Below are 57,671 nucleotides of genomic sequence, written 5' to 3'. Positions count from 1 at the left end.
ACCAGGTGGCGGCTCATCGAGGGCACCGGCATGCCGAGCCGGCGGCGGCGTTCCGCGAGCTGGTTGAGGTTGACCAGGGTGCTCACCTGGTGCTTGACGTTGTCCAGGCCGATGAGTGCCTGCAACTGGGCCAGCGGGCTGACGGGTTCGGTGTCGCGCACCGGCCGGCCGGGGGCCCCGTTCTCGTCCGACGCCTCGGCGTTCTCCCCCCAGGAGTCGGCGGCGCCGTTGTCCGCGCTGGTCAGCAGGTCGACCGCGAGCCGGTCGCCGGCGCGGCTGTGCCGCAGCCCCGCGCCCTGGTTGTCGCGCACCACGCACCGGGTGACGGTGACCGGTTCGGCGCTGTCGACCCGGATGCCGTCGCCGGTGCTGCCGGTGACCTCGCAGGCGGTGAGCGAGGCCCGGCCGCCGCGCGACATCAGGATCCCGTGGGCCTTCGAGTCGTTGACCCGCACCCGGTCCAGCGTGACCTCGCCGCCGTCCCGCACATGGACACCGGCGTCGGCGCTGTCGCTGACCTCGCAGTCCCGCAGGGTGCCGCGCCCGCGCTCGCCGATGACGACGCCCGCGCGGGCGGAGGAGCGCAGGACACTGTCGCTGACCTCGGGGTCGGCGTCGTCGTCGATGCTCAGCGCGCTGCCGCCCGCGGACTCGATCGCGCAGTGCTCCAGGCGGCCGCGGCCGTCGTCGGTGACCTCGATGCCGTGGCCGCCGGCCGCGGTGACCGTGACCCGGCGCAGCAGCGGGTTGGCGGCGGAGCGTACGGAAATGCCGACGCCTGCCGCGTCCAGTACGTCCAGGCGGTCGAACTCGGCGGTGGAGTCGTTCGCCAGCAGTACCGCCCCGGAGGGGTCGGCGCACTCGCTCACCATCGTGTCGCGGAGCATCGGGGAGCTGCCCTCGACGATCCGGATGGCGGACTGCGTCGAGGTGTGGAACGCGCACCCCTCCAGGATGCCGCGCGAGCGGTCGAGGACGAGCAGCCCGCTGTTCTTGGTGCGCCGGGTCACGCAGTGCCGCAGCAGGGGGTCGGCGCCCCCGGAGATGACGACGGCGCTCTGGGCGATGGTCTCGAACGAGGTCTCCTCGATCTCGGGGCGGGCGACGCTGGTCACGAGCAGTCCCACCGAGGTGTGGTGGACGGTGCAGCGCAGCACCCGCGTCGAGCTGTGGCCTTCCAGGGCGATGGCGGGCTTGTCGGTGCCGGAGATGTCGCAGCCGTCCACCGTGCCCCCCGCTTCGCCGCTGGCGAGGATGCCGTTGGCCCGCGCGCCCCGGATGCGGCAGTTGCGGACGAGCGTGCGGGCCGTCTCGCCGATGACCACCGCGGAGGTGCCGAAGTTCTCGAACACGCACTCCTCGATGACGCTGTCGCTCTCCGCGGAGTCGACGACGCCGGCGCCGCCGGGGTTGCTGACGCGGCAGTTCCGGGCGGCCAGCGAGCCCTTGCCGCGGACCAGGAGCGCCGTCCATCCGGCGCCGGTCACCGAGCACCCGTCGAGGGCGGCCTGGCCGGCCGGTACGTCCACGACCGCCGCTTCCTTGTCGCGGCCGCGCAGGACGAGCCCGCTGAGCATGACGGCGTCGGCCAGGAGGCTGACGGCGGTGCCGTTGCGCGGGCAGATCTCGACGGCCCCCGGGTCCTCCTCGGCGACGATCGTGACCCGGTTCCTGATGACGAGGTTCTCGGCGTAGCGGCCGGGGTGCACCCGGATCACCGCCCCGGTGCGGGCCTGGGCGAGCGCTTCACCGATCGTCGGGAAACCGTCCGTGCGTTCCGGGCTGACGGTGAGTATCTGCCGAGCCACGCGCCTCGAACCTCCGTGTAGTGCTGCGTCGTTGATCCTGGTCCGCGCGTGCACACAAGCGTGTCATGTGCATATCATGCGGTTTATGCGGAATGCCATGAAATACAGGTGTGCGGGCCTCGCGCTGGCCGTCGTCGTCGCCCTGCCGGTCGCCTGCGCGCCCGCCCTCGCCGCGGAGGGCGGCCCGTCGGCCGCTCCCGGCAGCGGGGACCCCGGCACGACGCTGCTGCCCCCGCTGCCGCTGCGGCTCGGTGCGGACACCCCGTGCACCGGGGCGTCGGACCGGACCGCCGGCGGCGTGCCGTGGTCGCAGACGGCCCTCGGGCTGGCGCGCGCCCAGCGGATCTCCCGGGGCGGCGGGGTGACGGTCGCGGTGGTCGACACCGGCGTCGCCGCCGGGGTGCCGAGCCTGTCCGGGCGGGTGACGGCCGCCGACGGGGCGGACCAGGACTGCGTGGGGCACGGCACCTTCGCCGCCGGGCTGATCGCCGCCGCCCCGCAGCAGGGCAGCGGTATCACCGGCGTCGCCCCCGGCGCCGCGATCCTCGCCCTGCCGGGGACCGACGACCGCGGGGTGCCCTCCGCACCGCGCATCGCCCTCGCCATCCGCACGGCGGTGGACCGGGGAGCACGGGTCATCTACGTCGGCCACGCCCTGCGCACGGGCACGGCGGAACTCACCGCGGCCGCCGCCTACGCCGCGGAACACGACGCACTCGTCGTCGCACCCGCCGCTCCGGACGTCGTGCCCAAGGAGGAACTGGCACCCGACGGCACGATGCCCCAGGGACCGTACTGGCCGGCCGCCGCGCCGGGCGTCCTGTCCGTCGTGGACTTCGGCCCCAGCGGCATCCGGCAGAAGAGCGCGCCTCCGGCCTACCGGCCGGACCTGTCGGCACCCGGCAGTTCCCTGGTCAGCGTCGGGCCGCGCGGCTCCGGGCACTACATCGGCTCCGGCGCCTCGCTGGCCGCGGCCTGTGCCGCGGGAGCCGCCGCGCTCGTACGCGCCCACCGGCCCGAGGCGACCGCGGCACAGGTCACCCGGCAACTGCTCGCGTCCGCCTATCCGGCGGACACCCCGCGGCTGGATCCCTTCGCCGCGCTGTCCGTCGTCCCGGACCACCGCACGCCGGCCCGCACGCCGGCCGTGCCCGCCCAGCTGCCGCAGCCCGCGGATCCCGGCCCCCGCACCCGGTCGCTGGCGATCGCCGCGGCGGGTCTGGTGATCGTCCTGCTGGTGGCCGGCGCCGCCGCGGTGATCCCCCGCGGCCGCGCCAGGAACTGGCTGCCGCAGGGGCGTGCGGCGGACGACGCAGCCGCGGAGCGGTAGGCGGGGTCCGCGCCGACCCCTGCGGCCCACGACTCCGCCCGCACGAGCGTCCGCAGGCCGGATGCCTGCCGGGGCCGGCCGGCACCCGGCCGCCGCACGGTGCGCGCCGGACATCACCGCGGATCCTCCACCCGTGCGGTCTGCACCTGGAGGGTCTTGCGGCGGGCGATGCGCACCGCGCGGCCGGGAATCAGCTCGCGCCCCTTGACGCTGCCGAACAGATACCCCTCGCTGGGCGGGCAGGACATCAGCAGCCCGGGGGTGTTGACCTCCTGAAGCCGGCGCAGCAGCGCCTCGTTGAGGCCGCGCCCGGCCCCGGCGGAGGAGCGGGCCACGACCAGGTGCAGGCCGACCTCGTGGCCGAGCGCGAGATGCTCCAGCAGCGGGGCGAAGGGCTGCGCCATGGGGCCGCCGGCGACCATGTCGTAGTCGTCGACCAGGACGAACAGCCGCGGCCCCTGCCACCAGTCGCACAGCCGCATCCGCGACGGGGCGATGTCCTCGCCGGGAACCCGCTGCCGGACCGCCCGGGCCGCGCCGTCCACGAGGTCCTTCAGCATGTCGAGGGAGACCGCGTGGCCGAGCCGGTACGGCTCGGGGACGCTCTCCACCAGTTCCCGCCGGTAGTCCACGACCATGATGCGCGCCTCGGCGGGCGTGTAGCGCTCGGTGATGCCCCGGGCGATCAGCTTCAGCAGATTGGTCTTGCCGCACTCGCTGTCGCCCACGACGATCATGTGGGGGTTCTCGGAGAAGTCGTGCCACACCGGGGCGAGGTCGTTCTCGTCCAGGCCGATCGCGATCCGCAGGCCGTTCTCGCCCTCCGGCTCGGGCAGGTCGCCGACGGGCAGGCTGCTGGGCAGCATCCGCACCCGGGGTGCGGCCTGGCCCGTCCAGTTCTCGCTGACCGCGGCGACGAGCCCGGCAATACCGTCGGCGAGGTCGTCGGCGTCCTCGACCCCGTCGACGCGCGGCAGCGCCGACAGGTAGTGCAGCTTCTCGGAGGTCAGACCCCGCCCTGGGCTGCGCGGGATCGCCGCCGCCTTGCGGGAGTCGATCTGCGAGTCCATCGGGTCGCCCATCCGCAACTCCAGGCGGGTTCCGGTCTGGTCGCGGACGGACGACGACAGCTCCACCCACCGCGCGGTGGTGATCAGCAGGTGGACGCCGTAGTTGAGCCCGCGGGCGGCCAGCGCGTTGAAGGTGGGGATGTGCCGGTCGAAGTCCTGCCGCACGGTGGACCAGCCGTCGATGACCAGGAAGACGTCGCCGTGCGGCTCGTCCGGGAACTCGCCCGCCGCGCGCCGCTTGCGGTACGTGGGCATCGAGTCGATGCCGTGCTCGAGGAAGAACCGCTCGCGCCGGCTGAGCAGGGCGTTCACCTCGGCGATCACCCGGCCGACCCGTTCGGTGTCCACACGGGCCGCTACCCCGCTCACATGGGGCAGCCCGTCGAGTGCGGCGAGGGTGCCGCCCCCGAAGTCCAGGCAGTAGAACTGCACTTCGCGCGGGGTGTGGGTCAGGGCGAGCGCGGTGATGAGGGTGCGCAGCAAGGTGCTCTTGCCGCTCTGCGGACCGCCCGCGATGCCCACGTGGCCGCCGGCCCCCGACAGGTCCACGGTCAGCAGGTCGCGCAGCTGGTCGAAGGGCCGGTCCACGATGCCCACCGGGACGGTGAGCGTGCCGCGCAGCGGCCAGTCCGCGGTGGTGAGTCCGTACTGCGGATCGGGTGCCAGCGGGGGCAGGACCTGGTCCAGCGTGGCCGGGGTGCCCAGCGGCGGCAACCAGACCTGGTGCGCGGGCGGCCCCGCGTCGCGCAGCCGGTCCAGGGCCACCGACAGCAGCGTCTCACCGCTCTCCTCGTCGGCCCCCTGCGCCTCCGGCTCCGCCGCCCCCGGCCCGCCGCCGGCGTCCGGGTCCGCGGGCGCGCGCGGCACCACCCACTGCGCGGTCCACGGCACCACCTGGCGGGCGACCTGCGCCTGGACGACGGCGCGCCGCCGTTCGTACGGCCCGGACACGTAGGCGGCGCGGAACCGCGTCAGTGCGTCGACGCCGCTCTTGAGGAAGCCCGCACCCGGCTGCGCGGGCAGCTCGTAGGCGTCCGGCACCCCCAGCACCCCGCGGCTCTCCATCGCGGAGAAGGTGCGCAGGCCGATCCGGTAGGACAGATGGCTCTCCAGTTGGTGCATACGGCTCTCGTCCAGCCGCTGCGACGCCAGCAGCAGGTGCACCCCCAGCGAGCGCCCGAGCCGGCCGATCATGACGAACAGCTCCATGAAGTCGCGGTGCGCGGAGAGCAGTTCGCTGAACTCGTCGACCACCACGAACAGGCTGGGCAGCGGCTGCAGCGGCAGGCCGGACTGCCGTGCCTTCTCGTACTCCAGGGCGGAGGTGTAGTTCCCGGCGGCCCGCAGGAGTTCCTGCCGGCGGATCAGCTCCCCGTGCAGGGCATCCTGCATCCGCGAGACCAGCGCCACCTCGTCGGCGAGGTTGGTGATGACGGCGGAGGTGTGCGGCAGCTCGTCGAGGCCGAGGAAGGTCGCGCCGCCCTTGAAGTCGACGAGCACGAAGTTGAGCGTCTCGGAGGAGTTGGTCAGGGCGAGGGCCAGCACCAGGGTGCGCAGCAGTTCGCTCTTGCCGGATCCGGTGGCACCGATGAGCATGCCGTGCGGTCCCGTGCCCCCCTGCGCGGACTCCTTGATGTCCAGCTCCACGGGCCGGCCGTCGCCGCCGACGGCGATGGGGACGCGCAGCCGCGCGCTGCCGGTGTACCGCTGCCAGAGCGCGGCCGGCTCGTGCCGGTGCAGATCGGGGATGTGCAGCAGCGCGGTCAGCTTGACGTCGTCGGAGAACGGCTGGGAGTCGTCGCCGCCCACGCTCGTGCGGTAGGGCGCGAGCAGCCGGGCCAGCGCCAGCGCCTCCACCGGACCGAACCGGTCGGGCCGGCCGAGCGCCGTCGCCTGCTCCTTGCGGTCGCGGTCGGTGCGCACGAGCGCGACGCTGTCCTGGTCCACCTCCAGCCGCAGGGTGGTGCGCCCGGGCTTCCACGTTAGAGCCCCCGCCAGGTCGAGCACCACCGCGTTGCGGAACCCGGGGCCGTCGAAGCGGTGGCCCGCCGGCGCGGCGCAGCCGTCGATCACGATGACCGTGTAGGGCTCCTCCCGCCCCGGGACCGCGTCGGGGTCGGCCCCCGGGCGTTCCAGGAACTCGGCGCCGAGCAGGCTCTCCAGCTCGTTGAAGGCCGAGGTGATCATACGGACCGGTCCGGCACCGTCCTCGTCGTGGCGGTGCAGCCCGTGCGGCAGCCACTTCGCCCACTCCCACGCGGCCCGCCGCTCGTCCGACACGCACAGCGCGATCCACAGGTCGTCGGGGGAGTGGAAGACTGCCAACTGGCCCAGCAGGCCGCGCACCAGGTCCCGCACGAGCTCCTCGTCCCCGCGCAGGAGCACCTTCGACCAGGCGCGGAGGTAGATCGCGATGGGCTGGTCGCGCACGGTCGAATAGGCCTTGGTGAAACTGCGCAGCGCGTGCGCGGACAGCGGTTCCAGGTCCTCGACGGGCTTGGTCGACAGCGGCGTCAGCTTCATCGCGAGGCGCTGGTCCCCGACGCCCATCCGCACCTCCCCGAAGTCCTCGTCCGACACCCGGCGCTCCCACAGCCGCGTCGTGCGCACGAGGGACGACAGCGCCGCGGGTTCGGGATGCCGCCAGGCGAGCGCGCGTTGCTGCTCGACGATGGAGGCCCGCACCTTGCGCCGCGTCTGCCGCAGGTAGCGCAGGTAGTCGCGGCGCTCCCCCTTCATCCGCTGCTTGCGCTCGCCGTTGCGGCGCATGACCTGACCGAGCATCATCCCCGCGGAGGCGACCACCATCACCCCCAGCGCGATGTACATGAAGCCGCCGCTGGAGCGGCTCATGCCCGGCCGCATGAACATCAGCATCATGGAGACGGACATCAGCGCCATCGGCAGGTACGTCCAGACCGCGGAACTGTCCGGCACCACCTCGGGAAGGGTCGGCGGCTCCTGCAGGCTCAGTTCACCCGACGGCAATTCCGGGCCGCGGCGACGGGCCGGCCTGCGGAACAGGGTCACGCTCAACGAATGGCCTCCTCAACGATATCGAAACACGTCCGCGGCCATGGCGTCCGGGATTGTCGGGCACCGGCCCGCAGTTGTTCATCTGGAATTAACCGAAGGGAAGGCGGGCGGATTCTCGCGGCGAATGAGACACCGTCTCACGGGGTCCGCCGCCCTTTTCCGCAGGGGTCCGTGGAACGCCTGATCCCCCAGCGCTGTTGCAAAAGGACCGGCCTGCGGCCAAACTCGTCGGCGCGTGCCGTGCCCGACTTCTTGTCGCATTCAGCGACCGTCCGGCGTACCGCTTCCACCTTCCAGCCACCGCGCGTCCCGTGGTCCGCCAGAAAGCGTGAACCCGAACCCCATGACTGCACCGCAGACGGCAAACCTGTGCCGCGTCACCGTGCGTGCTCCGGCCAGGACCGTCGACCTGGCCGTGCCCTCCGATGTGCCCGTCGCCGATCTGCTGCCCGCGGTGATCAGCTACGGAGGGGACGACCTGGAGGAATCCGGCCTGGAGCACGGCGGGTGGGTCCTGCAGCGCCTCGGCGGCCCGCTGCTCGACCCGGAGAGCACCTTGGAGGCCCTCGCGCTGCGGGACGGCGAGATTCTCTATCTGCGGCCCCGCGCCGAGGCGTTGCCCGAGGTGCACCTCGACGACCTGGTCGACGGCATCTCCACCACCATGCAGCAGCGGCGGCACGGCTGGAGCGCGGCGTCCTCCCAGCGCCTGCTGCGCGGTCTGGCCGCGGTCGCGCTGCTGCTGGGCATGGTGCTGCTGGCCGTACCCGGAGCGCCGGGCTGGCTGCGGGCGCTGGCGGCCGCGGCGGCCGGACTGCTGCTTCTGGCCGGGGCGGGCTCGGCGACCCGTGCCGTCGGCGACTCGGGGGCGGGCACCGTGCTCGGCCTCATGGTGGGCCCCTACCTCGCGCTGGCGGGCTGGCTGCTGCCCGGCGGCCGGCTCGGCGGCGCCGGGGGCGACGCGGTGCTGGGCGCCCGGCTGCTGGCGGCCTCCGCCGCCGGGGGCGGCGGTGCGGTACTCGCCCTGGCAGCGGTCGGCGTGTACCCGGCGCTCTTCATCGGCATGGGCTTCGTCGCCGCGGTGGGGGCGCTCGGGGCCACGCTGATCACCCTGGGGCTGACGCCGGAACACGCGGCGAGTGCCGTTGTGGTCGTGATCGTGCTGTTCGGCGGGCTCGTGCCCTCCCTGTCGTTCCGGCTCGCGGGGATGCGGATGCCGCCGCTGCCCACCAACGTCCAGCAGCTGCAGCAGGGCATCGACCCCTACCGCCCCTCGGACGTCGAACTGCGGGCCACGCAGGCGGACGGCTGGATGACCGCCTTCTACGGGTCCATCGGCCTGATCTGCCTGCCGTGCCTCGCCGCGCTCGTGGCCGCCCCGGACCTCGCCGGGATGCTCACCGTCGTCGCCCTGTCGCTCCTGCTGCTGCTCCACAGCAGGGGGCTGGGCAACGTCTGGCAGCGCCTGGCGCTGACCTGCGCCGGCGCCTGGGGGGCGGTCCTGCTGCTGGCCGTGGCCGCGCGCGCCCTCGGCCCGGCGGACCGGCTGACCCTGACGGCCGGGCTGCTGGGCCTGACGGCCGCGCTCACCATCGCGTCCTGGACCGTGCCCGGGCGGCGGCTGCTGCCCTACTGGGGACGGGCCGCCGAACTGCTGCACTCGCTCGCCGCCGTCGCCCTGGTGCCGCTGATGCTCTGGTCGATGGGCGTCTACGGCACGCTGCGCGGCATCAACGGCTGATCCGGAAGAACGGCGAACCATGCACAGCAAACGGGACCAGGTCCAAGCGCATCTCTTCGTCATGGGCCGGCTCGCCTCGGCCATGCTGCGTGCCGAACCGGACGATCCGGAAAGCCCCCTGGGCAGGACCAACCGCGGCGCTGCGACCGGGGTGATCCTCGCCGTGCTGGTGTGCGCCGGAGCCTTCGTCTTCGGGCTCATCAAGCCCGGCGGCAACGACTCCTGGCGCTCCGGGAAGAACCTGATCGTCGACAAGCAGACGGGTGCGCGCTACCTCTACCTCGACGGGCGGCTGCGCCCGGTGCGCAACTACGCCTCCGCCCAGCTGATCGCCGGCGGCGGCCTGGGGGTCACCACGGTGGGCACCTCCTCGCTCGCCGACACCCCGCACGGCACCCCCATCGGCATCCCGGACGGCCCGGAGACGCTACCGGCCGCGAGCGACCTGGACAGCAAGCCGTGGCTGGTGTGCTCCGGCATCCGGCCCCGGACCACGGGCGTCGTCACGGCGACCACGACGCTCGCCCTCGGCGCCGACGAACCCCGCAACACACCGGGCGGGCGGCAACTGCGCGGCACCGAGGGCCTGGTGGTCGCCGGGCCGGACGGCACCGCGTATCTGCTGTGGCAGGGCAGCCGGCTGCGCCTGGACGAGCGGGCGAACGCCGCCGGCGCCCTGGGGTACGGGAGCGTCACCCCCCGCCCCGCGTCGGCGGCGTTCCTCGACGCCTTCCCCCTGGGCCCGGACCTGTCGCCCGCCGAGGTGCCCGGCCGGGGCGGCGCCGGACCGTCGCTGGCGGGCTCGAGCACGCGGATCGGCCAGCTCTTCCGCGTCGACGTACCCGGCTCCGCTCCCCGGTACCACCTGCTGACGAACGAAGGCCTGGTCCCGCTCACCGCCACCGGGGCGGCCCTTCTGCTGGGCGACCCGCAGACCCGCGAGAAGGCCTACGGAGGAGCCCCCGCGACGGTGGCCACGCTCCGGGCCGACGTGCTCACCGAGCATCGCGCCCTGCCCTCCGCGGCCCTGGCGGCGAACCCGGCGAAGCTGCCCGAGGCGCCGCCGCAGGCGGTCGAGGTCGCCGCCGGCGCCCTCGCGTGCGCGGACGTGGAGTCCGCGCGCGGTGGTGTACGGGTGGGCCTGTCCGTCCGGCCCGAGGGCACGCTGCCGCAGGCCGTGCAGCCGCCGGCTCCTGACGTCGTGCCGGGCTGCCTGCGGGTGGACACCATCGCGGTCCGGGCCGGACGGGGAGCGCTGGTGCGGGTGCTGAGCGCCGGCGGCAGCGCGCTGGGCGACACCACCTACCTGGTGACCGAGGACGGCGTGAAGTACCGGCTGCTGTCCCAGGAGGGCGTGAAGGCGCTGGGCTACGGCGGGGTGGAGGCGCGGACGATGCCCTCCCCGATGCTGTCCATGCTGCCCAGCGGTCCCGACCTCACCCCCGAGGCGGCCTCCTCCGGCGAGGCGCGGGTGACCCTGCGGTGTGCGGAGCAATAGCCCGGGGGGAAGGGCGCGCTGTCGTGATGCGGTCCTTCGGGCAGGGAAACATTTGGTTCGACCCGGGGAGCGCGGTGTGAATTCCCGGTGTCCGGGCGGAGCCCCCAAGGGGGCCGATGCCCGATCTGTCCGCCTGCGATCACCGCGTTGCTCACTTGAGCGGCGACAATTCTGGGCAGCCGCTCAAGGGAGCATCCGGAAAGGGCAGTTCGGTTGTTCGCGCTCCCGGGCGGTAATTGCCAAACAAGTTGAGGGCTGCATAGCATCGGACCACCCCATGTACCGGAGAGCCGGCGCGTGAACGCCGGTCCGCTCTGCCTGCCCGTGGAATGCAATGGGGTCCACAGGTCGGTGAATTTCGCCGAAAGGGAGTTCTCGTATGGCCATGCAGCAGTCCGAAGAGCAGGCGACCCGCAACGGGATCATGGCGCTGGAATCGGCGTTCACGGGTGTCCAGCGGTGCCAGCAGGACGTCCAGACCACCTCGCAGAACCTCGCCTCGAACTACGGGGGCTCGGACGGCGGGAAGTTCAAGAACCTGCTGGAGCAGTGGGACGGGCATGTCGACACCATCCTGATCAACCTGGACCGGATGGTCGACGAGCTCAACAGCACCCTGTCGGAACACGGCCTGGTACAGGGCTCCTCGAGTGACTCGATCGACTCGGAGTACTCGCGCTCCACGGCCGTGTTCGACGAGCTCAACGGCACCCACACCTCTTCCTGACCCCGGACGCGGCGAATCGAGATTCCGATGGACTTCACAGACGGCTACATCTACGTCGACTACAACCACGCCGAGGGCGCGGCCGACGACATGATCAACCAGTCGCAGGCCATTATGAGCATCATCGCGAACCTGGAGATGGAGCTGGCCGAGCTCAGGAACAGCTGGATCGGTGACGACCGGGACGTCTACAGCGACGTGCAGGCGAAGTGGGACCAGGCCGTCCAGAACATCAAGGACCTGCTCGCCAACCACTCCAGCCTGCTGACCGACATCTCCTCCAACTACCGCTACACCGAGCAGAACCTGTCGCAGAAGTGGGGAGACATCAGGATCGGCAGCCGCTGACCGTGTGAGCCGGTCGTCCCCCGTCCTGGACCCCGTGGTCCCCGGCGCCGCACGCAAGGAGATGACATGGCAGGCGTCACGGTTCTCGACAGCACGTTCTTGAAGCAGTTCATCAACGACCACATCGACGGGTTCGTGGACACCCTCGAGAAGATCGTCAAGGACGACCCGACCGTCGGCCCGGCCATCTCGTCCATCGCCAAGTCGAAGCCCACGAACACCACACTCGCCAGCAAGAAGCCGCTCGTGATCGGCGGCCTGGCCGGGGAGAACGGGCCGGCGGGCGGCGGCGAGCTGAACAAGGTCATCCAGAGCGCCGCCGCGGAGATCCACCGCATCCTCACGGACCAGACCACCCTCTTCGAGGACCTCGAGTCCGCGCTCCGCGAGACCATCGAGCAGCTGAACAAGAGCCAGGGCAAGAACCTGCAGGACATCACCGCCGACGACTTCATCGACATCTTCGAGGACGTCGACTCCGACTTCGGCAGTCACGGCGGCGGCGACGAGTCGGACTAGCCGGACCTGGCGCAGGACCAGCAGCCCCCTCTCTCCCCACGACGTCGCGGAGCACGGTGATGGCCGACCCGAAAGACAACAACAATGACAACTGGAAAGCCGCAGTTGACATGCTCACCGGCTACATCCTGCCGCCGCGGGACAAGCTGTTCGAGAAGCTGAAGGGCAACGACGGCATCCCGATGATGCACGTCCGGCTGGACCACGTCAGCGACAGCTACACCTCCGGCTTCGTCTCCTCGGGCGGCTGGCACACGAAGAACACCGACTACACCATCCCGTACCTCTACACCTCGGGTGACGTCTCCGACGGAACGCAGCTCTCCCAGTACCGGGCCCACATCACGTTCCTGGCCTCGTCCCAGGCCGCACCGCCCGGCGGGTACGACATCATCCCGGGCTACACCAAGACCAGCGACAAGCTGAAGGACAAGGGCGGCTGGAACAAGGAGGGGGAGAAGCTCGACTGGGACACCAACGACCTGGTCCGGTACCTGTACGGCGCCAAGGCAGCCCTCGATCAGCTGCTCCTGTGGCCCCACTCCACCCATGGGTTCGAGAACCGCGGCATCAGCGTCAACGACGAGGCCTACGTCGACCTCGGGTCCTTCACGGAAGTGGCCAAGGCGTTCGACCGGGCGGTGAAGTTCTTCGAGGACAGCGCCCTCACCGTAGGCAAGTGGGACACCGAGGACATCGGCGAGGGCAGTGATGCCTGGGACGGGACCTCGGCGGCCATCTTCAAGGAACTCATCCACAAGCTGGCGAGGAACTACGAAGGGTACGCGGACCAGCTCAAGGGCGAGGGCGCCGAGGGAACGAGCATGACCATCGACGGGACGGTGGTGCGATCGCAGCCCGCCCGCGCCCTCGCCGACGCCCAGCAGAGTCTGCTCACCCAGGCGAACAACCTCGCGTTGGCGTACAACGCGTGGAGGCCCGAGAGCAACCCGCAGCGGTGGCTGTACGACATGCTGCAGGACGCCCGGCTCAACGTCATCGACACGCAGTTCGACAAGTCGGACTTCGAGATGGCGGGCGGCGAGGCCTACGACCTGGTCATCGTGGCGAAGCCCGGATTCGACAAGAACCTGTATATCGGCGACACGTCCTACGGGTCGCCCAGCGAGATGGAGACGTGGAAGAAGATCGGCGACGAGGCCGTCCGCCGGTGGGAGAACTCCGTTCAGGAGTGGCTCAGCGTGGCGGGCGCCGACGCCATCGTGGCCATTGCCGAGGCGTTCGCCACGGCGCAGGACGCCTTTGACACCGACATAACGGACAAGGACAAGCGGGCGCTCTCGGAAATCGCCGCGAAGGAGCAGACCGACAAGGAGAAGAAGGAAGCCGCGGAGGAGAAGCGGAAGGCCAAGGAAGAGGCCGACAAGGCGAAGAAGGAGGCCGACGAGGAGAGGCGGAAGGCCAAGGAGGAGGCCGACAAGGAGAAGGCCGAGGCGAAGGCCGAGCACGAGAAGGAGAAGGCGGAAGCGGCGAAGGAGAGGGCCGAGGCCAAGGCGGAGGCCGAGAAGGAGAAGGCCGAGGCGAAGGCGGAGCACGAGAAGGAGAAGGAGGAGGCGCAGAAAGAGAAGGAGGAAGCGAAGGCCGAGGCGGCGAAGGAGAAGGCCGAAGCCAAGGCGGAGCAGCGGACGGCCAAGGAGGAGGCGGACAAGGAGAGGGAGCAGGCCAAGGCGAAGGCCGAGCAGGAGAAGGCTCAGGCGAAGGAGGAGCAGGCCGCCGAGAAGAAGGAGGCGCAGAAGGAGAAGGCCGAGGCCACGTCGGAGGCGACGAAGGAGAAGGACGAAGCCAAGGCGGAGGCGGCCAAGGAGAAGGAAGAGGCCGAACAGCAGGCCGAGCAGCAGCGGGCGTTCGCCGTCGCCCAGGCCGAACGGCAGCGAGCCGACGCCAAGAAGGAGAAGGACGAGGCGAAGGCCGAGGCGGACGCGGAGAAGGCCGCGGCGAAGGAGGAGCACGCCGCCGAGAAGACGGCCGCGGAAAAGGAGAAGGAGGAAGCGAAGACCGAGGCGGTCGCGGAGAAGGCGGCGGCCAAGGAAGAGCAGGAGGCGGCGAAGGAGGAAGCGCGCAAGGAGAAGGAGGAAGCCAAGGCAGAGAACGCGCAGCAACGGGCCGAGGCCGAACAGGCCCAGGAGGAGGCCAAGGCCCACGCGGTCGCGGAGAAGGCGACGGCCAAGCAGGAGCAGGACGCGGCCAAGGCGCAGGCCGAAGGGGAGAAGGCCGCGGCCAAGCAGGAACAGACGGACGCCAAGGCCGAGGCGCGACACCAGCAGGAGCAGGCCCGGCAAGAGGCGGTGCAGGAGAAGCAGCAGGCACGGCTCGACGCCGAACAGGCCAAATCCGACGCGCAGGCGGAGTACGAACAGCAGAAGGCCGACGCCCGCGAGGAGCGCGCCGCCGGTGAGCAGGACGCCGATCGCCGGGAGACAGCGGCGAAGCAGGAGTTCGAGCAGCACAAGTCCGACGCCCAGGCGGAGCGGGACCACGCGCGACAGCAGGCGGAGCAGGACCGGACGGAAGCACGGCGGGAGTACGACCGCGAGATCGCCGGCGGCACCGACGAGCAGACCGCGCGCGACGCGTACGACCGGCGGATCGCCGACATCAACGCGACCGAACACCAAGCCGTGCAGCAGGCCGACCACGACGCGTCGCAGGCCAGGCATGACTACGAGGAGCAGAAGGCAGCCGCCCAGGAGGAGCGTCAGCAGGCTCGCGCGGACGCGGAGCAGGCGCGGCGGGACGCCAAGTCCACGTACGACCGGCGCATGGGTGACATCCAGGCGGAGTACGACCGGATCGGGGCGGGCGACAAGGACATCGACGAGCTGATCCGCCAGCGCATCGCGGACCTCCCGCAGCCGCCCGACCTGTCCTCGTACCTTCCCTCCGGCCCCGGTTCGACCGGCGTGCCGGAGTACTCCTCCGCCTTCAGCGACAACCTGTACAACCAGGACGACCTGGCGTCCGCGCTGGGCCGCCCCCAGAGCAGCGACGCATCGGCGACCTCGTCGGCCGGTTCGGCCGGCGGACCGGGAGCGCCGATGATGCCGCAGATGATGCGGGGGGCCGGCGGCGACTCGGGATCCTCCGGCGAACGGGTCCGCAACGTCATCGAGCCCGGGACCGGCCGCACCGGCCGGGCCGGCGGCCCCGTACGGACCATCGACGCAGAGGAACACCAGGTCATCCCGCGCTCCACGCAGACCAGTAGCAGTACGCCCTTCATGCCGCCCATGGGCGGCATGCCCGGAGCGGGCGGCCCCGGCCGGCAGACGGAGAGCAGCGACCGGGAACGGACCACCTGGCTGGCGGAGGACGAGGACGTCTGGGGCACCGAAGAGGGCGGCACGCCCCAGGCCCTGGGGCGATGACGCGGTGCAGGACGCACACGGAAGACCGCAGCAGCCAGGCGCAGAGCCCGGACCAGCAGCCGTTCCCGTCAGGAGACCAGGATGAGTGAGTCGATCGACAACCGGGTGGCCGAGGCGATGGCTCACCTCAAGGCGACGGAAGAAGCCGTGGCCAAGGCGCAGGTCGAGCTGAACGCGGCGTCGGTGTCGGCACGTTCGGCGGACCGGTCGGTCCGGGTCGCCGTCGGAGCCAAGGGCGAGCTGACGAGCGTGGAGTTCCTCGACGGCAAGTACCGCTCGATGGCGGCCTCCCAGCTCTCCGCGGCAGTGCTGGAGGCCGCGAACGCGGCGCGCGCGGAGATGGCACGCCGGGTCATCGACACGCTCGACCCCCTCACCCGGCTGACCTCCCGCGGGATGGCCCCGCGGCGGATGGGGGTGGACTGGGGCTCGATCTTCGGATCCCTGCTCAGCGAGACCGCCGTCGAGACGGGGCCGACGGCCATGAGCCGGCTCCGCGACGAGATCCACGAGGACGACGAGGAACCCGCTGCCCCGAACGGCCGCGGCACGGAGCCCGAGCGACGGAGGGGCGAGTAGCGATGCCCGGTGAGTACTCGGCGAACGTCGGCGACATTCGGGCCGGCTCGAAGCACATCGACGCCGCCGTCCGGGGTTCCGAGGAGCTGGGGCCCAGGTTCGAGGACAACTGGCACCTGACCGCCGGCTGGTGGGGCGAGGAAGGGGGCGACGACGTCTTCGCGAACACCGTCGGCGAACAGTGCCGCAACGAGAAGGAGCAGGTGACGCAGACGGTCAGCGCCATCACCAGCGGATTCCTGGCCCTGGTCGACGCGGTCGCCGAGGAGGCCGTCAACGTTCAGCGTCCGCAGGTCCAGGCACTGGACGACATACAGACGCTCAGCTCGGAGAGCGAGAACCGACGGTAGAATGGCGATCATCTTCCCGCCCGCCCTGCGGGAGTTCATCGAGATCTGGGTGGGCGCGAACGTCGCCACCGGCAACGAGGACCAGGGCTTTCACAGCCGTGCTGCCTATACCCGGTTGGCGGAGGACATCGACGCGCTCTCCGACGCGATGAGGGGAGCGATCGACACAGCCGGCAACGCGCTTCCGCCGAAGATCGCCAGGGAATTCGTCGCCGCGGTGAAACTCTTCGTCGACGATTCCGGCGAGAACCACCTCCAGAAGTTCTCCCGGGAGCTCCGGAGCATCGGGTTGCGGCAGGTGGACCGCTCGATGAAGCTCAGCGAAGCCAAGTACCAGGTCCTCCTCGAGTTCATCATGATGAACCTCGAACTCGCCCTGCTCGCAGCCCTCTCCATCTTCACGGGCGGCACGTCGCTGACCGAGATCGCCGCGGCGAAGGCCCGCACCGCGCTCTCCATCCTGCTGATCCTCCAGCGGATGGGGCGGGCAGTGCCCACTCCGCTCTCGGTGGTCCTCGAAGCGATCCAGGAAGCCTTCGTCACGTTCATGGCGCAGGTCATCTCCATGACCGCGCCGGACGACCCGGACCGTCGGCGCAAACAGTTCGACTGGACGGACATCGGCCAGTCGGCGGTCGCGGGGGCGCTGGCGGGAGCCTTCGGCGGTATCTTCCACCATTTCGCCGGGCCGATCACCAAGAACCTCTTCAAGAAGAACCCGGTCTGGAAGGAGGTGTTCGACCTCCCCCTCGCCTTCGTCAACGAGGGACAGGCCGAGACCTTCGCGGAAGCGTTCACCAAGCTCTTCTTCACCGGCACGTTCTCCATCAACCCGGCGACGTTCCTGAGCGCCGGAACCAGCGGGCTCCTGTTCGAGGCCGCCTCCGGGGGCGCCGAGTTCGGCGGGAAATGGCTGCACAACGCCTTCTTGCAGAATCTCGACCTCGGTCCGCACAACACCGACTACCGCCCGGGCGAGCACGGGAGCGGGAGCGGCCACGGGAGCGGGCCGGGCAACGGCGCGGCGACGCCGTGGAGGTCTCCGCTCCCCGGCCCGACGCCCACGATCGACACCTATGACCCCTCTGCCACCCCCGCCGCCCACGACATCCCTGGCCCGTACGACACCGACACCACCGTGGGCGCCGACGGCCTGTACGACGTGCCCGATCCCACGGGCCGCTACGAAGCGCCGTCGACCGTCAGCGACGTCACGAACCCGGCGCCCGTCACGAACCCGGCGCCCGTCACGGGCCTGTCGCCCATCACGGCCCCTTCTCCCGTCACGAACCACAGCCGGGACGTGTACGAGCAGGGGCCGACGAGCGGGACGCCCATCGCCAGGAACAGCGAGTCCGTCTTCTCGACGCTCCATCCCACGGACACCACGCTCCCTCCCACCAGCCCCGTGCTCCCGTCCGCACCCGCGCCCTCCTCCACTCCGGCACCCCGCCCGTCGATCAGCACCTCCGATGCTCAGGACCCCATCGGCCTACCGGTCGACGAGGCACCCACGGTTCCGGGGGAGGAGGCGCCGAACACCGCCCCCGAGCCGTCCGCCGGCCGCGGGACCGCGAACGCCGGCGGCCCGGTGCCGGAGGCGTCCGTACGACAGCGCTCGGCGCACGATGACGCGTACACGCCGGTCGCCGAGGAGACGGCCACGGCGACGCGAGGGGACGCGGCCGGCATGGACGAGAGCCCCGACGCCCAGCCCTCTCCGGACCTTGCCACGCCGGCGAAGGGCCACCCGACCCCTGTCGGCGCCACCCCGACCGCGGGGAGCACGAGGGCACAGGGAGACACCGCAGCCGACGAGCAGGAACAGGAGCGGGAGCGGTCGGCCCCGGTGACACAGCCCCCCGCGTCCGTCGGCCTGCCTGTCAGCGGCCCCCGACCCGGCGATCCGCAGGCCATCGCACCGCAGCACCGTCCGCAGGCCTCCTCCGACACCACCGGTCACCGCGACGACTCCGCCGCGCAGCCGCCCACGGGCGCCGACACCGACACCACGCACACCAACAGCACGGACACCGTCACCGGCGACACCGGCGCGTCCTCCTCGGAGCAGCCAGGGCACCGGGCGACGGCGGCGCCCGCCGCCTCCGACGTCCCGCCGCCGTACCGCCCTGTACCGACCGAGTCCCAGGCACCGCCGAGCGCGCCGGCCCAGGGCGCGCCGCCGCCCACCGCCCCCCACGAGGTGTACTTCAGCTCCCCGGCACCGTCGGAGATCCCCGCCCTGGACGAGGCCGCGCCGGGCTCTCCCGACTCGATCGACATGATCATGGATTGGGAGGACGGCGGCGACAGCGCCGACGAGTCCATGGCGGACTCCTCCGTATCGGCCACGCAGGCGGTGCACCAGCAGCTACTGACCGACGTCTTCGGCCCCGGCATCGAGACGAACCGCATCTACCCGGCCCTTCGCGACGCCGTCGAGCGGCTCGACCTGCTGCGGCAGGCCGACCCCGTCCTGCGGGACGGTCCGTTCGATCTGGACGCCGTGGCCCGCCGCGTGCTCGGCCTGGATGCCGCCGAGCCGGTGACGGGCGCGCAGCGCAGCGAGTTGTTCCGGGTGGCGATGGACGAAGCGGTGGAGTCCGCGAGCAGCCTGCCGGCCCTGGCCGCGTTCCATCTGCAACTGCGCGGCGCACTGTCCCCCACCCGTGCCATGGCCATGCCCGACGGAGGGGTCCGCGGCCGCGACTGGACGGGTGGCGCTGTCCCGGACGTGGACCTGACGACCGTCGGGAAGGCGGTGCGCGGGCCGGACGGCACCGTCGTGCACGGTGATGTCCGGCCGGCCCCGTGGCACCGGACCGGCGGCCCGGAGCCGTACGTGGTGGTGGCGTCCGGCGGTCACGACCATGTCGTGGTGCGCGGCTACGACGGTGCCCCGCGCCGGGTGCCGATCGATGTCTTCGCCGAACTGCTCGCCCGCGACCCGGAGCTGGCGGGACTCCCGCAGGACGTGCCGATCGTCCTGCTGATCCCCGGGGCCGGAGCCAGGGGCCTGGCGCTGCCCCGCCGGGCCGCGGACCGCACCGGCCGGCAGACGTGGTCGGCCAACGGCACGGTCAAGCTGGCGCCGCAGCAGGATCCGTCGCTGCCGTACACCGTCTCCCTGCTCTCCGGCGAGGGACTGGTACGCGCCGACTGGATCCCGAGCGCGCCCGGCCAGCTGCTCGACCCCGCCGCCGACGAGGACACCCCGGGCTGGGAGCGGGAGGTGCTGAGCCACACCATCGTCACCGAGAGCGGACCCATCGGCAGGGCGGTGTTCGACGACGCCGAGGCCCCGCGGGTGATGGAACACCTGCGGCACGCCACGAAGGCGACGGAGCTCTGGCACCGCAACCCGGCCACTGACGTCTGGGTCAAGGACGACCAGCCCGTGCCGTTCGCCGGGAAACCGGTGTACGTCTTCGCGGCGCACGCCTGGCCGGGCCAGACGCATCTGCCGACCGAGGGCAGCGGGGTCAAGGTCGCCCGGCGAGGAGAGGCCGCCGGGATGCTCAAGCGGCGTCCGAGTCTGGCGCAGCTCCCGGCGGATCACGGGGTGCTGCTGGAGGCGTGCTGGAGCGCGGCCCAGGAGGGCGTGACGTCCGCCCGCAGGGACGCGCGGGACGCCTTCGTCCCCGACCCGCTGGCGACCGTCAGCGAGGGCCAGCACGCGGCCAACGAGACCGGGCGCACGGTCTACGGCGGGACCCGGACCGTGGGGATCGTGAACCTGCCCGGCCGGGGATACGTGCACGTGGCGCTGACCGACGCGGAGGGAAAGCGCGGCCGGTGGGTGGAGCACCGGCCGGAGCCCACCGGCGACGTGCTCGACGACCGCGCGCGCGGTGCGGGCCTGCATGTCGGTCCCGGGCCGGTCCCCGATGCGGTCCGGGACCGGACGCTGCGGCTCGTGCGCGCCCTGCGGCTGGCGTTCGGGGTGGGCATCGAGGACGACAGCCGGTACGGGGAACTGCTCCGCGGCATCGGCGCGCTGGAGACCCTGCGCGCCCACGATGCGCGGCTGGCCGGCGCCGGACCGTTCACCATGGACCTCTTCGCACGGGCCGCCCGCGCCGACCGGCGGCGGCAGCATGGCACGACGGACGGCGAACCGGGCCCCGCCGACTACCGCGAGCTGCTGGCCAGGGCCACCGAGGCCGCGAACACCGCCCCCGGCAGCGTCCTCAGCGACCTCGTCGACCTGCCGCACGTCGTCGCCGCGGCCCAGCGCCTGGGCGGTCTCGCGGACCTGGACGCCGAGGCCGCCCGGATCCTCCGGCTGGACGGGGATCCGGCGACGGTGGGGGAGGCGGAGCGGTCGCGGCTGTTCTGGGCGACGGTCAAAGCTGTCGAGTGGGAGAGCCGGGTGGCGGACCCGGATGCCCTGACGGGCAAGGTCCTGCACCTGGATCAGCCGGACCCGGCCCGGCGCCCGGAGCTGTTCCGACTCGTCACGCAGGCGGCGGCCGCGGGACGCGATCCGGACAGCCCGACCGAGCTGGCCGCGTTCCACCTCGAACTGATGGGGGCCTTCGCCCCGGAGACCCGGCTGACCGATCCCGACGGGAGGGCGACCGGCCGCCACTGGGCGCAGGCCGCACCGAACCAGACGGTGGACGCGGGGCGTGTCGTCGTCGCGGCCCCGCAACAGGGCGGTGGCTACCACCCGGTGGGGGTGCAGGCCGCGCCCTGGAGCGCCCCGGGCCGGTCCGCGCCGTACCTGGTGTGGGCCGGGGGCGGAACGGACCACCTGCTGATGACCCTGCCCGGAGGGTTCAGCCGCCGGGTGCCGTACGACGAGGTCGCCGAGCTGCTGTCGCGCGATCCGGTGCTGTCCGACCGTCCGCTGAGCGTCGATGTCGTCCTGGCCGTCCCGAAGGCCGTCCCGCAGGCCGCGCCGACCGCGTCCGCCGGGCAGGGCAGCGGTGGCGCGCGGACCACGGATCCGCGTGCTGCCGTCAGCGCGGTGACCGGCCGCGGCGTCTGGGCTTCGCAGGGGGCTGTGGCCCTCGCGGGCACCGGTCCCTCGAAACCGCTCGTTCCCACCCTGCTGCCCACCGTGCCGGGCGGGCCGGTGGCCGCCGACTGGGGGGTGGTGCGGCCGCGCGATCTGCTGCCACCGCACGGCACGCCGCCGACCGGCGACCTCGGCGGAGCCGGGGTCACGTTCGCGGACGCGGAGGGGACCACGAGCCGTACCGGACCGGAGACGGCGACGGTGACGGCGAGCACGGGCAAGGGGAAGAAGCCGGCTGCCCCCCGTCCCGGGCGCACCCGTCCCGTTCGGACCCGCTCGCAGGGCACCCGCTCGGAAGGTACCCGCCCGCCCCGGGTCGACCCCGGCCTGCCCGCGCCCCGGCCGGGACGCCGTGAACCCGCCCGGTTCGAGGACGGCCGGCGCATGCCCGGCTACGTCGACGACCTGGAGTCGCTGCTGCCGGACGGCCTGACCGACGCCGAGCGCGCGGAGCTCCTCGCCGGCCCGAGCACCTTCGGGCAGAGCGCCGTCGCTCTGCGCGGCATCGACGCGGTGGTGGACGCGATCGAGGACGAGCTGCTGGGGCGCCCGGACGCCTGGCTCCCCGACGGAAACACCCAGCTACTGACCGACATCCGGCGGACCCTGCGGGAGAAGCCGAAGACGCTGGCGGACCGCGGGCGCCCGTTCCCGTACGTCAACGCCGCCGGAAAGCTCCGGGTGCTGCACCTCACCGCACGCCACCACGGCAACTGGAGCCCGTTCGACGACGGCACCGGCCACGCCTCGAAGATCGACAGTATGCACCGGGCCGCGGCGACGTTCGGGTTCAGCAAGAACATGCAGGCCAACTCCCAGTACGGGCTGGGCGGGCCGATCGGCCCGACGGGCGCGGCGGCGTTCAGCGGCTTCGGCCGCCTCAACTTCCGGTTCGGCTTCGTCAACAAGGTCGGCTACACGTTGACCGACCAGCGGCAGAACCAGATGGAGACCCGCACGCTCGACGGATCACGGACGTATCTGGACGACGTGCACTACGAGCTGCGGATCACCGACGCGGAGGGACGGGACGTCCCCGGCACCGACACCGACCCGACCGCGGCGGCCCGATTCGCCTTCGGCGTCCGCAACGGGTTGCAGGTGCGGCTGCCCGACAGCGTGACGAAAACCGTCAAGCCCGGCCGGATCCCCCGGACGATGACCCTGGACCGCAACTCCCAGTACCGCTTCGTGCGGGTCGAGGGGTTCGGACCGGTCGCGGCGATCCGCGACTGGGCGGCCCGCAGCATCGGAGCCCTTCCCGGCAGCTCCGCCTACGAGGAACTGGACACGTTCTTCTCGGGCGACAGCTTCCAGCGGCACAGCGGCACGATGGCGCGCGGCCGGATCACCACCCCGCCGCTGTTCGCCGACGACCAGAAGAAGTCACCGCTGGGCGTCTTCGTGGTGGAGGAGCTGGTGCCGCGGTCGGCCGTGCTGGTGGGGGAGACCGACAAGGCCGAGATGCGCGACATCAACACCTCGACCGTCCGCAGTGAGCGCAGCCGCGCCCAGGGCAGAAGCTTCCTGGTGCAAGCCGTTGCCGGGCCCGCGTTCAACTTCTTCGAACCCGGCGTGGCACCGTTCGACCTGCGCCTGCAGTTCGGCCCGAGCGCCCAGTACTCGTTCGCCAGGACCTGGGCGGCCGGTCTCGGCGGCGCCGGATCCCTGAAGTCGGCGGGACAGGTCAAGGGCCCCAGAACCGCCCTCTACCTGGTCGTGAAGACGGTGCGGGTCCGGCGGGCCGGCGACAGCGGGCCGCCCCGGCAGTTCCTGACCTGGAGTCTGGACCGGATGACCAGCGCCGAGGCGCGGCGGCTGGCCGGATGGGACGACGGGACCTCGCTCGTCCTGCGACACGGCGCCACCCCGCTGGTCCCTGCCTATCTGACCCGGGACCGGCCGCGGACCCTGGGTATGCACCGGGTCAAGGAGTTCACCTTCGACGACGGCCTGCGCACCCGCGTCACCCCCGGCGGCGTCGGCCGTACGCTGCTGGACGCGTTCGCCGACAGTGTGGTGAACACCGTCGCCGCCCAGCGCCGGGGCATGGTCGTGCCTCTCGACCAGCTCCACCTGCCCAAGGGCTGGCGTGACCGTTTCCACGACATGGTGCGGCGCAACCCGCAGGAGGTGCTGCGCGCCGCCCGCGGCCTGCCGATGCCACCGCAGTGGTCCGACCCCGCGAAGTACAACACGGCGCTGCAGAACACCCTGCAGATCCTCGGTGTGCTCTCCCAGCAGAACGTCACCGCCAACCTGGAGGCGCTGACCACGGTCGGCCTGCGGATCCGGCTCACCGACCCCGACAGCGTCGGACAGACCTACTACACGCTGTGGGTGCACGGAACGCTGACCGGGCGGCGCTACGAGGGCAAGGACATCAACGAGGGGATGCGCTTCAGCGCCCAGGGCATCGAGCGGATGGACGGCCAGAGCAGTGCGAAGCGCGGCACGGACGTGGGGTTCGAGGGCACGTTCTCGGGCCGGGACAACCAGGTCGACGACGCGGGGCTGCCCGCCAACACGCTCGGGCTGACGCTCGGCGCGCGCAAGGGATGGCAGCGGGAGGCGGAGACCGGATTCGGTTCGACCGTCACCAACGAGCCGATGTCAGTGAGCAACCATGCCACCCACCTGTACCGCTACCAGCTCGAACTCACCGCGACCCTCGGCGGCTACTGGCGCCCGCGCGGCCTGATCCGCGGCCTCGGCCTCGGGCTGCCCGGCCTGCTGGTCCTCGACGAACCGGTCAACATCCTGTTCGGGCGGACGGCGGGCGGGCACCTCAAGGGCGGCGGCCCGGTCACCGGGCAGGTGCTGATCAGCGTCCCGGTCCAGCACACCCCGGAGGCGGACCCGCACGCCGACGGGGCACTCAACCCCTACCTGGCGTCCGAGCCCGATCCCGAGGCCATGAGCACCGACCGGGCCCTCGCGCTGGCCAAGGGCGACCTCGTGCTGCCCGGCGCAGGCAGCGGGCCGCACGCCGGGCGGCTGGCCGGGCGGGGGACGGAGCAGTTCCGGGAGTTCCGGCAGCACCCGTTCGTGATCGTGAACATGGTGCTGACGCCCCGGCTGATCGCCGAGGTGAACCGGGTCCTGGGGGAGGCGTCGGGCAGCGCCTGGCAGCTGGTGAAGGAGGGCGCCCCCACCCGGGAGGCGATCGTCCGCGTCTTCACCCCCCAGTACCTGACGGCGAGCTTCGACCAGAGTTCGGGCCCCCTGGGCCTGACGGGCAGCGGCCTGCTGGGCAAGGGTCCCGCGCACCAGCTCTGGGGCACCTTCCGTTACGCGACGACGGTGGGCGGGTTGCGCCTCCTGACCGGGCCGATGTCCATGGACACCGAGATGACGCTCGGCGCCACCCGGCAGGCGGCCGGGAAGACCAGCACCAGCACCAGCTTCGTCTTCGGCGGCCAGCTGGTCTACTCCGTCGCCCAGCACCCCGGGCACGGTGTCATGGGCGGCTACGGACTCGTCGCCAACCCCTTCTCGTCCGCCGCCACGCAGAGCCGCAGCGTCGTGCGGACCGTCGTCGCGGACCTGAACCGCAAGGGATTCACACATCAGGTGCTGGTCGCCGGTGATGTGCAGCACTGGTTCGCGCTGACGACGAGCCGGCTGGGCACGGGCCGCTTCGGCAGGGGGGCGGCGGGCAGCTCGCTCGTACCGCGGATGCTCGCGGGAGCGGCGGGGACGTCACTGACGGTCCCGGGCGGGGTGCTGGGGCACCTGCCGGAGAAGAGCGCGTACCGGATGGGGCTGCTCGACGACGGGCTGGGCGAGATCCCCCTGTACACACAGGACCTCTGGGCGCCGCAACCGTGGCTGCAGGGCGTCCCGTTCGGCACGTACGCGGTGAACGCGCTGGACCCCACCGAGGCGCTGCTCGCGTTCGAGGAGAAGGTCCGGAAGCTGGGCCTCGACGAGGCGAGCCGGGAGAAGATCCGGCAGCTGGTGTCCGCCCGCGCCACGCGCGCCCTGAAGGGCGAGATGACGACCACCGGCCCCTCGGCGATGGTCACCGTCGGCGGCTGGGGGTGGGACCGGGTGCGGATCGGCAACCGCTGGGTCCGGGCCCGGGTCGAACTGGTCCCCGGCACGCCGGTGTTCCACGGGCTCGACCACAGTGTGGAGCTGGAGGAGAACCGGCGGGTCATCGAGACGTCGCAGAAGAACTCGGAGTCCTCGTCCGGGGCGGACCTCGGGATCCAGAGCAACCAGCTGGTGCACACCGGCAACGACACGGTCGTGGGTGCCGGGCCGACGTACACCGAGAGCGGTTCGCACAAGCAGACGGTCGCGTCGAGCCACACGACCACCACCGTGACCATCTACCGGGCGGCGTCCACCGAGCCGTACGCGGAGATCGTCACCCCGTACCGGATGCGGATCACCCTGGAGGCGGACGACACCCCCCACACCGCTCCCTCGTCCGACGGGGAGCCGTCGGACGGGACGGCCTCCGCCCTCGACCACTTCCGGAACCACCGGCGGATCGTCGAGGAGCAGGGGGTCGGAACGCTGCGGGAACACGTCCCGCTGAGCTTGATGGAGCCCACCGGGGCCGCCGACACGACGGACACTTCCGACACCATGGACGCTTCCGGCACGGCGCACGCGTCCGGCACGGCGGCCCCGCCCGCCCCCGGCACACCGCTGCCCGCGCCGAATCCGGGCGACGACCCGGCCCTGGCCGGGCCGCCCCGGCCGGTGGCCCTTCCAGCACCGGGGCGGGAGCTGACCGTCCGCTACGGCGATGGCGTTTACCGGCCCTTCACCTTCCCCGAGAACGGCATCCACCCCCGGGGGATCGTCGGGCTCGACAACCTCCGGGCGGCCAACGACCTCCTGCTGGCCAGGGCGTACGACGCCGGCTTCTCCCTGCGCGCGCTGCAGAGCGAGGACGGTCCCGACGCGGGCACCCTGACCGAACTGCTCCGCAAGAGCAGGGAATCCGGCCTGACCCGGCTGGGCACCGGCTCGGCGCAGGCGCTGGAGGACGGCACCAGCTCCATGGCGCTGACCGCGTTCTACCCGCGCACCACGGAGCCCGGTGGGTACCAGGTGGCGGGGCTGACCGAGAAGTCGTTCGTGGGCAGCGACCTCGGGCAGCTGTTCCTGCACTCCACGCCCGACTTCAGCCGCGCGCTGCTGCTGACGGTCGCCGACGGCAAGAAGCTGGAGGTGCTCCGGCGGTACGGCGAGAACGCGGGTACCACCTCGGCCACCGAGCACGCCCAGGCCGCGAGCCTCGGCGCGGGCTTCCTGTACGACTCGCCCAACGGCGCCGGCCTCAACCAGATCGGGATCTCCGTCCCGGGCCCCAACGACCTCGACGGCGACGGGATGCCGGTCGGGGACGACCACCTGACCTCGCGCAACCTCAAGCCGCAGACGGGGCGTTCGTTCCTGTTCGCGGTCCCCACCACCTGGCTCAGCGTCGGCGACGTGCACCGGAGCATCAAGGACGCCAAAGCCGCCAACGCCCTGCGGAGGACCTTCGGCGCCGCGGCCCGGCCGGGGCCCCAGGCGATGGAGTCCCAGGCGTACGTCCTCGCCTGGGTCCGCGAGGACATCGCCCGCGAGCTGATGCTCATCACCGACACGAACTTCCCCGCGCGCGTCGGCACGGCGTGGGACGCGGTCACCAGCGCGAGCAAGGGTTGGGTCGACGCGGACAAGGCGTACTGGAAGAAGCGGCGTACCGCGACCCATCTGCGGGAGGCCGTCGACACCGCGCAGCGCGCCGTGGACGACGAGCGCCCGGGGGTACGGGCCGCCGCCCTCCCGTTCGACCTCGCCCGCGCCGCCGTCGGCACCGCGGACACCGCACTGCGCCAGGCCCAGGACGACGCCCGCCGGGACCACGGCATCGCGCGGGACACCGTGGCCGCCGCACAGGCCGACGTCGACGCCCTGATCGCGAGCGACGCCGGAGCCGTACCCGAGCACGAGGGCTGGGCGGATCTGCTGCAGGACGAACTCGACGCCGCGCGGACCCGGCTGGCCCGGTCCGTGGCCGCCGCCGCGGACCTGCGCGCGGCAGCCGACCGCCGGGTGGACGCGGCCCGCACCGCGCGGACGGAGGCGGCGGAACGGCTCGACACGGTGCGGCTGTCCGCTCAGGCCGCCGACCGGCGGCTCGATGCCGCCATCGCCCGCAGGGACACGGCCCACGACGCCCTCGAGGCCCGGCGCGCGGAACTGGACCGGCTGCGGGCGACGGCGGAGCGCGCCGCGGCGGAGTACCACCGGGTGCGGGCCGCCGCCGACCAGCTCACCCGCTGGCACCGGTTGGCGGCCACCGAGGACGGCAGGGACCAGCTCGACGGCGTTCCGGAACCGCCGCAGGTGACCTACCGGGCCCCGGCCGAGCCGACCGCGCCCCCGCGCCCGCAGCGCTCCCGCTTCACCGTCACCGGGACCGGACCGGGCACCGTGCTCACCTCTCCCGAACAGGAGCCCTACGGGCTGCACGACGTACCGAGGGACGGCGAGTCCTTCTTCCGCGCGCTCGCCCACAGCCTGCACCGGGTCGCCCCCGAGCTGCTCACCGCGGCGGGCATCGATCCCGCGAGCCCGCAGGTGGTGACCGCGCTGCGCCGCCGACTGGCGGCCCGGCTGGCCGACCCCGCCGACGTCGACCTGCTGGCCTTCGCCACGCCCGACGACACCGACACCTTCAGTGCGGAGGAGATCGACGGGGCAGGCCTCGACCTGGGCACGGACACACCGGCCCGCCGCGAGTTCGACGCCCTCGACGGCGTCATCCCGCACGTGGCCGACCTGAGCCCCGAAGCGCGTGCGGGACTGGCGATCGCCCAGCTCCTGCGGCGCGGCGGCGCCGAGGCCGGGACCGGCTGGAACCACTCCGCGGCGGACCTGCTGCCGATGCTCGCCGCCCGGACCTTCGGCCTGCGCATCACGGTGGTCAGGGGAGACGGCACCTTCGATCACTTCGATCCCGGGGACCGGCCGGGGGGAGGGAACCTCCACGGGCTCGTCGACGACCCCCGAGCGCCCCGCCCGCACGTGGTACTGAGCCTCGACGACCAGCACTACCAGTCGGCGCTGCCCCTGGGGCACACGCCTCTTGCTGTCGCTACGCCCCCGACACCGGTACCGACGGCGCCCGGGGAGCCGCGGGAAACCGGCGAGTCCTCACGTTCGCAGGAGGACCGTATCGAGGTGGCGCGGCTGGCGGGAACGGACGACGGCAGCGACGCACCCCCACGATCAGGACCCGACGGCGGCAGCGAGGCGGCGAATCCAGCGAGGGCGGACAACCCCGGCGACGGGGCGGTCGGGCCGCATCCGGGTACGGCCCGACCGCCCGGCACCCGGGCGCTCCCGGTGCTTCCCCCGGCCCGCTCCACAGTCGCCTTCGAGCACCGCCACCGGGACACCACCGACCCGGTCCAGCGCCGGCAGGTCCTCGACCTGGCCGCGCAGATCGTGGTCTCCGGCCTGCGGGACCTCAAGGCCGGTCTCCGCATTCCCCGGATCACGATCACCGGCTTCAGCAACGGGCCGCGCTTCGCTCCCCTCGGGGGCGCCGCCGAGCACGCCGAAACGGTCGGCCTGCAACGTGCGCACGCGGTGCGGGACCTGCTCCTCGACGGGATCCGGCACCATCTGGAGCTTCACGAGCGGGCCGCCCGCGACGTGCGGACAGCCCGGGGCAGGACGGTCCGGGCCGAGGACTTCCCCATCAGTACGGAGAGCGGTGGCCGGGACATCGCTGCGGTCGGCCCGCCGGCCGGCGCCACCGGGCGGGCAGCACGGCGGCAGGCCGTGATCACGATCGAGCAGTCCCCCCTGGCGGCGGCCGTTGCCCGGCTGGAGGAACTGCTGCCCGCCGAGCCCGGCCGGACCGATCCCGCCGACCTGGACGACCTCGCCCGGAAGGTCCTGCACCTGGACGAGGCCCCCGACGACGACCTCGAGTCGGACAGCGACTCCGACAGCGACTCCGACAGCGAATCGGACAGCGAATCGGACAGCGAATCGGTCTCGGACAGCGACGCCGAGGGTTCCGTCGATCCGGCCGCGCCCGGCTTCGAGGCCGAAGTCCTGTCCCCCCGGGTGCGCAAGCTGTACGAACTGGTCGGCAAGGCGATGGCGACCGGGCGGCCGACCAGCCGGGCGGGGCTGACCGCGCTCTACCTGAGCCAGCGGGGCCTGCTGTCCGACGCCACCCGGCTGACAGCGCCGGACGGCACCGTACGGGGGCGGAACTGGACGGGCCGCCCCGCCCAGGACGTGGACACCGCCTCGTACGCCGAGGTCGACAACGGCCAGGCCACGTCCCGACCCGCACCCTGGGCACGGCAACCGGGCACGCCGAGCCCTTACGTGATCGCGACCAAGGACGGTGACCACAAGGCGGTCCGGTTGTCCTCGCCGGACGGCGGGAAACGGTGGCGCCTGTCATCGGAGGAGCTCGCCGAACTGCTGGCGCTCGACCAGGACCTGGCGAGTCGGGACGACGCGGTCGAGGTGGTGCTCGTCGCACCGTACGCCGGCGCCGCGGGTCTGGATCTGCCGCGCAGGTCCGCAGCGCGCACGGGCAGGACGCTGTGGGCGCACAGCGGTGAGGTGGCGCTGCAGCCGGACGCCGGCCGCAGCCGTATCGAGGTCACCGACGACCGGGACTTCGGCGTCTCGCCGCTGGGCCAGTGGATCGGCAGCAGGCCGGGCGATCTGGGACCGGAGGAGGGGCGGGCCGAAGCCGGGAAGGGTGCCCTGCGCACGATCGACGCACGAGGGCTCACGGACCAGAAGGTCAAGAACTTCACCCTCACCGACGACGGTTGGCCCGTCGGCCGCGGGGTGCTCAACGAGGCCGACCAGATGAAGCGGGAGCCGTGGGTCCAGGCCCTGCTGCGGTCGACGCACTGGTACAGCTTCGACCCGGTCACCCGAGAGCCGATCGGAGGTCCCCGACCGGTGCCGTGGCAGGGCCGAAAGCCCTACTTCTTCATGGTCCACGGCACGCCGGGCCAGACCCTGATGGTGGAGGACCTGCTGCAGAACACGGTCCCGGTCCGCGGGACCGAGGCCGGCGGCTACCTGCGGCGCCGCCCGAGTCTGGAACGACTCGACCGGGACACGCCCATCGTGTTCCTGTCCTGCTGGGGGAGCGGGATGGAGGGACGGACCAGCACCGCTCCCACGATGTGGAGCCGCCCGTACGTCCCCGACCCGCTCGCCGCGCTGTCGGCGGCCCAGGGTGTCGCCAACGAGACGCGGCGCGATGTCTACGCCCCCAACCGGGAGCACTGGAGCCGCGTCAAGGACGGCGGCCTGGTCGACCAGGGGATCGTCAGCACGCCGGAGGGCGATCCGGTGGATATGGAGAGGCTGCGGCCGGAACCGACCCCGGACGAACTCGACACCCTGGCCGAGGCGGCGGGCCTGAACGACCTCCCGGACGTCACCCCGGCCGTGGCCCGGGACACCGCGCTGCGGCTGGTCCGTGCCCTGCGGATCACGTTCGGCGTCGAGGTGGAGGACGACGCCGCCGATCCGGTGGGCGAGTACCGCCGACTGCTGCGCGGTATCGGCGCCCTGGAGGTCATGCGCCGCAGGGACGGCGATCTGCGCGGGCACGGGGAGTTCACCCTCGAACTCCTCGACCGCGTCACCCGTGCGCACCGCGGTCCGTCGACCGCCCCCGGTACCCGCCCCACGTCGCCTGACCCCGCCGACGTGCGGGCGATGCTGGAGGCCGCGTCGCTGCGGCCGGCCCCCGACGGGCAGTCCACGCTGTCCGCCTTCGTCTCCCTGCCCTCCGTCGACCGGGCCCGGGAACTGATCGACCAGGGCGATCCGGACGCATGGGTCCGCGAGGTGCTGGGCCTGTACGCGGGCGATCCGATCACGGCTGAGCACCGGCAGAACGTCCTGTGGGCGACGGTCAAGGCGGTGGAGAGCGTGGAGCACCACCCCGACCCGGACGCGTTGACGACCAAGGCCCTCCACCTGCGCAACGGCGAGGATCCCCGGGACGAGGCGCTGCGGGCGGACCTGCTGCGGATGGCGGCCACGGCCGCGGCCCTCGGGCGCGACACCTACAACCCCACGGTGCTTGCCGCGTACGACCTCGAACGTCGCGGTGCGCTGGACACCACCTCCCTCATCACCGCCAAGGACGGCTCGAAGGCCGGACGCAGCTGGGCCGGGAAGACCTTCCCGCCACCCCTGTGGGTGGACCGCTACCTGGCGTCGCCCGACGGAACCCCCGCCCACGGCACCCCGGCCCTGACGCCCTGGGCCCGGCAGAGCGGCGGAAAGGGGGCCGGGCCCGGCGGGTACGTGGTGGACCTGAAGGGTGCCACCCCCGGACTGGTGGACATGGCCTGGTCAGGCCGCACCGTCACCTCGGTGCCCTACGACGAGATCGCCGAACTGCTCGCCCACGACCCCGTTCTGGCGCGACTGGATCTCGACGTCGCGATCGTCCCCGTCGGGGTGGACGGTGCGGTCGCCCTGGCCGAGGCGGTCGCCGCCCGCAAAGCCACCGCGCGAAGCGTGTGGCTGCCGGCGCAGCCGCTGCGCATCGTCGAGCACCCAGCGGCCGACGAGAGCCTCTTCGTGCTGATCGCGCCCCCGGGCAACTCGGCGCACTGGTCGGACGTCCACCCGCCCCGGCTGCCGGGCCAGCGCGCCGCGTTCGCCGCCGCGACCACCGTGACGACCACGGGATCGGCCCCCACCGCCCCGAAACCGACTCCGACCCCGGCTCCGCTTCCATCGACGACCTCCGATGCCTTCCTCGCCGAGCTGGCGGCGGCGCTGCACCGGACTGCCCCGGGCACGCTGCCTCCGGACGCCACCGAGCCGGGCGGCGTCGCGGCGTTCCGGGAGCGGCTGGACCGCCGCCTGGCCACGGCTCCTCCCACGGACGGCAGCGGCCCCGGGGCCGGCGGCACGGCAGCTCTGCTCGACCTCGACGCCATGATCCCCACGGCCGAGCTGGCGCGCGTGGGAGTGCAGCTGGATCTCGGCCAGGAGACCCAGGCGATCCTGCAGAACGGCCGGCTGCGGGTGGGAGAGCTCCGGCTCACCACGCGTCAGCATCTGCGCCTGCTGTTGCGGCGCGTCAGCGACGGCACCGATGCGCGGTCCGCCGAAGCGGTGGCGGAAGCGGTGGCAGCCGAACTGGGCATCCTGCGGTGACCGGCCGCCGACCGTGTGCGCCCTACGCTCCGAAGTCGGTGTCCGGTCCCGGATGGTCGTCGTCCCACGGCGCTGCTGTGCGGTTCGGGCCGGAGGCGGGTCCGGGATGCGGCGGCTGGCTCCGGCGGGTCCGGCGCAAGGTGGCGGGGTGCCGCCAGGTGGCGACGCCACGGTAGTCCTGGCCCTCGATGGGTGTGACGGCGGCGGCGGGGGCGAGAAAGACGATGGGCGCCGGTTCGCCCGCGATCCGGTCGACGGTCCGGCGCCGGGTCTCGACCCGCGCCCACAGCGTCACGCTCAGCTCGTACCACCAGGACCCGTCGGCGTCCCGGATCCGCCGGAGCACCATGGCCCGCACACACTGCCCGTCGGGTAGCCGGACGACCGCCGGAGGCCCCGTCTCCCGCGCCGTGGTGCCTCGCCCATTCTCCATTGTTCGATTCTAGTTCGATTATGGGAGATCGCGAGACCCGGCGGCGGCCGGCCGCCGGCGGCCTGCGGCGGAAGCCCGGCGCGCGGCCATTCCCCCACGCGTCCGGGCTGCGACCAGGGCGTCGGTCGTGCCGTGGTGGTCAGGCCTTTTCGAGGAGTGTCTTCAGGTGCGACAGCATCATGGTCCAGCCGCCGCTGACGCCCTCGAGCATCTTGGAGTCGGCCGTGGTGAAGCCGTCGTGGGTGATGGTCAGTTTCATGCCGAGGGCCGGTTCCTCGGCCGGTTCGATGGTGAAGGTGACCTTGGAGCGCTCCTTGGCCGCCTCGGCGAACTCGGCGTCGCTCATGCCGAACATCTGCTGGTGTGTCGGCTGCAGCGTGTGCCAGGTGTAGGCGAGGCGCCTGCCGGGCTCCGACTCGGTGACGACCTGGCCGAGATCCTGCGGCTCGCCGCCGTCCTCGGTCGGCCACAGCACCTTCGAGCCGACCTTCCAGTCGGAGGAGGGTGCCCAGCCGCCGTGGTACTGCCGGAGGAACTCCGGGCTGGTCAGTCCCTCCCAGAGCTTGTCGGCTGTGGTCTGGATGTAGATGGTGTAGACGAACTCGGGCTTGCTCATCGCCGTTTCCTCCAAGGCCTGCTTCAGGTTGCTGAGCGCGGCCATCCGGCCCCGCTCGTACTGGCTGATCCAGCGGTCGGCCATCTCGTGGATCGGCACGGGGTTGAGGTAGTGCAGCCTCTCCCGGCCGTGCCGGACCGCGGTGACCAGGCCCGCGCCCTCCAGCACCGCCAGGTGCTTGGAGACCGCCTGCCTGGTCATGCCCAGTCCCGCGCACAGCTCGCGCAGGCTCTGGCCGGCCCGTGCGTTCAGCCGGTCCAGCAGCCGCCGGCGACTCGCGTCCGCGAGCGCCTTGAACACCTCATCCAAGTCGTTCAACGCCGACCCCCTCCTCGCCAGATTGGCAACCATTTGGTTGCCTGTCAATCCGGCGAGGAGGCGGTGGGCGTGCGGGAGCCGAGGAGGTCGGAGGATCAGTTCTGGGCGGCTGCTGCGGTGACGTGGGCGGCGAGGCGGACGCAGGCCTCGGTGAGGCCGCCGGAACCCAGCTCGATGCGCAGGGTGACGTCCTGGTCAGCGAGAGCAGGAGGCAGGACGACGCGGTGGACGGCCACGGAGGCCACCCCGGGCAGGGGCACCCGGCCGACGTCGGCGCAGGCGACGGTCTGCTCGCCGTGGTCCGTCTCGGCGGTCACCGTCATCCGGATGGGGTCGTGTGCGCTGACCGGCAGGTAGTCGACCTCCACGTCGAAGGCTTCCGCCGCGGCCACGCGGACCGGCGGGAGGCCGTCGTTGCCACTGATGCGCACTTCCAGCACGACGCCGGCTCCGGGACTGTGCTCGACACGTTCGATGACCCCCATCGGGAGCCCTCCTCTCCACCGTGTGCCGACTCTGCCCACGGCCGTAGGCCGGGGCGGAGCGGAGGCGGGGGAGGTGCGCGTCCATCGGTGACGCTGCCCGCTCCGCCCCCGCGGCGGGCGCCTACCCCGGGTGCGGCCCGGTGACTCCGCCGACCGGGCGGCGGGAGGGGGCGAGCGGGGCGACGGCCCGCGGATCGGGCCGGAGCCGTTCCGCGGCACGGCGGCCGCGGCGTGAGCGATCACTCGCCGCCGAGCAGGCCGACGGTGCCTGCCAGGCCCTCGTCGCCGTGGCCCTGGGCCACCCGGCGGCGCATCAGCTCCATGTAGGGGGTGAGCAGCCCGGGGTCGACGGACTGGTCCCGTGCCGTGGCCAGCAGGGTGCCGTTGGCCGCCGTCATCATGGCGAGGTTGGACGTGACGCCCTCGGTGTAGTTGCCGCTCTCCAGTTGGGCGGCGATTCCCAGGGCCGACCGGGACATGGCGCCGAGCCATTCCGCGAGCAGCGTGGCGAAGCGGGCCCGGTCGAGGTCCTTCTCGGGACCGATCAGGGCGAAGGCGTGGGTGATGCCCGCGAACATGCCGGTCATGGCGCTGAGCAGGGCGATGTCGTGCAGCGCCGCGTGGCCGGGATCCTCCCCGACGAACGTCGTGCCCGCGGGGACCGCCAGTGCCTCGCGGTGGCGTTCGAACAGTGCGGGGTCACCGCTGTAGAAGACGTAGCCGCCGGCCTCCGGCCGGCCGATCATCGGGGGGACGGCCATGATCCCGCCGTCCAGGAAGCGGGCCCCGCGCTCCTCGGCCCAGCGGGCCCGCTGCTGCGCCTCGGCGGGGGTATTGGTGGTCAGGTTGACGATGTCCTTGCCGCGCAGGTCGATGCCGTCCAGCGTCTCGCCCACGGAGGCGTCGTCCAGCAGGCAGAGGATGACGGGGCCGGTGGCCGCGGCCACTGCCTCGGCCGCGGTCCCCGCCGCCCGGGCACCGGCTCCTACCAGCGGTTCGGCCCGCTTCGGGGTGCGGTTCCAGACGGTCAGCGGGTGCCCCGCGGCCAGCCAGGCGCGGCCCAGCGCGGTGCCCATGTCGCCGAGACCGAGGAGTGTGACGGGCGTCTTGGAAGTGGTGTGCGTGTTCATGTCGCTCAGGCTCGTTGACACCCAGACCATGATCAAGTACGCACCTTTTTGTGGGTGGTTACCTTAAGGTGAGTGGATGACCAGGCGGGACACTTACATCTGCGGTATCGACGCGGCGATCGACGTGATCGGTGGCAAGTGGAAGGTGCTCATCCTGTGGGCGCTGGACGCGGGACCCTGCCGGTTCGGTGAGCTGAAGCGCGGAATTCCCGGCGTCACGGAGAAGGTCCTCGCCTCGCACCTGCGGGAGTTGGAGGCCGATCGCATGGTCTGCCGCGAGGAGGCGTTCGAGGGTGCGGTGCGCCGCGTCACCTACGCCCTGACGCCGCTGGGCGTCTCGTTGAACGAGGCCCTGGGTCCGCTGGGCGCATGGGGCAGGGAACACCTCCTGGGCGACCGCGGTGCCCACCGCGACGCGATCTGACCGTTCGTCCGCGGAACCGCCGGCCGCCCTGCCGGTGCGGTAGTTGGGGCGCTGCGGAATGCACGGCGCGGGCAGGCGTGAAGTGCCCTGCCGGGGGAAGACGATCCGGCTCCTTTTGTGAGCGGCGCGCACGACTTGGGGCGCGGAGGAATCAATTCCAGCGGCGGACGTTTGGAAGTCCCATCTCGGTGCAGACGATCGTTAACAAAAGCTTTATCCACCGAGGTAGGAGAGTCACATGGGCATCATCGCTTGGATTCTGATCGGACTGCTCGCGGGTTTCATCGCCAAGGCGCTCATGCCGGGCAAGGACCCGGGTGGCCTCATCATCACCATGCTGATCGGTATCGCGGGCGGCCTGCTCGGCGGCTGGCTCGGTAAGGTCATCTTCGGTGTCGACTCCATCGACGGATTCTTCGACATCTCCACCTGGATCGCCGCCATCGTCGGCTCCGTGATCCTCCTCGCGCTCTACCGTGTGCTCACCGGCAACAAGCGTCACCACAGCCACGCCTAAGGGACACGGTTCTACCCCGACGGAAACGGCTCCCCCTCTTCTTGAGGGCGGAGCCGTTCCGCTGTCCGCGTCCGAAACAAAACGCGCCGCGGGCTTCTCGCCGCCTCGGGCAGCGCGATCCGCGAGGCGGCACGATCCACGGAGCGCCGACGCGCTCCTGGCCCCGTTCGGGAACCGATCACCTGAATCCTGCGTGACCTCCTGATGTGTAGTCGGCTGGTGAGGGGACCTGATGAGAACGCGAACGATGGTGAGCGTGGCGGTATCGGCATGCATGGTGCTGACGGCGGCCGCGTGCGGTCCGGAGAAATCGAAGGGGAACGCGGACGCGAAATCTCCGCAGCCGTCCACTTCCACGCAAGTGCACACCCCATCGGCCACGCCGTCGGCGCCCCGGAGCCAGACGCCGTCGGCCACCCCGACCGGCATCCAGCCCGCGCCCAGGACCAAGGAGCGCGCGATCCAGCGGTACGAGCAGTACCTGCACGCCCTGGGCCGTGAGGACATCACCACGGCCTGCGAAGTGGCTGGACCGGGCGCGAAGAAGGCGGAGGACAAGGGGTTCGGGCCGTGCACGTCGACGTACGTCGCCGTGTTCCAGATGATCTCGCCCACGCAGAAGAAGGCCCTGCAGAAGGCGACGGTGGACCCGCAGCGCGTTGTCGTGCGCACGCCCTCCAAGATCGATATGCCGCTGGAGGCGGTCAGGTCCTCGGTCACCTTCTCCGAAAGCGACCTCGGCGGCTACACGTTGGAGTACCTCAAGAACGACTGGTTCATCACCGGCTCCGCCTAGCGCGTGCCGTCGCCGGCGCCCTTGCGCACCCGCTCCGCCCTGCCCCCTTCATCAGGAGGCAGGGCGCGCTGCTCCCCAGTGCCAGGGGCAGCCTGCCGGCGGGAGACGCAGGTCACACCGCGGCATGTCACAGGCGTCGGGGCTGTCTCGTCTCGGGAATGACAGCATCGACGAACGCGGAGGCGCACACGATGGACGCACGACTGGACTATTTCGCCAGCCCGACCGCCGGCAAGGCCCTCAAGTACTTCATGGCGGTCGGCCGGGAGTTGAAGCAGTCACCCCTGCCGGCCGTCACGCAGGAGCTGGTGGCGCTGCGCGTGAGCCAGATCAACGGGTGCGCGGCCTGCATCGACATGCACACCAAGGAGGCCGCCGCGGCCGGCGAGAGCACGGTACGGCTGCACCTGATCGCGGCCTGGCGGGAGGCGACGGTCTTCACCGAGGCCGAACGCGCCGCGCTCGCGCTGGCGGAACAGGGGACCCGGGTCGCGGACGCGGCCACCGGGGTCAGCGACGAGGTCTGGGCGCGGGCCGCCCAGCACTACGACCAGGAGCAGCTCACGGCCCTCGTACTGCTGGTCTCGTTCATGAACACGGTGAACCGGCTGAACATCATCGCGCAGCAGCCCGCCGGCGACTACCAGGTCGGCCAGTTCCACTGAGCCGCCGCACACCGGTACGGAGACCGCAGCGGGCAGTCAGCAGAGGGCAGACAGGGGAGACGGCGTGGGCAAGGTCGAGGAGTTCGAGGAGCTGCGGCCGCTGCTGTTCTCGATCGCGTACCGGATCCTGGGCAGCGTGGGTGAGGCGGAGGACGCGGTGCAGGAGGCCTGGCTCCGCTACGACGCCTCGACCACCCGGCCCGTGTCGGCCAAGGCGTTCCTGTCGGCCACGGTGACCCGGATCGCGATCGACGTGCTGCGCTCCGCCCGGGTGCGGCGGGAGGAGTACGTCGGACCCTGGTTGCCCGAGCCACTGCTGGACGACCCCTACGACGATCCGGTCCGCGCGGCGGAGCTGTCCGACTCGGTGTCGATGGCGGCGCTGCTGCTCCTGGAACGGCTGAGCCCGCTGGAGCGGTCCGTGTTCGTGCTGCGGGAGGTGTTCGCCTTCGGCTTCGACGAGATCGCCGCCGCGGTGGGGCGCTCGGAGGCGGCGTGCCGGCAGCTGCTCGTCCGGGCGCGCCGCCACATGAGTGACGGGCGGCCCCGGTTCGCGGCGGATCGCCAGGAGCGGGACGAGCTGGCGCGGCGGTTCTTCGAGGCCTTGGCACAGGGGGATGTGGACGGGCTGCGGAGTCTGCTGTCCGCCGATGTCCAGCTCGTCGGGGACGGCGGCGGCAAGGCTCCGCAGCTGGCCCGGGCCATCGCCGGCGCGGAGAACGTGGCCCGGCTGCTGGCCACCGTCTACCCGCTGATGGCTCGCGTCGACATCACGTGCGAACCGCACGAGGTCAACGGCCAGCCGGGCGCGCTCTTCCGCGACCGTGACCGCAAAATCCTGCACATTCTCGCGCTGGACGTGCGCGACGGACAGATCCAGACCATCCGCTCGGTGATCAACCCCGACAAGCTCGGTCACCTCGGCCCGGTGGCCGACGCCTGGGCCGTCGACCGGGAGGTGAAGCAGCTCCGCCGCCGGCCGCGGTGAGTGTCGCCGGCTCACATGGCGCGGCTGCCGACGAGCTGCCGGTAGGGGGAGTGTGCCGCGGCCGGCACGGCGATCGCCGTGATGACGAGCCCGCCCTGGATGGTCCACCGGCCGGTGAACCCCTTCGGGGCCTGGTGAACGCCGCGCGTGGCGTGCGGGAGGATCCGTGCGGCGAAGGTGCCGTTCGCCGGGTCGATCTCTATGGTCGCGTCATCGAATTCCAGCGGCCGGTGGGTCAGCGGGTACCAGGTCTTGTAGACGCTCTCCTTGGCGCTGAACAGTATTCGGTCCCAGTGGACGAGGGGGAAGTCGCGGGAGAGCTCCTTCGTCCTGACCTCTTCCTCAGGAAGCGTCACGGCCCGCAGGACGCCGCCCGGCAGTTGCTCGTCGGGCTCTGCGTCTATCCCGACCGAGGCGATCTCGGTGACGCGGGCCACCGCCGCCGCCCGATAGCCGCGGCAGTGCGTGATGCTGCCGCGCACCTGGGCGGGCCAGACCGGCTCCCCCCGCTGCCCCGAGAGGATGGAGCGGTCGGAGGGGAGTCCCAGGCGTGCGAGCGCCATGCGGGCGCAGTGGCGTCCCGTCGTGAATTCCCGGCGCCGGGAGGCCACGGAGTTGCGGACGAGTGCTTCCTCCGCCGCAAGGAGCCTGACGCCTTGCGGGTCGGTGAACAGTTCGTACGAAGCGACTTCCGTCGCGAGCAGCTGCTCAAGCATCGCCTCCACCCCTTTCGGACCGGCGGTCATTCGACAACGGCAAGGACGGGCCTGTGCGGCGTGGCCGCGTCGGGGAGAGGAGTCGACGCCGGCCGAGGGTCCGCAGCATCGGGCCCGGAGGCCGGGCAGCGGTGTTCCCGTGCCTTTGCCCCCTCATGAACTGATAGGGGTTTGCAATCGCCCTGGGGTAGGGCAGGGTGGTTGGCATGAACGGATCGGGCGAGGTGTGCGGGCAGCTGGGGGACGGCGAAGCGCTGGACCGGCTCGCCCACGCCCTCGGGCAGCCGCCACGCAGCATGACGGAGAACGCGCAAGCGCTCTTCGCGCTCCTGCACAGCGATGATCGGGCCCGCGGGGCGGAGGCGGTTCCGGCTGGTTCCTCGGCGCCGGCCGACCCGGTGCGCGGCTGACCTTCCGGCCCCCGCACGGCAGGTCGCCCCGGAGCAGCACGTGCTACGGCATTCCCGTTCATGGTGCGGATCAGCGGGCCTGTTCCAGCGCGAACGTCCGCAGGCCGGAGGTCGTGATCGCGTCGAACAACTCCGCCGCCTGCTCCGACCGCTCCGTCTCCCGCTGCAGAAGCTTCTTCAGATGGGCCAGGCAGCGTGATCGATTGGGCCCCAGCGAACCGCGCGGAATGCCGAGCGTGGCGCTGATCTCGTCGTAGGACATCGGCGGGTCGGTCACCAGCAGACCGAGCAGGGCCTGGCACTTGGGGGAGAGCGCGCAGTACGCGAGCAGGACCTCGTTGTCGCGCTCCTTCGCCAGCGCCGCGCCCTCCGGGTGGTTCTCCGAGGGCTCCGAGCGATCGAAGACCGGTGAATCCCCAACCGGCACGCTGCGACCGGACTTCTCAATGTGCTTGAGGCTCTCCCGGCGGGCCGATACGGCAATCCACTGGGACAGTTTCTCAGGATCACGGAGTTTGCCGAGATGCTGGATCACGCGCATCCAGGTGGTCTGGCTGACATCCTCGCAGTCGGCTGCGCTGAGCCTATGTGCGCGGGCAATCGCCCAAATCAATGGAGTGTGGCGCTCTACGATCCGGTTCCAACTCTCCTGGTTGCCCGCTATGCAGTCGTCAACTAGCTCGTTCAGGGTTGGCGTACGCATATTTCCCCCGGTGGTGTCTGCTTCTTCCGGCGCCTCTGGCCAGTTCATATGTCGACCGAGGGGCGAAGCCGTATTACCCCCGAGTATTCTTCCCTCTGTTGACGTGAAGGGGCCCTCGAGGATCAGCTCGGAAGAGGATCAGACGTATAGCTCGGTGCGTCATTTCGCCGGTGGCTGACGGGGGCTCACGTGACCGACGTAAGCCAACCGGTTAGTAACTTTCTCTCCCCTCTATGCCTGTTGACTATACGAGGCGCCCGGAGTGGGGTGTCAATCGACAATGGGGGTTCAAGCACCGGTCCGAGTAGTTGAATTCCGGGCCGAGCACGCCGTGTTGCCGCGCCGGGCGGGTCGCCCCCCGGCCGCCGTGCTCAGGTCGTGGACGCGGGCGTCGCGCCGCGGTTTCCGTCCCGGGCACCCGGGGTCGGTTCATGTGACGCCGATCACATCGATGGGGAAGTGGGCCGCGGATGTATCCGGAGCCCGGGCTGCCGGATCTGTATTCGTGGCAAAGGGCCGAAGTCGGCCCGAGGGCGGCGCTGCGCGTTCCCTCGGGTGGTAGTTGTCGGGAAGGAAGCCGTGACCCCTGCACGCAATCCATGGCACGCTCTAGGCGCGCTGACGGTCGGATTCGCCCTCATTCTGCTGGAAATGAGTGTCGTGGCGGTCGCCAACCCAGCGATCATGGAGGGGCTGGACGCCAGCATCTCCCAGGTGATCTGGGTGACCAGCGCCTACCTGCTCACGTACGCGGCGCCGCTGCTGTTCACCGGACGGCTCGGCGACCGCTTCGGCCCCAAGAATGTCTACCTCGTCGGCCTGGTGGTGTTCACCCTCGCCTCGCTGTGGTGCGGCCTGGCCGGCAGCATCAACATGCTGATCGCGGCCCGCACGGTGCAGGGCCTCGGCGCCGCCCTGATGACGCCGCAGACCATGGCCGTGATCACCAAGACCTTCCCCGCGGAGAAGCGTGGCGCCGCCATGGGCGTGTGGGGTGGCTCCGCAGGCGTCTCGCTCCTTCTGGGCCCGGTCGTCGGCGGCCTGCTGGTGGACTCCGCCGGCTGGGAGTGGATCTTCCTGATCAATGTGCCGATCGGCGTCATCGCCTTCGCCCTGGCGTGGAAGCTGGTCCCGACGCTGGAGACCAAGAACCACAAGTTCGACCTGTTCGGCATCCTGCTGTCCTGCGCGGGCATGTTCCTGCTGGTCTTCGGCCTCCAAGAGGGCAACAACCGCGACTGGTCGACCGGCATCTGGCTGACGATCTTCGCGGGGCTGGCGGTGCTGGCGCTGTTCGTGACGATGCAGGCGCGCACCACGGACGAGCCCCTGCTGCTGCTCAGCTTGTTCCGCGACCGCAATTTCGCACTGGCGAACATCGGGATCGCGGCCATGGGCGGCGCGGTGACCGCGATGACCGTCCCCTCTTACTTCTACCTGCAAGGCGTGCGCGGGCTCTCCTCGATGGAGTCGGCCCTGATCTTCGCGCCGCTGGCGGTCCTGACCGGTGTCTTCTCCCCGATCGTCGGCAAACTGTCCGACAAGGCGCACCCGCGAACCTTCACCACCCTCGGCTTCGTGCTGTTCGCCGTCAGCATCGTCGGCTTCAGCCTGCAGATGACGCCGGACTCGCCCCTGTGGCTGTTCTCGACCACGGCCGCGCTCACCGGCATCGCCAACGGCATGATCTGGGGCCCGCTGGGCGCCATCGCCACCCGCAACCTTCCCGTGCAGCACTCCGGCTCGGGCTCGGGGATCTACAACACCAACCGACAGATCGGTGCCGTGCTCGGCAGCGCCGCCGTCGGCGCGCTGTTCGTCAACCGCATCCAGGCGCACCTGCCGCGCATGGGCCAGGGCGGCGGCCGGTTCGAAGGCAGCCCCAGCGCGCTCCCGGAAATCGTCCACGAGCCCTACAGCACGGCCCTGAGCGAGACCGGCCTGCTGCCGGTGGCCTTCCTGGTCCTGGGCGCGCTCGCCTGCTCCCTGTTCCTGCGCTTTCCGACACCGGTGACCCAGGAGGAGCCCAAGGAACTGACCCTGCAGAAGGTCGACGGCACCGGCTGAGGCCTGCGAGCGGTACCACTGCATTGTGCGTGAACTGAACGGGGAGAGAGCGTATGACCAGCACAGAAGAGTTCGGTCTGTGGATTCGCAGACTGAACTCCGCGCACGACCCGAAGGCCCGGTTGTTGTGTTTCCCCCATGCCGGCGGCTCGGCGAACTCCTTCTTCCAGTTCGCACGCGGCCTGGGCGAGATGGAGGTCTACGGGGTCCAGTACCCCGGACGGCAGGACCGTCGGCGGGAGCGCTTCCGGGAATCCATCGAGGAACTGGCCGACGAGATCGTCGAGTTCTTGGGCGAATGGACCGATCTGCCCCTCATCCTGCTGGGAAACAGCATGGGCGCACTCGTGGCCTTCGAAGTCGCCCTCCGCCTGGAGTCCCGGGGGAACGCGCCCCTGTCGCTGTTCGCCTGCGGCCGGGTGGCGCCGACCCTGCGCAAGGACGAGGGCACCCACCTCAAGGGCGACGACGCCTTCCTGCGCGAGATGGCGCTGCTGGGCGGCATGGGACACGAGCTGCTGCAGGATGACGAGATCCTCGACCTCGTCCTGCCGCCGATGCGGGCCGACTACCGGATGGCGGAGACCTACTGCTGCCCGCCGGGCACCCAGCTCTCCGTGCCGATCCACGTGCACATCGGGAAGGCCGACCCCAAGGTGACCGAGGCCGAGTCGGCCCAGTGGAGCCTGAGCACCACCGGGGAGTTCACCCTCCAGGCGCATGACGGCGGCCACTTCTTCTTCACTAAGAACAGCTACGGCCTGGTTCGCTCCATCCGCCGATCGGTGGAAGGCGTCCCGGCGGCCAAGGGCTGACCGAGGTCATCCGCTGGCGCACACGGGCGAATTCGCCATGCCCTTTTCCGGGCGCGGGCCGGCGATGCCCGAGCCGTCCTCCACGCCGCAGCAAAGCGCTTCACCGAGACCTGATATGACGGCCCGTCACCGTTCCCGGGTACTGCATGCGATACACGCGCTCCGACGAAAAATTTGAGAATGGCTGTATCTGGGCGGGCCGCCGCGGGATCTAGTAATCGACCACATGGTTCCCGGCATGAGCCCGAAGGTGGGGGAAAACAGGCATGACCCACGAGAAGCCCGACATTGTCGGAGCCCTGCGTAAGTCGCTGAAGGAGACCGAACGTCTGCGGCGGCAGAACCAGCAACTGCTCGACCAGGCGGGCGAGCCCCTGGCGATCGTGGGGATGAGCTGCCGCTTCCCGGGCGGGATCACCTCACCGGAAGACCTGTGGTCGCTGGTCTCCGAGGGACGCATGGGAATCTCGGAGTTCCCCACCGACCGCGGCTGGGACCTGGACCACCTGTACGACCCCGACCCGGACCACACCGGCACGGCCTACACGCGCCACGGCGGGTTCCTCGACGGCATGGCGGACTTCGACGCGGAGTTCTTCGGCATAAGCCCCCGCGAGGCCCTGGCCATGGACCCGCAGCAACGGCAACTGCTCGAGGGGGCGTGGAGCGCCCTCGAGGACGCGGGGATCGACCCGACAACGCTGAAGGGCAGCGACACCGGCGTCTTCTGCGGGCTCATGTTCTCCGACTACCAGTTCGTCGCGAGCCTCAGCGACCGGCGGCCGGAGATAGAGGGCTACCTCTCCATCGCGTCCTCGCCGAGCGTCGCCTCAGGCCGGATCAGCTACACGTTCGGCTTCGAAGGGCCCGCGGTCACGGTCGACACCGTGTGCTCCTCCTCCCTCGTGGCGATCGACCTGGCCGGCAAGGCCCTGCGCGCCAGGGAGTGTTCGCTGGCCCTGGTCGGCGGGGCGACGACGCTGGCCCGGCCCAGCGCCTTCGTGGAGTTCAGCCGCCAGCGCGCCCTGTCCCCGGACGGGCGCTGCAAGGCCTACGCGGCAGCCGCGGACGGCGTCGGCTGGGCCGAAGGCATGGGGCTGCTCGTCCTGGAACGGCTCTCCGACGCCCGGCGCAACGGGCACCGGATCCTGGCCCTCGTACGCGGCAGCGCGATCAACCAGGACGGTGCGAGCAACGGCCTGACCGCACCGAACGGCCCCTCACAGGAGCGGGTGATCCGGCAGGCGCTGGCCACCGCCGGGCTGTCGCCGTCCGACGTCGACGCCGTCGAGGGCCACGGCACAGGAACGCCGCTGGGCGACCCGATCGAAGCGGAAGCGCTGCTGGCGACGTACGGGCAGAACCGGGAGAACGGCCCGCTGTGGCTCGGCTCGATCAAGTCGAACTTCGGCCACACCCAGGCCGCGGCCGGCGTGGCCGGTGTGATCAAGATGGTCATGGCGCTGCGGCACGAGACGCTCCCGCCGACCCTGCACGTCGATGCGCCGTCCCCGCACGTGGACTGGGAGTCGGGTGACGTCAAGCTGTTGACCGAGGCCCGCAAGTGGCCCGTGGGGGAGCGGACCCGTCGCGCCGGCGTGTCGTCGTTCGGCGTGAGCGGCACCAACTCTCACGTGATCCTCGAAGAAGCACCCAAGGAAGACGCCCCAGCAGCGGACACGACCGAGCCGCACCGGCCGGCCGGGGAGAACACGACCGGCGTCCGGCCGCCGGTCCTCGTACCGCTCTCGGCCCGCGGCGAGGCGGCGCTGCGCGAGCAGGCCGACCGCCTGCGCGCCCACATGATCGCTCGTCCCGAGCTGGATCACCTGGACATCGGCTTCGCTCAGGCGACCACACGCGCGCACCTCGAACGGCGCGCCGTGGTCGTGGCCACCGACCGAGGCGCCCTGCTGACCGGCCTGAGCGAGCTGAGCTCGGCCGAGCCCGCCGCGAACGTGGCGGAGGGCCAGCTCGCCGGTACGGGCACCAAGGCGGTGTTCGTGTTCCCGGGGCAGGGGGCGCAGTGGGTCGGTATGGCGGTCGGGTTGCTGGATTCCTCGCCGGTGTTCGCCGCTGAGATTGCCGCGTGTGGTGATGCGCTGGCGGAGTTCGTGGACTGGCGTCTGGAGGATGTGCTGCGCGGGGTACCCGGCGTACCGTCTCTGGACCGGGTGGACGTGGTGCAGCCGGCGTTGTTCGCGACGATGGTGAGCTTGGCGGCGCTGTGGCGTTCGTACGGGGTTGAGCCGGCTGCCGTGGTGGGTCACTCGCAGGGTGAGATTGCCGCCGCGTATGTGGCTGGTGCGTTGTCGTTGCGGGATGCGGCGCGGATTGTGGCCGTGCGTGCGCAGTTGGTGCGTGATCGGTTGGCGGGGCAGGGCGGCATGATGTCGGTTGCGCTGCCGGTGCAGCAGGTGGAGGAGTTGCTGGCCCCGTTTGCGGGGCGGGTGTCGGTGGCGGCGGTCAACGGTCCCGCGTCGGTGATCGTCGCGGGTGAGCCGGGCGCGCTGCAGGAGATCAAGGCAGGGTGCGACCGGGACGAGATCCGCGCCCGCCTCGTCGCGGTGGACTACGCCTCCCACTCCGCCTACGTCGAGGCCATCCAGAACGAGCTGGTGGAGGCGCTGGCGCCGGTGCGCCCGGTGAGCAGCCGGGTGCCGTTCTACTCGACAGTGACGGGCGGATTCCTGGACACGGCGTCGATGGATGCCGCGTACTGGTACCGCAACCTCCGTAACCCCGTCGGCTTCGAGCCCGCCATCCGCGCACTCCTCGACAAGGGCATGGGTTGCTTCGTCGAGATCTCGCCGCATCCGGTCCTGACGATGGCAGTCGAGGAGACCGTCGAGGCACTGGACGCGGCGGGCCGGGTAGCCGTGGTCGGCTCGCTGCGCCGTGACGAGGGCGGGCTGCCCCGCTTCCTGCTGTCGCTCGGCCAAGCGCACGTCGCCGGTCTGCCGATCGACTGGGACGCGGTCTACGCGGGCCATGGGGCTCAGCGCGTCGACCTGCCCACCTACGCCTTCCAGCGGGAGACGTACTGGCTGACGGCGTCGGCGCAGAGCGGTGACGTCGAGGCGGCCGGTCTTGACCGGATGCGGCACCCGGTCCTGGCGGCGGCCGTGCAGGTCGCCGACCGTGACGAGTGGGTGTTCACCGGTCGCCTCTCCGCCGAGTCGCAGCCGTGGGTGCGCGACCATGTGGTGCTGGGCGTCGTGATCGTGCCGGGCACCGCACTCGTCGAACTCGTTCTCGCCGCGGCCCGGCACCTGGGCTGCGAACGCCTCGACGAGCTGATCCTCGAGGCTCCGCTGACGCTCGATGAGGGCTCCGCCCGGCACATCCGGGTCACCGTCGGCCGTCCGGAGGAGGACGGCCGACGCGAGGTCGCCGTCCACTCCCTCGCCGAGACCGCGACCGGAACGGACGACGCACGCCAGGTCGTCCGGCACGCTCACGGCCGGCTGGCCACGGCCCCCGAGGCCGAGCAGGGCGCACCCTTCCCCGCCATCTGGCCGCCGGTCGCGGCCTCCGAGATCTCCGCCGAGGCCCTGTACGAGCGACTGGCGGACATCGGGCTCGACTACGGTCCGCTGTTCCAGGGCGTGCAGACGGCGTGGCGCAGCGGTGACGACGTGTTCGCCGAGGTGGCCCTGCCGGAGGACACCGCCACCGACGGGTACGCCATCCACCCGGCCCTGTTCGACGCCGCGCTGCACAGCAGCATGCTCGACAAGGACGCCGGATCCGCACCGGACCTGCCGTTCTCCTGGTCCGGGGTGCGGTTTGGGCGGACGGCGTCCTCGCAAGTCCGCGTCCGCATCGGCACCGCGGGCGAATCCGCCTTCCGCGTCGACGTCGTCGACGAGAACGGCGCCCTGGTCGTCGCCGTCGACAGCCTTGCCGTACGTCCCGTGGACCCGGGGCAGCTGGTTCGCGCCCAGGGCGAGCAGAACGTGCTGTTCCGGCTGGACTGGGCGCCGGTCACGGCAACATCGTCGCAGGCCCGCGTCGCGGTCCTGGGAGATCTGGATGCCCCGGGTGAGCGCTTCGCCGACCTGCCCGCCCTGGAGGCCGCGCTCGCCGCGGGCGCCGCGCGCGTCGACCTGGTGCTCGCCGCGATCGAAACTCCGGCCACGGACAGCCCCGCCCGGGCCGCGAACGTCGTCGCCGAGCGCACGCTCGCGCTGGCCCAGCGCTGGCTGGCCAGCGAGTGGCTGGGCGAGGCCGCCCTCGTCGCGGTGACCCGCCGCGCGGTCGCCGTCGGCGCGGAGTCCGTGGACCTGTCGCAGGCACCCGCGTGGGGTCTGCTGCGCAGCGCGCAGACCGAGCATCCCGGCCGCTTCGTCCTGGTCGACACCGACGGGCTCGGCGAGCCGGAGTGGAGCTCCCTGGCCGGTCTGGACGAACCGCAACTGGCCGTGCGCGGTGGGGCGCTGCTGGCACCCCGTCTGGGGCGCGCGGTCGCCGGACCGTCCGGTCAGGCGTGGCGGCTGTCCAGCACGGAGAAGGGTTCGCTGGAGAACCTCGCCATCGTGCCCTCCGACGGCGCCCGAGCGCTGGGCGTCGGCGAGATCCGTGTCGCCGTCAGGGCCGCCGGTTTGAACTTCCGCGACGTGCTCATCGCGCTGGGCATGTACCCGGGCGACGCGCCGCTGGGCAGCGAGGCGGCGGGCGAGGTCCTGGAGGTCGGCTCGGGCGTCACCGACCTGGTGCCCGGCGACCGGGTGTTCGGCCTGGTGATGGACGCCTTCGGGCCCGTCGCCGTCGCCGACCGCAAGACCGTGACCCGCATGCCGCACTCCCTCACCTTCGCCGAGGCGGCCGCGATCCCCGTCGTGTACCTGACCGCGTACTACGGCCTGGTGGACCTGGCCGACCTGCAGGTCGGCGAGAAGCTGCTGGTACACGCCGCCGCGGGGGGTGTCGGCATGGCCGCCGTGCAACTCGCCCACCATCTGGGCGCCGAGGTCTTCGCCACGGCCGGCCCGGCCAAGTGGGACGCGGTGCGCGCGCTGGGCGTGCCCACGGAGCGCATCGCCTCCTCCCGCGACCTGAACTTCCGCGACGCCCTCCAGGAGGCCACCAGCGGTACGGGGGTGGACGTGGTCCTCAACTCTCTCGCCGGTGAGTTCGTCGACGCCTCGCTGGAGCTGCTGCCGCGCGGCGGCCGCTTCATCGAGATGGGCAAGGCCGACATCCGCGACCCGGAGGCCGTCGCTCAGCGGCACGCCGACGTGCGCTACCGCTCCTACGACCTGATGGAGGCAGGACCGGAGCGCATCCAGCAGATGCTGGTCGAGATCGCCGCGCTGTTCCAACGCGGCATGCTGTCCCCCTCACCGATCCGCGCCTGGGACGTGCGCCGGGGTCAGGAGGCGTTCCGCTTCCTGCGCGAGGGCCGCAACGTCGGCAAGGTCGTCCTGACCGTGCCAGCACCTCTGGACCCCGAGCGCACCGTCCTGATCACCGGCGGCACGGGCGGCCTGGGTGCGCTGTTCGCCAAGCACCTCGTCACCCGGCACGGCATACGCCACATGCTGCTGGTCAGCCGCCGTGGCCCGGCCGCCGAAGGCGCCGCGGAACTGGTCGCCGAGCTGGCAGCCCTCGGGGCGCAGGCGCGCGTCGTGGCCTGCGACGTGGCGGACCGCGAGCAGGTCGCCGGTCTGCTCGACACGCTCGAGCGCCCGCTCACCGCGGTGATCCACACGGCCGGGGTCCTGGCCGACGGCGTCATAGAGTCGCTCTCCGCCGAGCAGATACGGCGCGTCATGGGGCCCAAGCTGGATGCCGCCTGGCACCTGCACGAGCTCACCTCGCGCATGGACCTGTCGGCGTTCGTGCTGTTCTCCTCCGCCGCGGGCCTGCTCGGCAACGCCGGGCAGGCCAACTACGCCGCGGCCAACGCCGCCGTCGACGCGCTCGCCGCGCTGCGGCAGGCGGCCGGTCTGCCCACGGTCTCCCTGGCGTGGGGCCTGTGGTCCGACTCCACCGGAATGACCGGTGAGATGGACGAGGCCGACCTCGCCCGTATGGAGCGCACCGGCATCGGGGCCCTCTCCAAGGACCTGGGGCTGGACCTGTTCGACCAGGCCCTCGCCTCCGAGGCGGCCCTGCTGGCGCCGGTGCGCCTGGACCCGGCCGCACTGCGCGCCCAAGCACGGTCCGGCACCCTGCCCGCCCTGCTGCGCGCTCTGGTCCGGGCCCCTGCGCGCCGTGCCGACACCGCCCGGTCGCTGGAGCGCCGGCTTGCCGCGGTGCCCGAGGCGGACCGCGAGCAGGTCGTCCTCGACCTGGTGCGCACCCAGGTCGCCTCCGTGCTCGGCCACGCCTCGGCCTCCGCGGTCGATCCCGAGCGTGCCTTCAAGGAGCTCGGCTTCGACTCCCTGGCCGCAGTCGAGCTGCGCAACCGGCTCAGCCAGGTGACCGGCCTCCGGCTGCCCGCCACGCTGATCTTCGACCACCCCACCCCGCTCGAAGCCGCCCGGCGCATCCTCACCGAAGCCGGCGGAGCCACCTCAGGACCACGCCCCTCACCGCTCGACGCCGAGCTGCAGCGGCTCGAGGCGCTCCTGATCGCCGTCGCCGGCCACGCGCAGCAACTGGCCGGCGCGGAGCCCCGCCTGCGCTCGCTCAGCAACCGGCTCCGGACCCTGCTGAACACGACGGGCGCCGGCCACGAGGACGCCGACGAGGACCTCGACGACGACCTCGACGACGCGTCCGACAACGAGATGTTCGACCTGATCGACAAGGAGCTCGGATCCGCATGACCGGGAACACGGATGACGGCCGCAGCGGATCGATCAACGACGATCAGCAGAAACTCCGCACCTACCTGCGCCGGGTCACCGCCGAGCTGCGCACCGCGAACCGCAAGGTGCGCGACCTGGAGCAGCGTGACCTCGAGCCGATCGCGATCGTGGGCATGAGCTGCCGGTTCCCCGGCGGGGTGACGTCCCCGGAGGAGCTGTGGGAGCTGGTGGCCTCCGGCCGGGACGGCATGGGCCCGTTCCCGACCGACCGCGGCTGGGATCTGGAGGGGCTGTACGACCCGGACCCCGACCGGCCGGGCACCGCCTACGGTCAAGAGGGTGGATTTGTCGACACCGCCACCACGTTCGACGCCGACTTCTTCGGGATCAGCCCGCGCGAGGCGCTGGCCATGGACCCGACGCAACGCCTGACGCTGGAAGCGGCGTGGGAGGCCTTCGAGCACGCGGGCATCGACCCGACGACCCTGCGGGGCAGCGACACCGGCGTCTACGCCGGCACTGTCTCCTCCGACTACGGCCCCTCGACACTGCCCGAGCTGGAAGGCTTCCGGGTGACGGGCACCCAGAGCAGCGTGATGTCCGGCCGTGTCGCCTACAGCCTCGGCCTGGAGGGGCCGGCCGTCACGATCGACACCGCTTGCTCCGCCTCCGCCGTCGCTCTGCACCTGGCAGCGAACGCACTGCGGGCGGGCGAATGCTCCCTCGCGCTCGCCGGCGGCGTCACGGTACTGGCCGGTCCCTTCCTGTTCGTCGAGTTCAGCCGCCAGCGTGGGCTGGCGCCCGACGGGCGGTGCAAGGCGTATGCGGCGTCGGCCGACGGGACCGGGTTCTCCGACGGTCTCGGTCTGGTGGTGCTGGAGCGGTTGTCGGACGCGCGGCGCAATGGGCGGCGCATCCTGGGCTTGATCCGTGGCAGTGCGGTGAACCAGGACGGTGCGAGCAACGGTCTGACGGCGCCGAACGGCCCCTCGCAGGAGCGGGTGATCCGACGAGCCCTCGCCAGTGCGGGACTGTCGCCGTCCGACGTGGACGCCGTGGAGGGCCACGGCACGGGGACGAGGCTCGGTGACCCGATCGAGGCGCAGGCGTTGCTGGCGACGTACGGCCGGGAGCGGGAGGGTGATCCGCTGTGGCTGGGCTCGATCAAGTCCAACATCGGGCACACCTCGGCCGCTGCGGGCGTGGCTGGTGTGATCAAGATGGTGATGGCGATGCGGCACGGGGTGCTGCCCCGGACTCTGCATGTCGATGAGGCGTCGCCGCACGTGGATTGGGAGTCCGGCCGCGTCGAGTTGCTGACCGAGTCCCGGGAGTGGTCCGTGAAGGGTCGTCCGCGCCGTGCGGGCGTGTCGTCGTTCGGTGTCAGCGGCACGAACGCGCACATCATTGTGGAGGAGGCACCGGCCGAGGAGCCGGTGGTGGCGGACGAGCGGACCAGGCCTGTCGCTCCGATCCCCGTGGTGCTGTCGGCCCGCACGGATGCGGCGTTGCGGGAGCAGGCCGAGCGGCTGCGCGAGTGGATGGCGGCCGACGCGGATGTATCGGTGGAGGACGTCGGGTTCTCGGCTGCGTCGTCGCGGGCGTTGCTGGAGCGGCGTGCCGTGGTCGTTGCCGCGGATCGGGATGAGCTCCTGTCCCGGCTGTCCGAGGTCACCGCCGGTGCGTCGGGTGTGGGTGGTAAGTCGGCGTTCTTGTTCACCGGTCAGGGCTCGCAGCGGTCGGGGATGGGCCTGGAGCTGGCGGCCGCGTTCCCGGTGTTCGATGAGGCGTTGACGGCGGTGTGTGCGGAGTTGGATCCGCGGCTGGGCCGGTCGGTGCGGGAGCTGCTGGCCGCTGACGCTGAGGTGTTGGCCTCGACGGAGTTCACCCAGGTGGTGCTCTTCGCCGTCGAGGTGGCGCTGTTCCGGCTGACCGAAGCACTCGGGCTGCGCCCGGACTACCTGATCGGGCACTCGGTCGGGGAGATCGCGGCCGCCCACGTGGCCGGTGCCCTGTCCCTGGCTGACGCCGCCGAACTCGTCGTGGCACGCGGGCGGTTGATGGGCGCGCTGCCTGCGGGCGGGGCGATGGTCGCCGTGCAGGCCACGGAAGCGGAGGCGACCGGGTCGCTGGCCGGGTTTGAAGGCCGTTTGGAGATCGCGGCGATCAACGGGCCGACGTCGGTCGTCGTGTCCGGTGATGGCGGCGCCGTCACGGAGTGGCTGCCCCGGTGGGAGGGACGCAAGACCACCCGGTTGCGGGTGTCGCACGCGTTCCACTCCCCGCTCATGGAGCCGATGCTGGATGAGTTCCGGACGGTCGCGGAGCGGCTGACGTATGCGCGGCCGCGTCTCCCGATCGTGTCCAATGTGACCGGTGCCGTGGTGTCGGCGTTCGACGCCGACTACTGGGTGCGGCACGTGCGCGGCGCGGTGCGGTTCGCCGACGGGGTCGGCAGTCTGTGGGAGCTGGGTGTTCGCCGGTTCCTGGAGCTGGGCCCGGACGCGGTCCTGACCGCGATGGCCCGCCAGTGCGTCGAGGATGACACCGAGGCGGTGTTCCTCCCGGCGCTGCGCGCGAAGCACGGCGAGCTGGACACCTTCGCAGGCTTCCTCGGCCACGTGCACACCGCCGGCATCAGCGTCGACTGGAACGCCTTCTACACCGGTACCGGCGCCCAGCGCGTCGACCTGCCCACCTACGCCTTCCAGCGCGAGCGGTTCTGGCTGACCCCGGGTACCGCTCCGGGTGATGTATCCGCCGCCGGCCTCATCGCCGTGGACCACCCCCTGCTGGCCGCGGCCGTACACGTCGGCGACCGCGACGAATGGGTTCTCACCGGCCGCATCTCCACCGAAACGCAGCCCTGGGTCGCAGAGCACCTGCTGCTCGGCACCATGGTCGTGCCCGGCACGGGACTGGTCGAGCTGGCCCTCACCGCCGGGCGCCACAGCGGCGCTCCGGTACTCGACGAACTGGTACTCGCCTCACCCCTGATCGTTCAGCACGACGTCACTCGGCAGCTGCAGATCACCGTTGGCGCGTCCGGGCCCGACGGCCGCCGCGACATCGCGATCTACTCCCGGCCGGAGAGCGGCAGCGCGGACACCGAGACCGTCTGCCACGCCCGGGGCACTCTCGGCACCGACAGCGCGCCCGCACAGGTCTGGCCGGACCAGTGGCCGCCGCAGGACGCCGAACCGATGCACGTCGACGAGCTCTACCACCGTCTGGCCGACCTCGGATACGACTACGGCCCCCTCTTCCACGGCGTCGAGGCCCTCTGGCGCGACGGTGACGCGACCTACGCCGAGGTGACGCTGCCCGAGGGGCACGAGGGCTTCGGTATCCATCCCGCGCTCTTCGACTCCGCCCTGCAGAGTGGCGTCATCCTGCTGACCGGAAGCGACGCCGCGGCGCACCTCATGCCGTTCAGCTGGAGCGGCGTACGGCTTGACCGCCCCGGTGTCTCGCGCCTGCGGGTCCGTTCCACCATGACCGACGGCACCTCGCTGCGGCTGGACGCCGTCGATGAGCACGGCGCCCCGGTGGTGTCCGTGCGCTCCCTCATCGTGCGTCCCGTCGAGCAGGAAGCCCTCAACGGCACAGGCGGGGACGCGCGACAGTCGCTGTACACAGTGGACTGGACGCGGGTCGAGACCGGTCCGACCTCCGGTACTCCGGACTTCACCCGGATCGGCCCGAACAAGACCTACCCGGACCTGGACGCCTTGGAGCGCGCGGTCACCGAGGGAGCCACTACGGCACCGGCGGCGGTGATCGCCGCAGTGCCCATCGCCGAGGACGACCCGTCAGTGTCGGTGCATACCACCGCCATCCGGGCGCTGACTCTGGTGCAGGGCTGGTTGGCCGGTGAGTGGGTGGGTGAGTCGCGGCTTGTGGTGACCACGCGCGGGGCGGTGGCCATCGGTGACGAGGCTCCCGATATCGCGCAGGCGGCGGTGTGGGGTTTGTTGCGCAGTGCGCAGTCGGAGCACCCGGGTCGGTTCGTGCTGGTGGATGGTGAGCTGGGTGGTGAGGAGCCGGACTGGGGTGCGGTGCTGGGCGCCGACGAGCCGCAGGTGGCGGTGCGTGACGGCCGACTGCTGGCGCCGAGGCTGTCGCGCGCCGCCGCCGCCGGTGAGCGGGCGGCGACCGTGTTCGATCCGGACGGGACGGTGGTGGTCACGGGGGGTACCGGTGGTCTGGGCGCGGTGTTCGCCCGGCACTTGGTGGCCGTCCATGGGGTGCGTCATCTGTTGCTGTTGAGCCGGCGCGGCCCGCGGGCCGCAGGCGCGGCCGAGCTGGTGGTCGAGCTGGAGGGACTGGGCGCCGACATTCGGATCGCTGCGTGCGACGTGTCGGACCGGGACCAGCTGGCGGCGGTCCTCGGCTCCGTCGCGCACCCCCTGACGGCGGTGGTGCATGCGGCGGGTGTGCTGGACGACGCGGTGATCGCGTCGCTGACGCCCGAGCAGGTCGAGCGGGTGCTGCGGCCGAAGGTGGACGCCGCCCTGCACCTGCACGAGCTGACCGCCGACACCGACCTGTCCGCGTTCGTGCTGTTCTCCTCGGTAGCCGCGCTGATCGGCGGCCCGGGCCAGGGCAACTACGCGGCGGCCAACGCGGCCCTCGACGCGCTGGCCGCGTCGCGCCGGGCAGCGGGGCTGCCGGCGACGTCCCTGGCCTGGGGTCTGTGGGGCGATGCCGGCGGTATGGCCGGCGAGCTCAGTGAGAGTGATGTGGCTCGCCTGGAGCGCACCGGTGTGGGCGCGCTGTCCCAGGAACGCGGACTGGACTGCTTCGACCTGGCGCTCGGCACCGGCGCGGCGCTCCTGGCGCCCGTCCGGCTCGACCCGGGCGCGCTCCGGGCCCAAGCCCGGGCGGGTCTGCTGCCCGCGCTGCTGCGCGGCCTTGCACCGGTCCCTGCCCGACGTGCCGAGACCGCCGGTTCACTCGCGCAGCGCCTCGCCGGTGTCGCCGAGACCGACCGGGAGCGGATCGTCTTGGACGCGGTGGGGGAGCAGGTCGCAGCGGTTCTCGGCCACACCTCGGCCACGGCGATCGACACCGACCGCGCCTTCAAGGACCTCGGCTTCGACTCGCTGAGCGCGGTGGAGCTGCGCAACCGGCTCACGCAGGCCACCGGCGTGCGCCTGCCCGCCACGCTGATCTTCGACCATCCCACTCCCGCCGCCGTCGCGAGACTGCTGCTCACCGAAATCGGTGGCATCGCCGAAGCGCCGAAGCCGGCCGCTCGGGCCAAGCGGATCACGTTGGATGAGCCGCTGGCCATCGTGGGCATGAGCTGCCGTTACCCGGGCGGCGTGACGTCGCCGGAGGAGCTGTGGGAGCTGGTGGCATCCGGCCGTGACGCGGTGGGCGGGCTGCCCACCGACCGCGGCTGGGACCCGAGCATCTACGACCCCGACCCCGATCAGGCCGGGAAGATCAACACCAAGGGTGGCGCCTTCCTCGACCGGATCGGGGAGTTCGACGCCGGTTTCTTCGGGATCAGCCCGCGTGAGGCGCTGGCGATGGATCCGCAGCAGCGTCTGCTGCTGGAGGCGTCTTGGGAGGCGTTCGAGCACGCCCGCATTGACCCGACGACGCTGCGCGGCAGCGACACGGGCGTGTTCGCGGGCGTCGTGACCACGGACTACGGCGGCATGGCCTCCACCGAGCTGGAGGGCTATCGCCTGACCGGAACCACGACGAGTGTGGTCTCCGGCCGGATCGCCTACACACTGGGCCTGGAAGGCCCGGCGGTATCGGTGGACACGGCCTGCTCCTCCTCTTCCGTCGCCCTGCACCTGGCGTCCCAGTCGCTGCGGTCCGGTGAGTGCTCGCTGGCACTCGTGGGCGGCGTGACCTTGCTGGCGGGCCCCTACCTCCTGACCGAGTTCAGCCGCCAGCGGGCCGTGGCGCCCGACGGGCGCTGCAAGGCGTATGGGGCCTCGGCCGACGGGACCGGCTTCTCCGACGGTCTCGGTCTGCTGGTCCTGGAGCGGTTGTCGGACGCGCGGCGCAATGGGCGGCGCATCCTGGGCTTGATCCGTGGCAGTGCGGTGAACCAGGACGGTGCCAGCAACGGTCTGACGGCGCCGAACGGCCCCTCGCAAGAGCGGGTGATCCGGCAGGCGCTGAGCAATGCCGGGCTGTCGTCGGCGGATGTGGACGCGGTCGAGGGCCACGGCACGGGCACCGTACTGGGCGATCCGATCGAGGCGCAGGCATTGCTGGCGACGTACGGCCGGGAGCGCGACGGCGACCCGCTGTGGCTGGGCTCGATCAAGTCCAACATCGGCCATACGTCCGCTGCAGCGGGCGTGGCTGGTGTGATCAAGATGGTGATGGCGATGCGGAACGGAGTGCTGCCCCGGACTCTGCACGTCGATGAGGCGTCGCCGCACGTGGACTGGGACTCCGGCCGCGTCGAGTTGCTGACCGAGCCGCGGCAGTGGTCCGCGAAGGGTCGCCCACGTCGCGCCGGCGTGTCGTCCTTCGGTGTCAGCGGCACCAACACGCACATCATCGTGGAGGAGGCACCGGCCGAGGAGCCGGCGACCGCCGAGCGAACGGCTCCTGCCGCTCCGATCCCCGTAGTGCTGTCGGCGCGCACGGAAGTGGCATTGCGGGAGCAGGCCCAGCGGCTGCGCGAGCGGGTGGCGGCCGATGCGGAGACTTCCGTGCTGGACGTCGGGTTCTCTTCGGTGTCATCGCGGGCGTTGCTGGATCACCGGGCCGTGGTGGTGGCGGCAAGTCGGGACGAGCTGCTGTCACGGCTGTCCGACGTATCGGCGGAGTCGGGCGTCGGTGTCCCGGGCAAGACGGCGTTCTTGTTCACCGGTCAGGGCTCGCAGCGGTCGGGGATGGGCCTGGAGCTGGCGGCCGCGTTCCCGGTGTTCGATGAGGCGTTGACGGCGGTGTGTGCGGAGTTGGATCCGCGGCTGGGCCGGTCGGTGCGGGAGCTGCTGGCCGCTGATGCTGAGGTGCTGGCCTCGACGGAGTTCACCCAGGTCGTGTTGTTCGCTGTCGAGGTGGCGCTGTTCCGGCTGATGGAAGCACTGGGGGTGCGTCCGGACTATCTGATCGGGCATTCGGTCGGGGAGATCGCGGCCGCTCACGTGGCCGGGGTGCTGTCTCTGGCTGACGCCGCCGAACTCGTCGTGGCACGCGGGCGGTTGATGGGCGCGCTGCCTGCGGGCGGGGCGATGATCGCCGTGCA

28 protein-coding genes (2 of these 28 cut by a window edge) are annotated in these 57,671 nt (G+C 71.7%); 20 read left to right on the top strand and 8 right to left on the bottom strand.

The annotated features are described in order from the left end of the window. Positions 1–1,808, bottom strand: partial view of a right-handed parallel beta-helix repeat-containing protein gene (locus ABZ721_RS05690; RefSeq protein ID WP_358787307.1) — the 5' portion only. 1,537 nt of this gene lie to the left of the window's left edge; the window shows 1,808 of its 3,345 coding nt (coding positions 1–1,808); the start codon lies at positions 1,806–1,808; its stop codon lies off the left edge, out of view. Positions 1,809–1,905: 97 nt separating this feature from the next. Here ABZ721_RS05690 and ABZ721_RS05685 point away from each other — a divergent pair, with 97 nt between their 5' ends. Further along, positions 1,906–3,138: a S8 family serine peptidase gene (locus tag ABZ721_RS05685; RefSeq protein WP_358787306.1), complete on the top strand. Its 1,233-nt coding sequence runs from the start codon at positions 1,906–1,908 to the stop codon at positions 3,136–3,138. 113 nt (positions 3,139–3,251) lie between these two features. Here ABZ721_RS05685 and eccCa read toward each other — a convergent pair whose 3' ends face one another. Continuing rightward, positions 3,252–7,244 carry a type VII secretion protein EccCa gene (gene eccCa, locus ABZ721_RS05680; RefSeq protein WP_358787305.1) on the bottom strand — a complete coding sequence of 1,331 codons (3,993 nt, stop codon included), beginning with the start codon at positions 7,242–7,244 and terminating at the stop codon, positions 3,252–3,254. Between the two features lie 343 nt (positions 7,245–7,587). Between eccCa and eccD the strand changes: the two genes are divergently transcribed. The 9 genes from eccD (at position 7,588) to ABZ721_RS05635 (ending at position 32,602) form a co-directional block, all read left to right on the top strand. After that, positions 7,588–8,985 carry a type VII secretion integral membrane protein EccD gene (gene eccD, locus ABZ721_RS05675; protein WP_358787304.1) on the top strand — a complete coding sequence of 466 codons (1,398 nt, stop codon included), beginning with the start codon at positions 7,588–7,590 and terminating at the stop codon, positions 8,983–8,985. Positions 8,986–9,004: 19 nt separating this feature from the next. Then, on the top strand, positions 9,005–10,483 hold the full coding sequence (gene eccB, locus ABZ721_RS05670; protein ID WP_358787303.1) for a type VII secretion protein EccB: 1,479 nt from the start codon (positions 9,005–9,007) through the stop codon (positions 10,481–10,483). A gap of 379 nt (positions 10,484–10,862) precedes the next feature. After that, positions 10,863–11,210, top strand: coding sequence for a hypothetical protein (locus ABZ721_RS05665; RefSeq protein WP_358787302.1), 348 nt, complete (start codon positions 10,863–10,865; stop codon positions 11,208–11,210). Between the two features lie 27 nt (positions 11,211–11,237). Further along, positions 11,238–11,558: a WXG100 family type VII secretion target gene (locus ABZ721_RS05660; RefSeq protein ID WP_358787301.1), complete on the top strand. Its 321-nt coding sequence runs from the start codon at positions 11,238–11,240 to the stop codon at positions 11,556–11,558. A 66-nt stretch (positions 11,559–11,624) separates the two neighbouring features. Beyond that, on the top strand, positions 11,625–12,077 hold the full coding sequence (locus ABZ721_RS05655; protein WP_358787300.1) for a type VII secretion system-associated protein: 453 nt from the start codon (positions 11,625–11,627) through the stop codon (positions 12,075–12,077). A gap of 59 nt (positions 12,078–12,136) precedes the next feature. Beyond that, positions 12,137–15,463 (top strand): AAWKG family protein, encoded by a 3,327-nt coding sequence (locus tag ABZ721_RS05650; protein WP_358787299.1) that lies wholly within the window; start codon positions 12,137–12,139, stop codon positions 15,461–15,463. A gap of 81 nt (positions 15,464–15,544) precedes the next feature. Further along, the gene (locus tag ABZ721_RS05645) at positions 15,545–16,042 is read left to right on the top strand and encodes a YbaB/EbfC family nucleoid-associated protein (protein ID WP_358787298.1); all 498 of its coding nucleotides are present in this window, start codon (positions 15,545–15,547) and stop codon (positions 16,040–16,042) included. A 2-nt stretch (positions 16,043–16,044) separates the two neighbouring features. Then, positions 16,045–16,392 carry a hypothetical protein gene (locus tag ABZ721_RS05640; protein WP_358787297.1) on the top strand — a complete coding sequence of 116 codons (348 nt, stop codon included), beginning with the start codon at positions 16,045–16,047 and terminating at the stop codon, positions 16,390–16,392. 1 nt (position 16,393) lies between these two features. Then, a complete protein-coding gene (locus tag ABZ721_RS05635; RefSeq protein WP_358787296.1) occupies positions 16,394–32,602 on the top strand; it encodes a lonely Cys domain-containing protein in 16,209 nt (5,402 codons plus the stop codon). 22 nt (positions 32,603–32,624) lie between these two features. On the opposite strand, the gene ABZ721_RS05630 is transcribed toward ABZ721_RS05635, so the two are convergent. The 4 genes from ABZ721_RS05630 to ABZ721_RS05615 all read right to left on the bottom strand — a co-directional run bounded on the left by ABZ721_RS05630 (position 32,625) and on the right by ABZ721_RS05615 (position 35,584). Then, positions 32,625–33,035, bottom strand: a complete 411-nt coding sequence (locus ABZ721_RS05630) for a hypothetical protein (RefSeq protein ID WP_358787295.1) — start codon at positions 33,033–33,035, stop codon at positions 32,625–32,627. Between the two features lie 139 nt (positions 33,036–33,174). Beyond that, positions 33,175–33,960 carry a metalloregulator ArsR/SmtB family transcription factor gene (locus ABZ721_RS05625; protein WP_358787463.1) on the bottom strand — a complete coding sequence of 262 codons (786 nt, stop codon included), beginning with the start codon at positions 33,958–33,960 and terminating at the stop codon, positions 33,175–33,177. Positions 33,961–34,064: 104 nt separating this feature from the next. After that, entirely contained in the window at positions 34,065–34,454 is a 390-nt protein-coding gene (locus tag ABZ721_RS05620; protein ID WP_358787294.1) for a hypothetical protein, read from the bottom strand. Between the two features lie 239 nt (positions 34,455–34,693). Then, complete coding sequence (locus ABZ721_RS05615) at positions 34,694–35,584, bottom strand: NAD(P)-binding domain-containing protein (RefSeq protein WP_358787293.1); 891 nt, start codon at positions 35,582–35,584, stop codon at positions 34,694–34,696. A gap of 76 nt (positions 35,585–35,660) precedes the next feature. On the opposite strand from ABZ721_RS05615, the gene ABZ721_RS05610 reads away from it, so the two are divergent. The 5 genes from ABZ721_RS05610 (at position 35,661) to ABZ721_RS05590 (ending at position 38,974) form a co-directional block, all read left to right on the top strand. Continuing rightward, positions 35,661–36,008, top strand: a complete 348-nt coding sequence (locus tag ABZ721_RS05610) for a helix-turn-helix domain-containing protein (protein WP_358787292.1) — start codon at positions 35,661–35,663, stop codon at positions 36,006–36,008. A gap of 238 nt (positions 36,009–36,246) precedes the next feature. Continuing rightward, entirely contained in the window at positions 36,247–36,525 is a 279-nt protein-coding gene (locus ABZ721_RS05605; protein ID WP_358787291.1) for a GlsB/YeaQ/YmgE family stress response membrane protein, read from the top strand. Positions 36,526–36,886: 361 nt separating this feature from the next. Beyond that, a complete protein-coding gene (locus tag ABZ721_RS05600; RefSeq protein ID WP_358787290.1) occupies positions 36,887–37,321 on the top strand; it encodes a hypothetical protein in 435 nt (144 codons plus the stop codon). A gap of 191 nt (positions 37,322–37,512) precedes the next feature. Next, the gene (locus ABZ721_RS05595; protein ID WP_358787462.1) at positions 37,513–37,986 is read left to right on the top strand and encodes a carboxymuconolactone decarboxylase family protein; all 474 of its coding nucleotides are present in this window, start codon (positions 37,513–37,515) and stop codon (positions 37,984–37,986) included. Between the two features lie 64 nt (positions 37,987–38,050). Further along, positions 38,051–38,974, top strand: coding sequence for an RNA polymerase sigma-70 factor (locus tag ABZ721_RS05590; protein ID WP_358787289.1), 924 nt, complete (start codon positions 38,051–38,053; stop codon positions 38,972–38,974). 11 nt (positions 38,975–38,985) lie between these two features. On the opposite strand, the gene ABZ721_RS05585 is transcribed toward ABZ721_RS05590, so the two are convergent. Next, positions 38,986–39,690, bottom strand: a complete 705-nt coding sequence (locus tag ABZ721_RS05585) for a 4'-phosphopantetheinyl transferase superfamily protein (RefSeq protein ID WP_358787288.1) — start codon at positions 39,688–39,690, stop codon at positions 38,986–38,988. 206 nt (positions 39,691–39,896) lie between these two features. On the opposite strand from ABZ721_RS05585, the gene ABZ721_RS05580 reads away from it, so the two are divergent. Further along, a complete protein-coding gene (locus ABZ721_RS05580) occupies positions 39,897–40,100 on the top strand; it encodes a hypothetical protein (protein ID WP_358787287.1) in 204 nt (67 codons plus the stop codon). A gap of 70 nt (positions 40,101–40,170) precedes the next feature. Here ABZ721_RS05580 and ABZ721_RS05575 read toward each other — a convergent pair whose 3' ends face one another. Beyond that, positions 40,171–40,851: a sigma-70 family RNA polymerase sigma factor gene (locus ABZ721_RS05575; RefSeq protein WP_358787286.1), complete on the bottom strand. Its 681-nt coding sequence runs from the start codon at positions 40,849–40,851 to the stop codon at positions 40,171–40,173. A gap of 330 nt (positions 40,852–41,181) precedes the next feature. Here ABZ721_RS05575 and ABZ721_RS05570 point away from each other — a divergent pair, with 330 nt between their 5' ends. The 4 genes from ABZ721_RS05570 to ABZ721_RS05555 all read left to right on the top strand — a co-directional run. Further along, positions 41,182–42,870 carry an MFS transporter gene (locus tag ABZ721_RS05570; RefSeq protein ID WP_358787285.1) on the top strand — a complete coding sequence of 563 codons (1,689 nt, stop codon included), beginning with the start codon at positions 41,182–41,184 and terminating at the stop codon, positions 42,868–42,870. Between the two features lie 53 nt (positions 42,871–42,923). Then, positions 42,924–43,685: an alpha/beta fold hydrolase gene (locus ABZ721_RS05565; protein ID WP_358787284.1), complete on the top strand. Its 762-nt coding sequence runs from the start codon at positions 42,924–42,926 to the stop codon at positions 43,683–43,685. 266 nt (positions 43,686–43,951) lie between these two features. Next, complete coding sequence (locus tag ABZ721_RS05560; RefSeq protein WP_358787283.1) at positions 43,952–50,461, top strand: SDR family NAD(P)-dependent oxidoreductase; 6,510 nt, start codon at positions 43,952–43,954, stop codon at positions 50,459–50,461. Then, on the top strand, positions 50,458–57,671 hold the 5' portion of the coding sequence (locus ABZ721_RS05555) for an SDR family NAD(P)-dependent oxidoreductase (protein WP_358787282.1). Its footprint extends 3,406 nt past the window's final position; only the first 7,214 of its 10,620 coding nucleotides appear in the window; its start codon is at positions 50,458–50,460; the stop codon falls past the right edge of the window. Before ABZ721_RS05560 ends, ABZ721_RS05555 begins: the two co-directional genes overlap by 4 nt.

It is taken from the genome of Streptomyces sp. NPDC006733 (genome assembly GCF_040636125.1).
Lineage (GTDB): Bacteria > Actinomycetota > Actinomycetes > Streptomycetales > Streptomycetaceae > Actinacidiphila.
The sequence above is the reverse complement of the archived record's forward strand: the minus strand, read 5'-3'. Positions and strand labels throughout refer to the sequence as shown.

Bases quoted from the DNA above. Each gene is read 5' to 3' on its own strand.
- ABZ721_RS05685 (WP_358787306.1), top strand. From the start codon at position 1,906: ATGAAATACAGGTGTGCGGGCCTCGCGCTGGCCGTCGTCGTCGCCCTG.
- eccD (WP_358787304.1), top strand. From the start codon at position 7,588: ATGACTGCACCGCAGACGGCAAACCTGTGCCGCGTCACCGTGCGTGCT.
- eccB (WP_358787303.1), top strand. From the start codon at position 9,005: ATGCACAGCAAACGGGACCAGGTCCAAGCGCATCTCTTCGTCATGGGC.
- ABZ721_RS05665 (WP_358787302.1), top strand. From the start codon at position 10,863: ATGGCCATGCAGCAGTCCGAAGAGCAGGCGACCCGCAACGGGATCATG.
- ABZ721_RS05660 (WP_358787301.1), top strand. From the start codon at position 11,238: ATGGACTTCACAGACGGCTACATCTACGTCGACTACAACCACGCCGAG.
- ABZ721_RS05655 (WP_358787300.1), top strand. From the start codon at position 11,625: ATGGCAGGCGTCACGGTTCTCGACAGCACGTTCTTGAAGCAGTTCATC.
- ABZ721_RS05650 (WP_358787299.1), top strand. From the start codon at position 12,137: ATGGCCGACCCGAAAGACAACAACAATGACAACTGGAAAGCCGCAGTT.
- ABZ721_RS05645 (WP_358787298.1), top strand. From the start codon at position 15,545: ATGAGTGAGTCGATCGACAACCGGGTGGCCGAGGCGATGGCTCACCTC.
- ABZ721_RS05640 (WP_358787297.1), top strand. From the start codon at position 16,045: ATGCCCGGTGAGTACTCGGCGAACGTCGGCGACATTCGGGCCGGCTCG.
- ABZ721_RS05635 (WP_358787296.1), top strand. From the start codon at position 16,394: ATGGCGATCATCTTCCCGCCCGCCCTGCGGGAGTTCATCGAGATCTGG.
- ABZ721_RS05630 (WP_358787295.1), bottom strand. From the start codon at position 33,035: ATGGAGAATGGGCGAGGCACCACGGCGCGGGAGACGGGGCCTCCGGCG.
- ABZ721_RS05620 (WP_358787294.1), bottom strand. From the start codon at position 34,454: ATGGGGGTCATCGAACGTGTCGAGCACAGTCCCGGAGCCGGCGTCGTG.
- ABZ721_RS05615 (WP_358787293.1), bottom strand. From the start codon at position 35,584: ATGAACACGCACACCACTTCCAAGACGCCCGTCACACTCCTCGGTCTC.
- ABZ721_RS05610 (WP_358787292.1), top strand. From the start codon at position 35,661: ATGACCAGGCGGGACACTTACATCTGCGGTATCGACGCGGCGATCGAC.
- ABZ721_RS05605 (WP_358787291.1), top strand. From the start codon at position 36,247: ATGGGCATCATCGCTTGGATTCTGATCGGACTGCTCGCGGGTTTCATC.
- ABZ721_RS05595 (WP_358787462.1), top strand. From the start codon at position 37,513: ATGGACGCACGACTGGACTATTTCGCCAGCCCGACCGCCGGCAAGGCC.
- ABZ721_RS05585 (WP_358787288.1), bottom strand. From the start codon at position 39,690: ATGCTTGAGCAGCTGCTCGCGACGGAAGTCGCTTCGTACGAACTGTTC.
- ABZ721_RS05580 (WP_358787287.1), top strand. From the start codon at position 39,897: ATGAACGGATCGGGCGAGGTGTGCGGGCAGCTGGGGGACGGCGAAGCG.
- ABZ721_RS05575 (WP_358787286.1), bottom strand. From the start codon at position 40,851: ATGAACTGGCCAGAGGCGCCGGAAGAAGCAGACACCACCGGGGGAAAT.
- ABZ721_RS05565 (WP_358787284.1), top strand. From the start codon at position 42,924: ATGACCAGCACAGAAGAGTTCGGTCTGTGGATTCGCAGACTGAACTCC.
- ABZ721_RS05560 (WP_358787283.1), top strand. From the start codon at position 43,952: ATGACCCACGAGAAGCCCGACATTGTCGGAGCCCTGCGTAAGTCGCTG.